Below are 49,061 nucleotides of genomic sequence, written 5' to 3'. Positions count from 1 at the left end.
CAGTCCCCACCAGATCCCCTGTATCCCGAGCCCCAGCGGAAAGCCGAGGAGGTACCCGACCGGGAGGCCGATCACCCAATAAGCGATCATCGTGATGATCGTGGGAATTTTCACATCACCCAGCCCGCGCAATACGCCCAGTCCGACCACCTGCGTACCGTCGAACAGCTGGAAGAACGCCGCGATGAGCAAAAGCCCCGAGGCCATGGCGATCACCGCCGGATCGCTGATGTACAGCGCGGGCAGGAGGTTGCTGCCCAATACGAAGATCAGCGCCGCGATCCCCATCATCACGAGCACCATATGGTAACTGGCGATGGCCGACCGGCGGAGGTCCGCCCAGTTGCCTGCACCAAAATTATTACCGCTGCGGATGCCCGCGGCCGCCGAAATTCCGCTGGCCATCATGTACGTCATCGCCGCGAGGGAAATGGCGATCTGGTGCGCAGCCTGTTCTTCCGAACCCAGCCATCCCGCCATGATCACCGCGCCGCTAAATGCGCTCACTTCGAAAATATACTGCAAAGCCACCGGCGTACCCAGCCCAGTAATCTTCTTCAGCACGGCGGATGAAATATCCCTGAAATGAAAATCCTTCAGGTATTCTTTAAACCGCGGCGCCTTCAGCACATACCAGGCCATGGTAATGCCCATCAGCAACCGGTCGGTGAACGTGGCGATCCCCACGCCCGCGATCCCCATCTTCGGAAACCCTAAAAACCCGTACACTAGCGTAACGCCGAGTACGATATTGAGTATATTCCCGATGATGCTGATGTTCATCGCCTGCCGCGTGAACCCCAGTCCTTCCGCGAACTGCTTGAACGTGAGGAATACCATCAGCGGGAGGTACGAAAACGCCAGGTATCCCAGGAACACCCGCGCCTCTTTCGCTACATCGGGCGGCTGGCCCATGTGGTGCAGGTTGAAGCCGACGAGGATGATCAGCCCGAACATCACCAGCCCGGTGATCATGTTGATGATGACGCTGTGCGCCAGCAGCCGCCCGCAATACGCGCGGTTGCCGCGCCCGTTTTCCTGCGCGATGAGCGGCGTCAATCCGTAAGACATGCCGATGCCCGTCACCATGAAAATCGTGAACAGGCTCACGCCCAGCGAAACCGCTGCCAGCGGCACTTTGCCTGTATGGCCGATGATGATGCTGTCGCTCAGCCCGACGAGCGTGTGCCCGAGCTGTGAGATCACAACCGGGTAGGCGAGCTGGAAATTATCCTTGTAGTGATGTTGGTACTTTCTATAAATCCGCTTCATGTTCTTTCATTAAAAAAGCCGGTCCGTTTATTTGAACGAACCGGCTCCCGATATGTTACGATGCTTCCCTGTTAGAACGGAGCATCACCGAATGCGTCGTCGTCAAAATTCATGTCGTTCATCTTCGATCCCTTCTGGATGAACACTTTCGCTTCATCGAAACCGCCGGGGCCGCCGGGTTTCCCGGGGAAGCCTGCGGCGCCGCCCACAGGAGCGGGCGGGCCATCCACGAAACCGTCGTCTTCAAAACGCTGGAATTCCAGGATCGCGCGGAGCTTCACGGTGTCGAGCTGGCCGTTACGGTGTTTCGCGATACGTACGTGCGTTTCCCCTTTATTGGACTCGCCCATTTCGTTGGTCGTGATATCGTAGTACTCCGGACGGTAAATAAACATAACCATGTCCGCATCCTGCTCGATCGCGCCCGATTCACGAAGGTCGGACAGCTGCGGCATCTTGTTGCCGTCTTTCCGTTTCTCCACGTCACGGGAGAGCTGGGAAAGCGCCAGTACCGGCACGTGGAGCTCTTTTGCCAGGCCTTTCAGGTCGCGGGAGATCTTGGAAATCTCCTGCTCGCGGTTGGTATTGCGGCCGTCGTTCGGGCCGGACATCAGCTGGAGGTAGTCAATGATGATAATGCCTACGCCGTGGTTGTGCACCAGGCGGCGGCATTTGGCGCGGAGCTCGAAGATGTTGAGACCGGGGGTATCGTCGATGAAGATCGGCGCTTTCGCGAGGCGCTCGATACCGTGGGTCATCAGTTTGCGCATCTCGTGCTCTTCCAGTTTACCACGGGTGATCTTCTCCAGCCGGATTTCGGATTCGGCAGACAGGATACGTTGCACGATCTGCCCGCTGGACATCTCAAGGCTGAACACCGCCGCGCCCCTTGCGAATTTCGGGTGGAGGGCGGCATTACGGGCGAGGTTGAGCGCGAAGGCGGTTTTACCCACCGCAGGGCGCGCAGCCAGGATGATCAGGTCGGAAGGTTGCCATCCGTAGGTGATCTGGTCGAGCGAGGGGAAGCCGGAGGGGACCCCGGTGATTTCGTCGCCTTTATTGCGAAGGTCCTCGATACGTTTGATGGTATTCACGAGGATCCTGTCGATGGAATCGTAGTTTTTACGAAGGTGGTTGTTGGTGACTTCGAAGAGCTTGGATTCGGCGGCGTCGAGCAGGTCGAACACATCGGCCGTGTCTTCGTAGGCTTCGGAGATGATTTCCCCGGAGATGCGGATCAGCTCGCGCTGGATGAATTTCTGGAGAACGATACGGGCGTGCGCTTCGATGTTGGCGGAGGAAACCACCATGTTGGTGAGCCGCGAAACGAAGAAGGGGCCGCCTACGGCTTCGAGGTCGCCGCCGGATTTCAGTTCTTCTACTACGGTGAGAATATCTACCGGCATGGATTTACCGGCGAGCCGCTGCATGGCGGAAAAAAGTTTCTGATGTGCGTCTACGTAAAAGCACTCGGGTTTCAGGATCTCAATAACGGTATCAAAAGCTCCTTTTTCCAGCATCAGTGCGCCCAGTACCGCTTCTTCAAGCTCCTTGGCCTGGGGGGGCACCTTTCCATACACCATCGTCGACAGGTCCACGCCGGGCTTACGGCGTGCCTTAACGTCTTTCTTCGTGAGATCCATTATAAGTGCAATACGTTATGAAAGTTAAAAATATGGTTACCGAATGGTTTCCGGGCATAGCTTTGTCTTACAATTCCTGCCGGTTTCCATTCACCCATCTTTAACAAATTGTAAAATTTCTTATTAGCCGGAAGACCTAAGGTAACGGACTTTCTCCATTTCCATCCCGCACGGCAGAATTATATTTATCCGACACAATTCCACCTGTCCACGCACAGCCTTCAGGCAGTTATCCACCGTTTCGGACCACTTTATCCACAAAACTAGCAAACAACACACGACAAATGTCCGATTATTCACAATTATTGTGCAAAAAGATTTTCCACATTTTTCTTGCGCAAAATTCCACTGTCACGTACAACAGAAGTTGTTAACTTTACGCGGCGCGGCATCGCCTCCGGCGGGGAGGCAAATGTCCTGCAAATTATTGATACACACAATATTAAATCGATCCGACGTAAATCGGACAGCATAATACAAGGAGCATCCAATGACAATTTCGTACAACTGGTTATGTGATTATTTGCCGGTAAAACCCGCACCGGAGGAACTTTCCGTTATTTTGACCGCCATCGGCCTGGAAGTAGAAAGCCTGGAACGTTTTGAAAGCGTGAAGGGCAGTTTCGAAGGACTGGTGATCGGGGAAGTGCTGACCGTTGAGAAGCACCCCAATGCCGACAAGCTCCGCCTTACCACCGTCAACACCGGCAACGGAGAGCCCCTCGCCATCGTGTGCGGCGCTCCCAACGTGGCCGCCGGCCAGAAAGTGGTTGTAGCCCCCGTGGGCACCACTATCTATCCCGCCTCCGGCGAGCCCCTCACTATGAAAAAAGCCAAGATCCGCGGGGAAGACAGCTTCGGCATGATCTGCGCGGAAGATGAAATAGGCCTCGGCTCCGGCCACGACGGCATCCTCGTGCTCGACGCCTCCCTGCAACCGGGCACCCCGGCAAGGGAAGTGTTCCAGCCGTACCAGGACTGGGTATACGAAATCGGACTCACCCCCAACCACATGGACGCCATGAGCCATATGGGCGTAGCCCGCGACGTGTGCGCCTACCTCAACAACCGCGAAAACACCCAGGTGTACCAGGTGAAAAAACCCGGCATCAACGCGGCCACGCATTCCGACAAACCGCTTCCCATAGCCGTGGAAGTGAAGAATACCAAATCCTGCCCCCGTTACTGCGGGCAAAGCATCACCGGCGTAAAGGTGGGCCCCTCGCCTGCCTGGATGCAGCACCGGCTGCTCGCCATCGGCGTTAGGCCCATTAATAATATCGTGGACATCACCAACTACGTGCTTCACGAAACCGGCCAGCCGCTCCACGCGTTCGACGCTTCCCGCATCAAGGGCGGCAAGATCGTGGTGGAAAACCTCCCGGCCGGCACGCCCTTCATCTCCCTCGACGGCAAAGAACGCAAGCTCGACGCCGGCGACCTGATGATCTGCGACGGGGAAGACAATGGCCTTTGCATCGCCGGGGTATTCGGCGGGCTGGAGTCCGGCGTGAAAGACGATACCACGGATATCTTCCTGGAAAGCGCCTACTTCGACGCTACCAGCATCCGTAAAACTTCCGTACGCCACGGCCTTCGTACCGACGCAGCCGTTCGTTTCGAAAAAGGGCTCGACATCTCCCTGGCGCCCTTCGCCCTGGAAAGAGCCGTTGCCCTCATCAGCGAGCTGGCGCACGGAGCGCCCGCTTCAGCCGTTACCGACGCCTACCCCTCGCCCAAGCAGCCCTGGCAGATCGAAGTAACGTACGATTATATCCGCACCCTCAGCGGCCACCAATACCCCGAAGCGCAGATCAAGAACATCCTCTGCAGCCTCGGTTTCACGATCCATGAAGAAAGCGGCAACCGCCTCCGCGTGGCTGCCCCGCTGCATAAACCCGATATCACCATCCCGGCCGATATCGTGGAAGAAGTGATGCGCATCGACGGCCTCGACAATATTCCCATCCCGGCCCTCGTGAGCATGGCACCTTCCGTTCAGGCGCAGCCCGACAAGGAGCGCGTGAAGGAAAGGATCGCCGATTACCTGGCAGGGAACGGGTTTTCGGAGATTTTCACCAACTCCATCACCAACAGCCAATATTACAAACACCTGAATACGGATTCGCTGGTGACCATGCTCAACAGTCTCAGCGCCGACCTCGACGTGCTGCGCCCTTCCATGCTGGAAACCGGCCTGGAGCGCATCGCCTTTAACCTGAACCGCCGGAACGAAGACCTGCTGTTCTTCGAATTCGGCAAAACCTACCGCCAGGAAGCAGTGGGCCAATACGACGAGAAAGCCCATCTCAGCTTATACCTCACCGGCCGCAAGCTCCCCGAGAACTGGATGCATAAGGAAAAACCGGTGGATTTCTACGACCTGAAAGGCTACATCGGCAATATCCTGCAGATGCTCGGCCTCCAGGCCCCGCAAATGACGGTAGCCACCGTTCACGGCCTCCAGCCCGCGTTCGAGATCAGCTCCGCCGGCAAAGTGATCGCCGTGGCCGGCAGCGTGGCGCCCGCGCAGCTGAAAGCTTTCGACATCAAGCAACCCGTTTGGTACGCCGATTTTAACTGGGACGTGATCCTGTGCCTATTGCCTACCAAAGACGCCTTCTACGAAGAGATCCCCCGCTTCCCCGCCGTGCGCCGCGACCTGGCGCTGGTGCTCGACAAGAGCGTGCCCTTCTCCGCCGTGGAAACCGCCGCGAAATCAGTGAAAACGAACCTGTTGCAACAAATCAACCTGTTCGACGTTTTTGAAAGTGATAAACTCGGTGCCGGTAAAAAATCCTACGCCGTGAGCTTCACTTTCCAGGATAAGCAGAAAACCCTGACCGACCAGGAAACGGACGCCATCGTCAACAAACTCGTAAAAGCCTTCGAAACCCAGTTACAGGCGGAAATCCGCAAATAAAGCATGGAGATCGAACAGTACATACAAAGCATTGAGGACAAGCTGCAGCAGCTGTTCCGCAAACTGCAACTGGCGCAGGCAGATAATGCCACGCTCCGGGAGCAGCTGCAGGCACAGCAGGAAGAGCTGCTGCAGCAACAGTCCGCTATTACCGCCCTGGACGAGAAGCTCAAGCTGTCCAAAATCGCCACCGCCACACAGGGCAATGGTTTATCCGAAGATGAGGATGCCTTCCGCCGGGAGGTCCGCGGGAAGATCAATGATTACATCCGCGAGATCGACCGCTGCATCGCACTGCTCAATTCATGATCGGATCGCTGTAGCGGCCGCCCTGCCTGCGCAGCGGATAACTCCTTCCGAATTTTACGGTTTTCACCAATGGATGTGCGAGGTTCAGCACAAAGATCCATTCATTATTTACGGCGAGGCTGGGGAATGCCAGCACCAGTTTGTCGGCCACTTTGAGGTGCGCCGAACCGAAGTCCTGCGTGGCAATTGGGATGGGGAACAGGGTCCAGAGCTCCGGGAGCTCGTCGTCTTCAAAATAGCGGATACTGTCGTCCGGCACTTCGATAGGCACCACGAAATAGTGGTCCGGGAGGCCGGGCGGATCTGCCAGCGCAGTGGTTTCGGCGATCAGCATGGCAGGGTGGCCCACCAGGTAGCGGCAGGGCACTTCTTCCCGGTTCCATCGCCCGGAGAGGCCGGTTGATTGCAATAGTTTCCTGGAGCCGGGGGCCCGGCTCAATGTGTACAACCACATGTTTCCTAATATTTTATATCATGAAATTGTCCAGCCGGAGCAACTCCAGCTTTACGGTTTCCACGCCGGTCAGCGATTCCATCAATTGCAGCGGCACGAGGCCGCCCAGGCTTCGCCGGGGTGCGCGCAGCCAGGTGTGGAAAGCTTCCCGCTCACGGAAAATATTGTAACCCAGGCTAAATACGTCGGCAATCGCTATCAACCGCTCACTGATGCCCCGGTTCAGCAGGTCGCGCCCCTTCTTCAGGTGCAGCGCCCGGTTTGTTACCGCCAGCATTGCGCTCAACGTATCGTAGTCCAGCTCAAAAACTTCTTTCAGCCGCGTCAGCTGCTCTTTCGTAATCCCATGCTTCCCCAGGTCGATTTTCTTCGTAAAAAGCACTGACCGCAATTCCAGCACATCTTCATACGTCATCAGCGGCAATTCCACTTCATGTGCCGAGCCTTCCGGCCTTTCCGTTTTCCTCGGCCTGCCGCGCCGACGCTTTTCCGGTGTATTGTCCATTCGAAGATAAGTGAAAAATGTTGATAAAATACTTTACAACTGAATTAATTCACCAGCACGGAAAATATTGATTTTAAATGTTTCATGATGAAACAATAAATATCAATATGACAATCCTGTGAACCAATTATGAATATTTTCACTCATTATAATCATTCGCTGATTACGAAAATTTTAACCGGCGCCTTCCGGGCGTAAATTGAAACGGAAATTCTCAAATGGAGGCCCCGATCTCCCTGCTTTTGCTATTTTTGCCGAAACACGAACCATGGAACCGCAACTGATACCTGTCAATATCGTAGTAGCCGACCGCACCTACCGCATAAAAATCCGGAAAGACGAAGAAGAGGACGTCAGAAGGGTTATGAAGGAGGTAAATGAAAAGATCGTGGAGTTCAAGGCGGCATACGCCGGGAAAGACATCCAGGATTATATCGCCATGGCGCTCATCATGTACGCCACCCATCCAGCCACCACCGGCGGGAAGGCCCAGGCCAATATCACCCCCTTTTTACGGGAAAAACTGCAACATCTTGACAATCTGCTGGATGAACAGCTGAAATAATAACCGCCACCAGGGCGCAGGCGCAAATTATTCATTATCACGCCCGATGATGCTTTCCTGACAATTTTTACTTATTTTCGCGGGTCGGGTGGGGCCGTTTGGAAATAACGGGCCTTAACCGTATTTTAATATGCCTAAACAATACTTTTATTAAACAAAACAGAATATGGAATCCATAATGGTGATAGTAGTCGGCGTTGTCGCTCTGGCTATTGGAATAATACTAGGAAAACTGATTTTCGCAAAAAACACCCAGATAAAGATCCAGGAAGCAGAAGAGAAAGCCAACCGAATCGTAGAAGAAGGAAAACTGACCGCCGAGAACATCAAGAAAGACAAATTACTCGAAGCCAAGGAAAAATACCTGCAAATGAAGTCGGAGCATGAGAAAGAAGTCATGCAGCGCAACCAGAAAATCTCCGAGTCAGAAAACCGCATCAAACAGAAAGAGCAGAGCCTGAACCAGAAGAATGAGCAGATGCAGAAGCAGGTTACCGAGAATGAAGCTATCAAGGAAAACCTCGCCCGCCAGATCGAACTGGTCAACATCAAACGCTCCGAGCTGGAGAAACACCAGGAAGAACATATCCGCCGCCTCGAGAAAGTAGCCGGCCTCACCGCGGAAGAAGCCCGCAACCAGCTGGTGGAATCCCTCAAAGAAGAAGCCCGCACCCAGGCCCTGAGCCACATCCAGGAAATTATCGAAGACGCGAAGACGAAAGCCAATAAAGAAGCCAAGAAAATCATTATCCAGTCTATCCAGCGCACCGCCGCCGAGCAAACCATCGAGAACGCCATTACCGTGTTCAACCTGGAAAGCGACGAAATCAAAGGGCAGATCATCGGCCGTGAAGGCCGTAACATCCGCGCCATTGAAGCGGCTACCGGTGTAGACCTGATCGTGGACGACACCCCCGAGGCCATCGTTCTCTCCTCCTTCGACCCGCTCCGCCGCGAAATCGCCCGCCTCAGCCTCCAGCGCCTCGTGCAGGACGGCCGTATCCACCCCGCCCGTATCGAGGAAGTGGTGGAAAAAACCAAGCGCCAGCTGGAAGAGCAGGTAATGGAAATCGGCGAACGCACCGTGATCGAACTGGGTATCCACGGCCTCCACAAAGAACTCGTTCGCATGGTAGGTAAAATGCGCTTCCGCTCTTCCTACGGCCAGAACCTCCTCATGCACTCCAAGGAAACCGCCAACCTCTGCGCCGTGATGGCAGCCGAGCTGGGCCTCAACCCCAAACTCGCCAAACGCGCCGGTCTCCTCCACGATATTGGCAAAGTTCCCGATGAAGAATCCGAACTGAGCCACGCACTCCTCGGCGCCAAACTCGCTGAGAAATACGGCGAACATCCCGCCATCGTGAACGCCATCGGCGCCCACCACGACGAGATGGAAATGTCTTACGTGATCTCCCCCATCGTGCAGGCCTGCGACGCCATCTCCGGTGCCCGCCCCGGCGCCCGCCGCGAGATCATGCAGAGCTACCTCCAGCGTATCAAAGACCTCGAGAACCTCGCCATGGGGTACGACGGGGTGGAGAAAGCCTACGCCATCCAGGCCGGCCGCGAACTGCGCGTAATCGTTGAAAGCGAAAAAGTAACCGACAACGATGCAGACCGCCTCAGCTTCGAGATCGCCAACAAGATCCAGAACGATATGCAATATCCCGGTCAGATCAAAGTAACCGTGATCCGCGAGCGCCGCGCCGTAAACGTAGCCCGCTAATCAGCCCGGTCTTAAACATATGCCGAAGGCCGTCCCTCACCCGGACGGCCTTTTCTTTTCCCCCTTCCGCCCCGCCCAAACCGTATTTACCCCATCCCGCATTTCCCCGGCCATTTCTACGACATTTTTTTCTATCTTACCCTTCCACAAAAAAACTACAGGTGCATATGAAAACAAAACTGATGACGCTCGCTGCCATCACCCTGCTTACTGCAGGTACGGCTTTCGGGCAGAAAGCTCAGAAACTCTTCAACGGAAAGAACCTCGACGGATGGAAGATCCACGGAACGGAAAAATGGTATGTAGAAAAAGGTGAACTCATCTGCGAAAGCGGTCCGGATAAAGCATACGGCTACCTCGCCACTGATAAGACTTTCAAAGACTTCGAACTGACGGTGGATTTCAAGCAGGAAGCCGACGGCAACAGCGGCATCTTCTTCCACTCTTCCCTCGAAGGCACGAAAATCGCAGGCTGGCAGGCTGAAGTAGCGCCTCCGGGCCACAACAGCGGCGGCATTTACGAATCATACGGCCGCGGCTGGCTCATTAAGCCCGCAGCTGAAAAAGATAAAGCACTGAAAATGGGCGAATGGAACACGATGAAGATCGTGGTGAAAGGCGACCAGGTGACTACCTGGCTGAACGGCGTGGAAATGATCACCCTCAACGACGCGAAGATCGGCGCGAAAGGCGGCCAGATCGCCCTGCAGATCCACGACGGCGGCGGGATCAAAGTTCGTTGGAAAAACATCAAGGTGAAAGAACTGAAGAGCTAATCTTTCCCCTGAAACATATCAAAGCGGCCGTTCCTCCCGGAGCGGCCGCTCTTTTTTTGGGGTAACGGCAATCAGTTTATTATTCCCCCAGCCATTTGCGAAAATCCGGGGCGCGCAGGCGGCTCACGATCACATCTTCCTCCAGCGTAGGTTTTACCTGCACTTTGAGCTTGCCGTTGAACCAGGCCTGCACCTTGAGGATACTGCGGTAATGCACGATGCACTGGCGGTTGAGGCGGAAAAAGTCATGGGGGTCCAGCTCATTGGCGATGTCGTCGAGGCTTTTGTCGATGAAATGATCCGTATTCTGGTGGGTGCGGATGCAGGCCATCCGGTCTCGGATGTAGAAGAAGGCGATGTCCTGGATGGCTACGGAAATAAGGCGGGTGCCGCTGCGCACGAGGTAGCGCTGCACGGTTTGGGTATTGCGGAGGCTCGACAGCAGGCGGTCGACCTGGCTGTTGAACTGCAGGATCTCCACGTCGGGGTCAATCGTGGCGATCATTTCTCTCAGCTTTTGCGCTGCAATGGCTTCGGTTTCGTTGATGAGTATTTTCATGATGGGAACTTTAAAAAAAGCATGGATTGTTCCCAAATGTAGGAAGCGCTTACTGAGCAGCTGGAATAAATCGATGAAGTGCACATTTCGGCGATGAACTGTAGCTGGCGCCGATGAAATTCAAAGTCCCCGGTTAATGCGGATACTTCTTGAGGATATCCTCGATCCGTTCGTCGGGCACCAGGTCGGTGGTCTCGATCAGCCGGACCCGGCGGAAAGCGGGGTGCTGGGAATTCAGCACGTAGTTGGAGGATTCCGGCAAAACGGCGGAGGGCACCTTGAGGATGGCGGTATCGGCGTCGTCGTACCATTTGTTGCCCAGGGGCTGGCAATGGCTGTAATCTTTAAAATCGCGCCATTGGGCGGGCAGATCGCCGGGGTTGATGACGGTAATTTCCAGGTCGTCCGGGACTTCGATGATCATGATCTTGAAATCATCGTTAAAGCCTACGCCCTGGCGGCGGATCATATTTTCAAGGAAAGCGAGGGAGATGGATTCGGCGCAATAGATGACCTTACGGCCGGGGCCGTTCCAGCGGCCCTTGATGCCCGAGGCATAAAGTTCCTGGCTGAATTTCTTATGGGTGATTCGGAATAGTAGCATGTATGGTTTTCAGGATCAGACGGGGTAGCCTTCGGCGAGTTTGTCGAGCTCTTCGGCGATGATATCCACGCCGCCGGGGGTTACCAGCCAGTCCATCGGTGTTTCGCGGGCGTTCCAGAAAGGCTTTTTCAGCCAATAACTGAATTCATCCACGGTGCCGAAAATGGTTTCTCCCTTTTCGTATAACGAAATGAGTTTGAGCAGGTGCTCGCTGTATATGGGTTCCAGCACTTTCTGCTGGTCCTTGTAATTGCTGATGGTACGGGCGGAGAGGTTAATAATCCCTGCCAGTTCCTTTTCCGGCATTTTGATGGTTTCGGCGAAGTCGTAAAACACTTTGGTTTTGACGCCTTTGTGCGCGGAAGTCACCAACCTGTAGAGGTTCCCCAGCTCCAGGCCCATAAAGCGGTGCAGCACGGAGTACTTTTCCTTTTGTAAAGCGATGGCATGAGGCATACGTTGCAGTTTATTCCTCTACAAATGTAGGAATATTTTCCATTCTAAAAAAGAAATTATTCAACAACCAAGGGTTTGATTATCAATAACTCCCTTGTTTACCCTCCTCATTTTCATCTTCGTCCTCCTCATCATTCAGGCGGTCATCGGCATCTTCGGCTTCCTGTTCCTCGTCGTCCGCCTTCTCGGTGTCGTTATCGTCGTAGGGATCGTCTTCGAAAGGGACCGTTCCGGCGGCATCGCCTTCTTTCTCATCTTCTTCCTCCTCCTCATCATCATCTTCATCTTCTTCTTCGTCATCATCATCATCATCATCATCATCATCATCGTCATCATCGTCGTCCTCATCTTCATCCTCATCATCCTCTTCCTCCCCATCTTCCGCTTTTTTATCCTCACCGAGCATGGCTTCTATCTCCCCGTCTTCATCCAGTTCATCCTCAGTATCTTCCCCGCTATCGGCCATTTCCGGGTCGCCGCCGGCGCTGTTGCCTGCTGCATGGGGATCGTCTTCATCCGCATCTCCTTCATCATTTCCGCCGCCATCGCCGGACGAAGCATCAGGCCCGGCGATATGTTCTTCGGAGGGCTCATCTTCCATGACGATGGTCGTGGTTTCGGTGAGCTCGCCGGATTCGGTAATGACCAGGTGGCCGTCGGGCAGGGTTTCTTCATCCACCTCCAGCGTTTCCACGGCTTCGAGGGTCAGCTGGGTGGGCGGCACGAAATCTTCTTCGAACACTTCCTTCAGCTTGGGCAGGTCGGCCGGCGAATTGAGGCCGAAATAATCCATGAACGCCTTGGAAGTGGAATACAGGAGCGGCTTGCCGGGCAGGTCCTCGGAACGGCCGGAAATAACGATCAGTTCCTTTTCCAGCAGCTTGGTGATGGAATAATCGGTGCTGACGCCGCGGATATGTTCGATTTCTCCTTTGGAGATGGGTTGTTTGTAGGCGATGATCGCGAGGGTTTCCAGCGCGGCGGTAGACAGCCGTTTGAGGAATTTCTCACCGTTGATCTGCGCAACCGTCTGGTAATAATCCCTTTTAGTGAGGAACTGGTACCCCCCGCCGCTTTGGCGTACGCTGAAAGCGTAAAACTCGGAGCTGTATTTTTCCTGGATAGCCTCGATGGCAGCCTCCACCTGCTCAGGCGTGGCGCGGTCTTCCAGGAAGGCCAGCGCGTTGTTGAGCAACTCCAGGATGTCGGCGGCAGGCAGGGGCCTGTCGGCGGCGAAGATCAATGCTTCAACATGCGGGATGAGCTGTGAGATTTCCATGGGAAATGCGGTTTAGGTCAAATAAAAATGTCAAAGGCCGAAAATAAGACCTTTGACATTCTTTATAAAATATAAAAACCTGGCTGTGGATGTTTTGTTGAAAACATTACCCCACAAGCGCTGCAGCGCCAGACACGATCTCGGTGAGCTCGGTGGTAATGGCTGCCTGACGGGCGCGGTTGTATTCAATTTTGAGGCTGCGGAGCAGTTCGCCGGCGTTATCCGTCGCCTTGTCCATCGCCGTCATACGGGCGCCGTGCTCGGAAGCGTGGGCGTCGAGGACGGCTTTGAAGAACTGGGTGTTGAGGATTTTAGGCATCAGCTCTGCGATCAGGGCGTCTTTCTCAGGCTCGTAGATGAAATCAGCCTTGCGGCCTTTGCCTTCTCCCTGGTTGTCCACCTTGGCGATGGGCAGGAATTGTTCCACTTTATAGCGCTGGGTGGCGGCGTTCTTGAATTCGCTGTAAACGATCTCCACGGCGTCGTATTCGCCTTTCACGAAGCCCTCGAGCCCTACGGCCGCGGCGGCTTTCACCTGCTCGAAGCTGAGATGGCCGAAGAGGTTCCAGAAGCGCTCGTTCACTTTATAGCCGTTCTTGGTAAAATGTTCCCAGGCTTTCTTGCCGATCGGGAGCACTTCCACATGGCCTTTTGCGTACTGCGCAGCGTATTTTTCGCGGATGGTTTGCTTGGCCAGCTTGATAATGTTGGAGTTATAAGCCCCGCAAAGCCCGCGGTCGGAGGTGATCACTACGATCAGCACTTTCTCCACCTGGCGATTGGCGGCAAGCGCCATGTCGATGTCTCCCTCGGTGTTGCTGACAATGTTCTGCAGCATTTCCTGCAGTTTCTCCGCATAAGGACGCATCTGAAGGATAGCATCCTGCGCACGGCGCAGCTTCGCAGCACTCACCATTTTCATGGCTTTGGTGATCTGCTGGGTAGACTGGATGGATTTAATACGGTTGCGAACTTCTTTGAGCTGTCCAGACATATATTATAAAATATTTATAGAAAAGGGCATCCGCCCCCTTATTTTGGGCGCAAAGGTAAGTAATGGCGTCAGCATTCCGAAATCCCCCGGGCATAAATTTCTCCTGATTCTGGTCAGGTTTCCCCGTTACGGCATAATCTGCGCAGGAAACCCGCCATCCCGGTCCCCGGTCAGGAACCCGGGCTACTTACTTGCCATGTGGTAATTTTTTAGCTGGTTATAAAGATAAGGTATTATATTGTCCCCCGGAATCCATGCCTGCTCCCGGGCCAACAAGCGGGAGAATCTTTTTGCAAACGATTGCAAGTATCCCGCAGAATGGCTATCTTGGCTTCGCCAGACGGCAGTATGTGCTGTTCTGGGCGCAGGTTACACGGGCAGCAGGCGCAATAATGGTCAACTACAACACGTAAAGGCGAGGAGGCATACAGCCCGGAATGCCGTCTCCGCTTTACTGATACAAAACGCATTAGATGAAGAAGCATCTCCTCCTGGGTTGCGGGGTTCTTATCATGTCTGCCTCCTTTGGGCAGACGGCCAAGTGGCAGAATCTGTTCAACGGCAAAGACCTGAAAGGCTGGAAACAGCTCAACGGGAAAGCGATTTATGAAGCGAAAAACGGTGAGATCGTAGGCACTACCGTGCTGAGCGAGCCCAATTCCTTCCTGGCCACCGAAAAGGATTACGGCGATTTTATCTTTGAAGTGGAGTATAAACTGGAAAAAGACTTCAACTCGGGCATCCAGTTCCGCTCCCAAAGCAAGCCGGAATACCAGAACGGCCGTGTATACGGTTACCAGATGGAAGTAGATCCCTCCCCCCGCAAATGGAGCGGCGGCGTGTACGAAGAAGCCCGCCGCGGATGGCTCTACCCGCTCGACCTGAACCCGGTTGCACAACAAGCTTATAAACCGGGCGACTGGAATAAATACAGAATTGAGTGCCGTGGCAGCGAAATCCGTACCTTTATAAACGGAGTATCGGCCGCCCATCTGATCGACAGTGAACTTCCTTCCGGTTTCATCGCCCTCCAGGTACATGGAATCGGTAAAAAAGAAGAAGACGCAGGTAAGAAAATCCGCTGGCGCAATATCCGCATCATCGAGAACCCTGCCGCATCGCAGTATTCGAAATATGATGATGTATACGTGGTGAACAACATTCCCAACAACATCTCCCCGCAGGAGAAACAGCAGGGCATCCGCCTGCTGTGGGACGGTGCCACCACCCAGGGATGGCGCGGCGCCTACAAAACTTCCTTCCCCGCAAAAGGTTGGGAAATCAAAGACGGCACCCTCAGCGTCCAACCCTCCGACGGCGGCGAATCCACCAACGGCGGCGATATCGTGACCGAAGAAGAATTCGCGGCCTTCGACCTCGAATTCGATTTCAAACTGACGCCGGGAGCCAACAGCGGCGTGAAGTATTTTGTAACGGAATCAGAAGGCAACAAAGGCTCCGCCATCGGCCTGGAGTTCCAGGTGCTGGACGACGATCAGCACCCCGACGCCAAGCTCGGCGCAGCCGGCAACCGCAAAGTGGGATCACTGTACGACCTTATTCCGTCCTACAAATTCACCAACTCCCACCGCAAAATCGGAGAATGGAACCACGGCCGCGTTGTAGTATATCCCGACAACCGTGTGGAACACTGGCTCAACGGGCATAAAGTAGTCGCATACACCCGTGGAGACAATATCTACAAAGCCCTCGTGGCCCGTAGCAAATATGAAAAAATTGCGAACTTCGGACTCGCGCCCAAAGGCCGTATCCTCATCCAGGACCACGGCAATTACGTGAGCTTCAGAAGTATCAAAATAAAGAGTTTGAAGTAGTCAGCGACTATTTCATTGTTCACTGTTTTTCAAACCGACATCCCTGATTCTTCGGGATGTCTTTTTTTTGTACCTGCCCCAAATAAAAAAAGCCGGCAGTTACACCGGCTTCCGAATATTATTCTCATGCTATCCTATGTGCTGCAGGATGATATCCCGCACGTCCGTGGCCAGCACCGATTCGGGTACGGGCTGCGTGGTCAGCAGCACGGCATGGTCCTTCCAATCTTCCGCCAGCCGGCCGTGCGAGCCTTTGATCAGCGTGGCATCCAGGGGGATCACGTTCATGAGGTACCTGAATCCCAGCTTCTTTTTCAGCACTTTCCCGATCACCTTCAGCTTCACCAAAGGATCGGCGGGGTTGAGGAACATCTCCACCGGGTCGTACCCCGGCTTGCGGTGGATATCCACCAGCCGCGCGAAATCGGGCGCCTTCGCATCGTCGAGCCAGTAGTAATAAGTGAACCAGCTGTCCTTATCCGCCACCAGCACCAGGTCGCCGCAGCGTTCATGGTGCAGGTTGTGCGCACGGATACCGTCGCGGTCGAGCACCTGTCCTACCCCGGGCAATTGCTCCACCAGGTCGCGGACCTGTTTGGCCACGCTACGGTCGTTCAGGTAAATATGCGCTATCTGGTGATCCGCCACGGCGAATGCTTTGGAAGCACCCGCATCCAGCAGTTCCAGCCCGCGCTCCACCCGCACGTTGATCAGCCCGTGCTCGCGCAGCAGGCGGTTGATATGCACGGGGCGGCTTACATCCGTAATGCCGTATTCGGAAAGAATGATGATTTCCGCGTTTTGTTGTTCGTAGTATTCCACCAGCTGCTTCACCACACCGTCTACAGCGCGCAGTTCCGGCGCGATCCTGGTATAATCGTGGCCGAATTTCTGCAGGCAGTAATCGAGGTGGGGAAGATAGATGAGGGTAAGATGGGGATTGTGCCAGCGGTCGGTGAGGATAGACGCATCCGCGATCCACTGGGTGGATTTGATATTGGCTCCCGGCCCCCAGAACTGGAAGAGCGGGAAAGTGCCCAGTTCCTGCTGCAGTTTATCGCGCAGGCCGGAAGGGTGCGCATAGCAATCGGGCATTTTCCGCCCGTCGGACAGGTATTGCGGGCGGGGCGTAACGGAAAAATCTGCGCTGGAGTACATGTTGTACCACCAGAACATTTTCGAGCAGGTGAACCCGGGATATTTTCTCCGGGCGGATTCCCATACTTTTTCTCCGTGAACGAGTTTATTGGATTGTTTCCAGAATTTGATCTCGCTGTCGGTCCTGTCGTACCAGCCATTGCCGACGATGCCGGTTTCGCTGGGCCATAACCCGGTGAGGTAGGTGGATTGCACTGCCGTGGTAACGGCGGGCAACATGGGCCGGATGGCGGACTGGTGATGCTTCTTTGCCCAGGCGCTCAGGAAGGGCGTATGCTCCCCGATGAGGGCGCCCGACAATCCTACAATATCCAGCACTACGGTTTTTCTCATATTCTTGGCTTCTCGTTATTGCGTATCAAAACTATATCCCGCTCAGGAGATATTCAACTGCTGCAGCACCCAATGCAATTCGCGGGCGATGGAAGCGCTCATTTCCTGTTTAAGGCCGGCGGGCAGTACTTCCCAGGTGTAAGTTTCCACTTCGAGATGGGCCGTAAACGGCCGCGCCTGCTGCCTGGCGAGTACCCGGGAAATATCGTCGCGGGTGGAGCTCAGCGCCCCGAACTCACCTGTAAATACCGGTACGTGGAAGTGCGCGCGCCATTCCTCCACATCTTCCCTCCCTGCTTCCGCCAGTGCTTCCGGCAAATCGGGATAATGGATTTTATCACCGTCCCTTTTGCGTGCGATCACCTGGTGAAGGTAAACGGCTTCGTTGAACTGGCGGAAAGCAGCGATCACGTTTTCGCGGCCGCCTTTCGGCAGCAGCGCTTTCAGTGCGGCGCTGATCTGTATCTTCCCTACTTTCAAACCGAAAAACTGCATCCGCTCTAATACCACCTGCGACTCTTCGTACGACACGGCGAAATGGCACACGTCATAGCAAAGCTGCACATGGTCTTTGATCGCCAGCGTGGCTTCTTCTTCGGTGAAGCCGAACTTCTCCGTAAACAGCATCACGCCCGCGGGCAGCAGGTATTGAAAGTACCAGTCCAGGTATTCTTTAGAATTCTCCAGGAGCCCGTCCGGCTCCGGTTCTATGTCGAGGTGCAGCAGCGGCCCCCCGTTCCTGCGAACCTGGATCAGCTGCTCCACCACCAATAGCATGTTGAAAGTGGCCCCCTCGGTCACGGATTTCCTTTCTTCTTCACAACGGTGCCAGAATTTATACGACAACGGCGAAGTGGAGATCCCGCCTTCCATCCCTTCCGGCAGCAATGCCGCGAGGATGCGGAACAACCGCCCCGTATAGGCTGCGCGCTCGGCGGTGGACCAATCCGGCGTATGCACCTGGTCTTTCACGCGCTCGTGGTGGAATCCCCCGTAAGGGAAACCGTTCATGGTAAAAACGTAACAATCGTTCTCTTTGAGCCATTGCCGGAATTCCTCCAGCGCCGGCGCTTTCGATAATTCCAGGCTCGCCAGGTTACTGAGCCGCAACCCGATGCCGAAAGGCTTGCCCGGAGATACTTCCGCCTTCACGGCGGGAATATACCGGCGGAGCTGTTCGAAGTGATCGGGCCAGCTTTCCCCGGAATGAATGTTGGTGCAATAGGTCAGATGCCCGAAAGATGTTTCCATGTTGTATGCTGTTGGCGTGTCCGGGATAAAATTGATGCGGCTACCATTTGTCGCGCAGCATGTTCACTGCTTTGCGCAGCGTGCTGATATCGATGCTGTGCACTTCCTTCCCTTTGCCGATGGCTTCCAGGAGAGAAATGGTGAGGCGCCCGCCCAGGTGCTCGCGGAACTCCTGCAGGCCGGCTACGATCGGCGCTTCGTCGTCTTCGATTTCCAGTAAAGGATGATACAACGGCAGGCGCAGCGTTTTCAGCAGCTGGATGATGCGTTCCAGGCTTTCGGCGTCGAGCAGGCCGGTGAGCCAGGAATACACGCTGTCCAGCGCGATACCGATAGACACGGCTTCTCCATGGCGCAGTTCGAAGTCGGTGAGCTGTTCGAGTTTATGGGCGCTCCAGTGGCCGAAGTCGAGCGGACGGGAGGAGCCGCTTTCAAACGGATCGCCCGCCCCGCCGATATGCTGCATATGCAGTTCGGCGCAACGGTGAATGAGGTATTTGAGAGACTCGGGCTCCGCTTCCGTCAGCTGCGCCGCTTTTTCCTCCATCCAGGAGAAAAACGCCGCGTCTTTGATGAGCGCTACTTTCACCGCTTCCACCATGCCGCTGCGCCAGTCGCGCTCGTCGAGCGTAGTAAGGAAATGCGCGTCGTTGAAAACGGCCGCGGGCGGTGCGAAAGTGCCGAGGAAATTCTTTTTGCCGTGATAATTGATGCCGTTTTTCACCCCTACGCCGGAATCGTTCTGCGACAATACGGTGGTAGGGATGCGGATGTGCTTGACGCCGCGGTGGCTCACCGCCGCCACGTATCCAACGAGGTCCAGGACGGAGCCGCCGCCAATGGCGATGATGTATGAGTGGCGGTCGATCGCATGCTGGTCTACCGCGTTCACTAGCCAGTGGAACAATTGCAGGTCGTTCTTGGCAGCTTCGCCGCCTGGCACCACAATCACATCTTCCACCAGTTCAAACCCCTCCATGTCCGAGCAATAAGCCGTGATCTGTTCCTGCAGGTAACCGTGCGTGGCCGTTACCCCTTCATCTACAATGAATAATAATTTCTTCCGAAACCCTTTCTCCGCACGGGATTCAAGGAATTGTGCAAAATCCCGGTTCGTGGAAGCGAACAGATGCTCCGTAAAAAAAACCTTATACTCGAACGCAACGCTGAATGATTGTTGAATAAATGCCATAGCAAAGTCCCTGTGGTCCCGGTGCTGCCGGGACGATTTTAAACGGTTAAAAGTACGAAAACAGGGTCAGCGGAACAACAACAAATTGCCGTATTCCATGAACGGAAGAAACCCCGGAAACCCACACAATCTTGTTTGTGTCAGGTAACAGCGAAGAGCTTGCCCAGGAGGATGGACAGCGGGAGGAATGCGAGCACTACCAGGCCAAAGGGCAGGCCGGCGAAGGCGGCCGTCCAGGCGGCGTTCATGGCGATCAGGCCCAGCACGCCCCATTTCACGGACTTCCCGATATTGGGCCCTGTGGGCGCTTTCATGGCCCTGAGCAGCGGTTTGTATATCAGCCAGGCGAAGAAGGCGAGGAAAATTGGAACAGTGGCGATCTGGCCGGTCATGTAACTGAACACGCCGATCACGGCGATCACCAATGCGTAAGTGATGGCCGCGCGGATGAGCGGTGTTTTTGTGCCGCCATGCACTTCGTCGCGCGAGATCATCGTTACGGCGGCGATGTACGCCACGGGCACCACTGCGATCCACCAGAGATAGTCGCCCTGCAGCGATACCAGGTACACGCTCATCCCCAGCGAGAGGTTCAGCCCGCGGCAAAGCCCCATCACCAAAGGCCCGAGCACGGAATGGTGCTTCGCCCATTTGTCGTAAATCAAAGCCGAAGCGGCGGTAAGCACCGCTATCCAGCCGGAAAAACCGCTGACGGTAAAGGCGGCGAGTATGCCCACCACCAACAGGTAGCCGCCCAGCACGCTCGCTTCCGTGATGGAAATGATGCCGCTGGGAATGGGCCGCTCGGGCCGCTCCAGCTTGTCGAGCTTCGCGTCGAATACGTCGTTGAAAACAACGCCCCCGCCATACAGGCCAATGGTGGCGATGATCAGGCAGATCAGTTGCAAAATGGATTGCAGATCGTCGAGCCCATGTGCGAAAAAGCCCACGATGGCTGCCCCGGCGATAATGTCGGTAATGGCGGTCAGGATGTTTGCGGGCCGCATGAGCCTCAGGTAGCCCAGCAGCTTGCTCAGGATATAGTTCACGCGCTTCTCAGGTTTTCAATACGATACGACAAAAGCTGGTTGGAATTTATCGTATGATCGTGGATTGTTTATTGGGTCTTGGCTGCTGCCCGCCTCTCAGCACGGTGCTGCCGTTGAATTTCAAACTTTGATCGATTTCCGCGGGGCTTTCGAAATCCGCGACGTTGATCTGGCCGCTCTGCGCAAACGCCGCGATGGCGTTGCTATAGGTCACCAGTTCCACATCCGCTCTGGAAATCCCCCTGTCCAGCATGAGCGCCGCGGTTTTGGGCACGGCCAGCGGATCGCTGATGCCCCAGTCGGCCGCGGAATTCACCATAATACGTTCGGTGCCGTATTGCTTCACGATGTCCACCATCCGTTCATTACCCATTTTGGTAAAGGGGTAGATGGTGAAAGCAGCCCAGAAGCCGCGGTCCAGCACTTCTTTCACGGTTTCTTCGTTGTTGTGGTCAACGATCACCATGTGGGGATCGAGCCCCATTTCCAGCGCGATGTCCATGCTGCGGGTGGTGCCCTGTTTCTTGTCGCGGTGCGGCGTATGGATCTGCACGGGCAGGCCCGCTTCTTTGGCGAGCAGGAGCTGTGCACGGTAATATTTGTCTTCCAGCGCGGTCTGATCGTCGAACCCGATTTCCCCTACGCCAACCACGCCTTCCTTGTAAATGAAGAGCGGCAGGATCTCCATGACCTGTTCACTGAGTTTTTCATTATTGGCTTCTTTGGAATTGAGCCCGATGGTGCAGTAGTGTTTGATACCGAACTGCGAGGAGCGGAAGCGCTCCCATCCAACGAGGCTGGCGAAGTAATCCCGGAAGGTATCCACGCCGGTGCGCGGCTGGCCAAGCCAGAAGGCGGGCTCGATGATGGCTTTGACGCCGGCATCGGCCATGGCCTGGTAATCGTCGGTGGTCCGGGCAGTCATGTGCACGTGCGGGTCGAAGAACCGCATGCCTTTGATGGTGTCCATAAAGGCGGGGTCAAATGATTGCGGGACAAGATCCTTTTCCGTCAGCTGAGCATTACAACACATATTAAGTACGAATTACATTGCGATTAAATTACTGAATGGCGCGTTCCGCGCACTCACATTTATTGGCCATTTACACGGGCGGCAACTGTTTCCCAGGTCAGCAGTCCCTGCTGTATTTCCGCGGCCATGCCGGCGCGCGATTCGAGCAGTTTCGAGGCCGGCGGGTAGGCGGATGAGTGGCAGGCCAGCGCGGCGGCTTCCCTTTCGGCGTGTACTTCTGAGAACCAGGCGCGTTCGAGGTCTTCGAAATTGTCTTCGTTCAGGAAGGGTCCTACGAGCCTCCAGAGCATGGGCGGCACGGGCCGGGCGGCGGCGCGGCGTTCGCGGGAGAAGTCGCGCAGGATGCGGGCCAGTTCCGGGTTGGCGCGTTCGTCGAGGCCGGTGATGAGGTGAACGGGCTTATCGGTGAAGAAGGCCTTCATGACCAGCTGGTTCCATGCGGGCTCTTCGAGGTATTGCGCCGGGTAGGGGTTACGGACCATGATGGCTTCGAGGACGGAGCCGATGTTGGAGCGTACGCCTTCGGCGGTGCGGAGTTTCCAGGCTTCGGGGAAGGCGAGGAAAGGCAGGGCGCCGTACAGGGCGGTGAGCTCGTTCATTTCACCGGCATTGAACAGGTTTTCAATGGCTTGCACATAGGCGGCCTCGTCGTTTACGGGCAGCTGCAGGAGCCACCAGACGCGGAAGAGGCGGTCGGCGGTATAGCCGTCTGCCGAACGGGGCAGCAGGGCTTCCCGGGCGGCAGGGGGCACGGATATCTCGTCGCGGCCCAGGAACCGGGGCGCGGCGGTGAATGCGATATTAAATGTCTGAAGTGTGCCCTTCGATTGCCAGGCTTCCAGTTGGGCGGCTATCCATTGACGGCCCTTTTCGGAGATCTGCTGTTGAATGATATCGGCTAAAACTGCGGAGGTTCCTGGTGCTTCGTATGCGTATCCCATGGAGCGAAAATAAATAATAATCGGCGATCCCGCCGCTGACAATAATCAGCCTCACCATTGATCAAAAATAAAAGAGAGGCAACTAGTGCCTCTCCTTCCGCCATTCTAAAACCTGATTAGTAACCAGGATATTCTTCAGGGGTGGTGCCCCAATATTTTTGTCAGGGTTAGCAGGAAAAACGGCCGGAGGTTTCCAGTTCCGGCCCTAATTCTTTTGCAATATAAGGATTAAATATTGTTCGGCACTCACCTGAATGTGTGAAAATTTTAACTTTTCCTTCAGGAAAAACGATTTTGCATAAACACCTGCTGCGGAAAGCCGGATACGGCAATAATTTAATCAGCTGAAGTGGAATTTATAAAGGCAAATTAGTTTGTTGGCTTCCCCTGTGTCAGCGTAAACGCGTGCTCATACTACGTTGTGTCCGATGGTACATCCTTACGTTCTAAAATTATAACATTAATTTAACAACCGCAAACTTTTGGGCTGACTTTTTTTTCACCTCTTTATCTAGCTCCGAACGGTTCATACCCTTATTTTCCGTAAGTTTATCGGATATACCTTTTAGCATGATGAAGATTTTCAATGTGTTTTTCTGTGTAATGTTCGTGTTGTTCGCTGCCCTGCAGTGGAACGACCCGGACCCCTACATCTGGATTCCCATCTATCTGTACGGCGCCGTATTATGCGGCCTTGCCGCCACCCGCCGCTACTACCGCGGCTGGTACCTTTTCGGCATCCTCGCGTTCCTGTCTTACGCCACCTTCCTTTTCTTTGAAAAAGACGGCGTACTCAGCTGGGTAACCGATCACCAGGCCCAAAACATCGCCGGATCCATGAAAGCCTCCACCCCCTGGATCGAAGACACCCGCGAATTCTTCGGGCTCTTCATCCTCATCATCGCCATGCTTGTCAATTTCGTGCACTCCAGCCAGAAAAAAGCCAAGAAAATGCGCAAGAAAATGATGAAAATCGGCTAATCCCCCCTAACTATAAAGCATTTCAACAAAGGGCCGTATCTCACCGATACAGCCCTTTGCCGTTTAATGCGGCCACGTCCTAAAATGGTCACGTCCTAAAATAGATTTACACCTGATACGTGGTACGTGCTCAGTAGGGAATTAGTAGGGATACCGTACTGCAACCGTACTAACTGAGTAATTCACCGAAGAGCTTAGTTAAATGAAAAGGCCGCCCCGTTACCCACGAAGCGGCCTTTCGCATATAAGCTTTGCAGTTTATTTGGCCTGCAACCTGAAATAATCGATCGCTACGGGAGCGGATTCCGCAGGGTCCGCCGCCTTCACCGCCAGCACCAGCGCCTGCTTCTTGCCGCCACTGATGGCAGGGAAAGCAATGGTCGCCAGGTTGGGCTGGCCCGCTTTCGCGCCCTTGCCGATAGTGACGCTGCCCAACACGGGGCCCGTCTGGCTGTCGAGGTGCGCGGTAACCAGGTATCCATGAGCAGGGATCTCACGCACGAAGTACGTCAGCTCAATACCGTTAACACCCGTGAGGTCGAGGTTGGGATACTTCGCCCAGCTGTTGGCGCCCGGCACCAGCAACTTCATGCCTTCGATTTCCACGGCGCTCGCCCCGTCGGAGTCCTTAAAGCTTTCGCCCTGGATCTTCGGATTGCGCAGCTCAGCCATGGCAGTGCCCGTGATCGGCTTGATGCCCGCACCGCCTTTATCGGTGTAAGTGGCGATGAGGTACAGAATACCCCTGTCTTTCACTTCATTACCCAGCGTAGCGTTCACACTGCCGGTAGCCGGCAGGGAAGGATCCTGTTTGGCGCCGCCGGCCAGGGAGAAGATGTACTCCACGATCTGCTTCGCCTCGCCGGTGGAAATGCCGGGGTGCGCGGCCATCGCCGTTTCGCCCCATACGCCTCCGCCACCTTTGATGATCTTGTCCGCCAGGTAATCGGGCGACTTCGGATCGCTTTTGTATTTGTTGGCCACTTCCACGAAGCTCGGCCCGATGGATTTTTCGTTCGGCTTGTGGCAGGTTTTACAATCGGATGTTTCCATGATGTTCTTACCCGCAATAGCCCCGGAAATAATCTGGTGCCCCTGCGACATGCCCGCCTTGTCCTTCCCTTCCATATACAGCGCCTTCACATACAGGTTGGCAGGATCGAAGCCTCCGGCGGAAGATTGCCCGTCTTCCTTGTCAGACACTTCTACTGCGTATTCCACCTTCTTGCCGGGGAAATAGAACATCGTGTTGCCTGTCAGCTTGATATTCACAGCCGGCGTTTCGTTACCCGCATACACCTGGATCACCTGGCTCGCGGTACGGCCGCCCTTATCGTCGGTCACTTCCACCGACACGGGGAACTCCCCTGCCGTATTGAATGTGAATTCCGCCGAAGGCGTAGTCGTTTCTTTCTTATTGCCGTTACCGAAATTCCAGGTATAGGTCAGCGGATCGCCGTCGGGATCCACGGTACCTGCGGCGGAAGCTTTCACCGTAAACGGCAGCGCGCCCGTCAGCTTATCCACTTCCAGCTTTACATTCGGCGCGCGGTTACCGCCGTTGTAATCGATGCGGACCAGCCCTGCGTCGGCGTTCTTGGAGAACCAGCCGTTGCCGTACTCAAGGATGTAAAGCCTTCCATCCGGCCCCAGTTCCATATCGATGGGGGCATTGAATTTCTGCGAAGGCATGAAGCGTTCCATCTTCTCGAAATTGCCGTCTTTATCCATGGTAACCGCCATCACCCAGCCCCTGATCCAGTCGTAGATGAACAGTTTGCCATCGTAATAATCCGGCAGGCGGGTTTCTTTCGGATAAAATTCGCTGTAATACACCGGCCCTGCTTCGGCGTTGCGGCCCCCCGTTCCCACCAGCGGGAACTCGTCGGATTTGCCGTAAGGGTACCAGATGAACGCGGGCTGTGCCGGCGGCAGCTCGGTAAGACCGGTATTGTTGCGGGAATTGTTGATGGGTTTCTTCGGATCGTGGTAAGCGCCGGAAACGCCCGTTTCGTAATCGAACGCGCGATAGGGCTTGTTGTCGGCGATGAACAGCGGATAACCGTAATAGCCGGCCTTCTTCGCCTGGTTCACTTCGTCGTACCCGCGCGGGCCGCGGGTGGAATCGTCGTTCGCCGCATCGGGGCCCACCTCGCCCCAATAGAGGTAATTCGTTTTTCGGTCGATGGAAATGCGATAAGGGTTGCGCGTGCCCATCGTATAAATTTCAGGCTTCGTTTTCTCAGTCCCAACAGGGAAGAGGTTGCCATCGGGAATTTCGTAAGAGCCGTCTTCCTTCAAACGGATGCGGAGCACTTTACCACGCAGGTCGTTGGTGTTGGAAGAGGTGCGGCGGCCGTCGTATTGCAGGTGGCCGGGGCGGTCGTCTACCGGGCCGTAACCTTTGCTCACGTAAGGCTGTCCGGCTTCGTCGAAGGGCGTGGTGTTGTCTCCCGTGGAAAGGTACAGCAGGCCATCCGGACCGAAAGCGATGGAACCGCCGGTGTGGCAGCAGATATCGCGTTGGGAGTAGAACTGCAGGATGACTTTTTCGCTCTTCATATTCAGTTGTCCATTCTCGAATGTAAACCGGCTGAGCCTGTTCACCGAGGTATCGACGGGGGAATAGAAGAGGTAGATGAAATTATTCTTATCGAATGCCTGGTCAGCCGCGAGGCCCATGAGGCCTTCTTCCGCGTTTACGTTCGGCACCTGGGTTTTATGGTAAACGTTGAGAGCGCCCACTTGTGTGAGGTTCTTGCGGGAAGCGCTGTAGAGCAGCAGTTCGCCGCGGCGCTGCGCAACGAGGATGTCGAGGTTGGGGAGGATGGCCATTTCGGTAGGCTCGAAGAACTCGCCGCTGGTCAGGGTTTGACGGGTGTAGCGGTCGCCATCCGGTACGCGGAGCGTGGTAGCTTTGGCGTAATCCAGTTCGAGGTTCTTCCCGATGGCGTATTTGATACCGCCGAGTACGTGCTTCAGGAAATTCTCTTCCTTGTACGACTCGTCGGTATGGCCCAGTTCGGTATACCAGGCGCGGCCGCCGTCGTAATCGTGGTACCAGGAAATGGGGTGGTCGTTGTTCATCTTGCCGCCGGTATAGGAAGTTTCATCTACTTTCATGAGCACTTTTGTCTCTTTGTTGAAGTATTTGAAGTTATACCATTCGTCGACGTGCTCCCAGGTATCCGGGAGGCCTTCTGTGGAAGGGTGGGATTTGTCCAGGACATTGAGTTTGGCTTTGGCCGTGCCCGGCGGGTGATCGCCAAAGTAAGCGCCAACCAGTTTGCCGTACCAGGCCCAGTCATATTCGGTATCGGTGGCAGCATGGATACCCACGAAGCCGCCGCCGGATTGAATGTAACGTTCGAAGTCTGCTTCCTGCGCGGTGTTCAGCACATCGCCGGTGGTGTTGAGAAAGATGACGGCGGCATACTGGCCGAGGTTCTGCTCGGTGAATTTACCGGCATCTTCGGTAGTATCCACATCGAAATTGTTTTCCGCACCGAGTTTCTTAATGGCATCGATGCCGGCCGGGATGGAGGCGTGGCGGAAGCCGGCCGTCTTGGAGAAGACGAGCACCTTAGCTTTTCCGGGCCTGGACTTGCTGCAGCCGGCCAGGGCTACTGCAACGATAAAGACGAGGAGGTAAGTGATATGCTTCATGGTATCGTTCTGTTGTTCGGGTAAACGTGGTATTTAAAAGCAAGTAGAGACGCATGTTTGCGTCTCTACTGAAAAGTTATGCATTTCCCGGCTACCTCTTTTTGCCAGCGGCATAGTCGATGCCGCCGAGCACGTGTTTGAGGAAGGCCGGTTCACGGTACGATTCTTTGGTATGCCCCAGCTCGGTGTAAAAGGTGCGGCCGCCGTCGAACTCGCGATACCAGCTCATGGGATGGTTATCGCCGTTCTTGCCGCCCTGGTACGATTTCTCATCGATTTTGATGAGGATGTTGAGCCCGGGGACGATGCTTTTGAAGTCATACCATTCGTCCTTGCGCACCCAGGTCGGGTCCAGGTGGGCCGTTGCAGGGTGCTTTCTGTCCACTACATGGAGCGTGGCGGTTTGCTGGTGCGGATGGCTGAGGAAGTACGCGCCAACCAGCTGGTTGTACCAGGGCCAGTCGTACTCCGTATCCGTTGCCGCATGAATGCCGGCATAGCCGCCGCCTTTACGGATGTAGCCTTCCAGTGCGGACTGCTGTGCATCGTCGAGGACGTTGCCGGTGGTATTGAGGAACACCACGGCTTTGTAGCGCGACAGGTTCTTTGCTGTAAACTTCGATGCGTCTTCGGTGGTATCCACTTCATAACCGTTTTCCGCGCCCAGCTTCAGCATGGCGATTTTGGCATCGGGGATGCAATCGTGCCGGAAGCCGGCTGTTTTGGAGAAAACGAGCAGGCGGGGTTTAGCCTTCTGAAAGGCTGCCAGCCCGGCCATGGCGGCCACTGCGCAGAGCAGGAAGAGGTATTTGTAACGCATCATGGATTACAGTTGGCGGATCTTGATATTTCTGTACCAAACTTTATCGCCATGGTCCTGCAGGGCGATGTGGCCTTTCTGGTATTTGCCGAAGCCATCCCAGGATTTGAATTTGGAACCGGCTACGAGTTTGTTCCACTCTTCGGAGCCTACCACTACTTCGGCGGTTTTATGGCCGTTGAAAGTGAGTGTCAGCTTGCCGTCTTTCTTGGTGATCTTCGCGGTGTTCCATTCGCCTACGGGTTTGGCGTAGCGAGCGGGGGAAGCGATGAGATCATAGAGATCGCCGGAGTTGTGTTTGTGGATCTTGCCGTCGGAATGTTTATCGTCGTCGAGCACCTGCATTTCGGGGCCGGTCTGATAGGTGGCGCCGAACTTCGGGTCTTCGTGCACGCCGAAGATGATACCGGAGTTACCGCCTTCGGAGATTTTCCATTCCATTACCAGCTCATAGTTTTCGTACGCTTCGGCGGTCATGATATCGCCGCCTTTGGCGCCGGCTTTCTTGGCGTCGGCGTCGAAGAAGAGGGTACCATCTACCACTTTCCAGGCATCGGGAGCGGCGGCTTGTTTATAACCTTTCCAGCCATTGGTGGTTTTGCCGTCGAACAGCAGTTTCCAGCCTTCTTTTTTCTCTTTTTTGGAGAGGGAAGGCGCCTGAGCGAAGGCGTCCGCGCTGCCGGCGAGGAGTCCCAGCGCCAGGGCGGCGGAGAATATACGTTTGGTCATGTTGATGTGTTTATAGGGTTGTCAGTTATTTGACGGTCAGGATGTATTTCACCATTTCTTCCGCGTCGGGCTTGGAGATGCCGGCGTGGGGAGCCATGGGAATTTCGCCCCAGTTACCGGAACCGCCGCTGATGATCTTGTCGGCCAGGGTGGCGATGTTTTCCGGGGTGTTGGGATACTTTTCGGCGATCTCTTTGAAGGAGGGCCCGATTACTTTTTCGGTTTCCTTGTGGCAGGTGGCGCAATCCTGTGCGGCCATCAGTTCCTTGCCTTTACCGCTCACGTCGGCTACCATGGAATTGTCTGCCGCAGGAGCTACGGTTTCTTCGGGTGCCTTCTCTTCGGCTTTCTTTTCTCCGCCGCCGCACGCTGCCATGAACACTGCTGCACTGATACACAAAGGCATCCAGAATGATTTCTTCATTGTTTGAATAGTTTTAGAATTCTTTAGAAAATCGTTTTTGCTTAACTTATCAGAGGCCTAATATACGCCTGTTCAGGTTCTCATCCGCACCGGTGCCGGCAAAATCATCGAATGCCTTCTCGGTTACACGGATGATGTGGTCTTTAATGAAGGGGGCTCCCTCGCGGGCGCCGTCTTCGGGGTGCTTCATGCAGCATTCCCATTCCATCACGGCCCAGCCGGAGAAATTGTATTGGGTCAGCTTGCTGAACACCGCCTTGAAGTCTACCTGCCCGTCGCCCAGGGAGCGGAACCTGCCGGGGCGGTCGATCCATCCCTGGTACCCGCCGTACACACCGGAGCGGCCGGTGGGGTTGAATTCCGCGTCTTTCACATGGAACATCTTTATTTTCTCATGGTAGATGTCGATGTAGGCGAGGTAATCCATGGCCTGGAGCACGAAGTGGCTGGGATCGTAGAGGAGGCAGGCGCGGTTGTGGTTGCCGGTGGCGGCCAGGAACTGCTCGTAGCTGGCGCCGTCGTGCAGGTCTTCGCCGGGGTGGATCTCGTAGCAGAGGTCCACGCCATTGGCGTCCATCTCGTTGAGGATTGGCAGCCAGCGGGCGGCCAGTTCCTTGAACCCTGTTTCCACGAGCCCTGCGGGGCGCTGGGGCCAGGGGTATACCGTATGCCAGAGCAGGGCGCCACTGAACGTGGCATGGGCGTTGAGGCCCAGGTTGCGGCTGGCTTTGGCGGCGTATTTCAGCTGTTGCACGGCCCATTCGGTCCGCGCTTTTGCATTGCCGTGCAGTTCTTTGGGCGCAAACCCGTCGAACATATCGTTATAGGCAGGGTGAACGGCTACCAGCTGCCCCTGCAGGTGGGTCGACAGTTCGGTGATTTCCATCCCCGCGCTTTGCACGATGCCTTTGATCTCGTCTGCATAAGTCTGGCTTTCGGCGGCTTTCTTCAGGTCTATCATCCTGGGGTCCCAGGTGGGGATCTGCACGCCTTTGAAGCCCAGGGAGGCCGCCCATTTGGTGATGCCTTCGAGGGTGTTGAAAGGTGCTTTGTCGTCCAGGAACTGTGCGAGGAAAATGCCGGGTCCTTTGATCGTCTTCATATGCTTCCTTATCAGATTTAATTATTCAATTTCCGGAATTTGGTCCAAAAGGCGGACTAAATTTCGAAGGTCGTCCATTTTTCGTTACTGGCGGAGCTTTTCACCACATTGTCAATGAATGCCATCCCGCGTATACCTTCGTTCACGGAGGGGTAGTCGAGGGCTTCTTTGGCGGGCTGGGTACCGTCGATACGCGCCTGGAGGGTGAGGGCGAAGTTGCGGTACAGGTTGCCGAAAGCTTCGAGGTAGCCTTCGGGGTGGCCGCCCGGGGTACGGCAGTTATGGGTGGCGTAGGAGCTCAGGTGAGGATTGCCGGCGCCTGCGCGGAGGATCTCCGCGGGTTTGTCGAGCCAGCGCACCGTGAGGGTATTGGGTTCGTGCTGCGCCCATTCAAGCCCGCCTTTTTCACCGTATACGCGGATCTTGAGTGCGTTCTCTTCTCCCGCGGCTACCTGGGAAGCCATGAGTACGCCCGCGGCGCCCTGGGTGAAGCGGAGAAGCACGGCGCCATCGTCGTCGAGCAGGCGGCCAGGTACCATGATGTGGTTATCGGCGCAAAGTTTATCCACGGTATCGCCGGAGATGTATTCGGCCAGGTTGAAGGCGTGGGTGCCGATATCGCCCATGGCGCCAGCTTTACCGGAGCGTTTGGGATCGGTGCGCCATGCGGCCTGTGCGTTGCCTTCGCGCTCGCTCATCTTGGAGAGCCAGCCCTGGGGATATTCCACCCATACTTTGCGGATCTTGCCCAGTGCGCCTTCGGCCACCATCTGGCGGGCCTGTTTCACCATGGGGTACCCGGTATAGGTGTGCGTGAGCAGGAGGCTGAGGCCGGTCTGCTCTACTTTCGTTTTCAGTTGTTTGGCTTCGTCGAGGGTGAAGGTGATCGGTTTTTCGATCACTACGTGGAACCCTTTGTCGAGGGCCATCATGGCCGGCTCGAAGTGCGCGAAGTTGGGGGTCACGATGGTGATGAAGTCCAGCCGCTTGTCTGCCGGCATGGCCGCTTCTTTCTCCAGCATGGTTTTGAAGTCCGTATAGATGCGGTCGCTTTCCAGGAAGAGCGAGCGCCCGGAGTCTTCCGCCACTTCGGGGTTGATGCTTAAAGCACCTGCTTTCAGTTCAATCAGGCCGTCCATATTCGCCGCGATGCGGTGGATGGCACCGATGAAGGCGTCTTTACCGCCTCCGATCATACCCATTCTGAGTTTCCTGTTCATACTATACTAAATTAATGCTGATTCGATTATGCAGTTTGTAAAATTTGTTTGTTTCTGCCTTTCATGTAGAAGTAAAGGCCGCCGAAGGCTACGATCAGGATGACCGGGATCACGAGCGTTACGTTGATGATCTCGGGCCCTGCTACCGCCTGCGCCTGTGCGTAGGCTGCCGCTTCGGCCGTACCGGGAGCGGCGGAGCGGAATGCATCCAGCGTAGCGCCTGCCGGGAGGTTCTTGCCAATAATATTATCGTAAAATCCACCCATGAACATCATGTAAATCGATACGGCAAACATGCCCGCACCGCCCATCAGGTTCATGCCCAATGCGCCGGATTCCGGGATGTTTTCAGATACGAAGCCCAGCATCGTGGGCCAGAAATAAGTGATCCCCAGGCCAAATACGATAGCCGCCACGAACAGCATGCTGCCCGACTGGCTGCCCATCAGGTAAAGCCCCAGGGCGGAAAGGATCGCGGAAATAAACAACACTCCCGAAGGCGACAGGCGGTGCACGATAGGCCCTGCCACCGCGCGGCCCATTACCTGCACACCGGCGGTCAGCGCCAGGATGAGGATACCGTTTTCCGTTACGTTTTTCAGGAGGATCTCAATCCACTGGTTGGTGAACAGCTCGGTGATAGCGGTACCGAACATGCAGATGAACATGAAGATGAACAAGCCGCTGGTTACCGAACGGTACATCTGCGCATTGGATACGCCGGCCGCCACACGCTCCGTAACCGGGAATTCGAGTTTGGAAAAGAGGTAACCGTACAGCAGTGTGGGGATGATCATCAATCCCACCTGCAGCTGCCACATACCGGCCATACCGATTTCTTTAAAGAGGAATACCACGAGCGCACCTACAACGATACCGCCGGGGAACCAGAGGTGGAAGTGGTTGAGCTTGGTAGTTTTGTTATCGGGGAAGATGGTGGCTACAAGCGGGTTGCAGGCAGCTTCCACCGTACCGTTGGCCATGCCGATGAAGAGCGTGGATATGAACAGCGGCCAGAAGCCGGAGCTGAAGTAAGGCGTAGCGATGGTGAGCAAAATGCCCAGCAGGTGCAATACGAAAGCTGCGATGAGCAAACGTTTCATACCGATGGCATCTACGATGAACCCGCCTGCGACCACGGCCAGCGGGAAGCCCCAGAACGCAGTTCCGGCAATGATGGAAAGTTCCTGGGCATTCAGATGGAATTGCACACCCAGCTGTCCGAGGATGCCGGCGCGAATTCCGAAGGATAAGGAAGTGACAAGCAGCGCCAGGCAACTGGCAACGAAAAGACTCTTAGGCTGTATCTGCTTCATAGACGTGTTGTTTGTAAAAAATCTAAAACTGTAATTAAAACCTTTAAATTTATAAAAAGTATTTCCATATTTTTAACTTTTTATGATGAACACAAGCCCGGAATTAACAATTCATCCGGCGCCGGGCAGGAAACCCGGGAAACCTTTTTTGTCCCATGACCGGCGAGATACATAACGATGCAGTCAGGCAGGCCCTTACCGCCCGCGACCCCGACGCCTTCGCCGGCATATACCGCCATTATTTCCCGCTCCTTTTCAGCATCGCCCGCAAGTACCTCCCCGACGGATCAACGGCGGAAGAGATCATCCAGGACGTGTTCCTCCACATCTGGGAAACCGCGCCCGTACTGGAATACGACGCCGCCCTGAAGAACTATCTCTGCCGCGCCGTCGTCAACCGCTGCCTTAATCACCTGAAGCGGAACGAAATGCTCCGCCGGCACCATGCCGAGATCTTCTCTTCGTCTGAAGACAGCTACGTCAGCACTTTCGTGGAAGAACAGGAGCTGCGCCTCTGCATCCACGAAGCCATTGAAAAGCTGCCACCCAAATGCCGGGAAGTGTTCCGGCTGTCGCGGTTCGAAGGACTGAAGAACCCTGAGATAGCCGCTCAGCTGGGCATCTCCGTCAAAACAGTGGAAAACCAGATGACCATCGCGCTCAAACTGCTCCGCACCCATATCTTTCATCCCTCCTCTCCGTTCTCCTCCAAAAGCCGGACACGAATGTGGCTATTTTTTGTCGGATAGTGTCTATTTGACATTTAAATTTTTTAAAAAAGTTTTGGGGGTAAATGTCTTTCGCATTGTCTTCAAGTTAGCAGAACAATTCAATTCGCATGGGTGAGCATCCCGATTTATACACTATTGTACAGCACCTGCAAGCGCCGGAAGACCCGGCGGCGCGCGCGGCGCTGGAAGCCTGGCTGCAATCCGACGCCGGCAACGAGGCCATATTCAGGGAGTATGAGCGTATCTGGACCTTATCCGCCGGTATCGGGGAATTGTCCGGCATCGACGCGGAGGCGGCCGCCCGGAGGTTCAGGGCCAGGCTGCCCCAGGCGCGCACGGCCAGGCTCCCCTGGCGGAGGATTGCCGCGGCGGCAGCGGCAGCCCTGCTGATTTCGGCGGGGCTATGGTACTGGAACTCCTCCCGCTCCGGAGCCCGCTTCGTCCGCTTTGCCACGGCAGGCGCCATAGATTCCGTGGTGCTGGAGGACGGGTCGCGCATCGTCCTCAAGCCCCGTTCCGAGATCCGTTACAACCAGCGCCGGGAAGTGATGCTCGACAGCGGCGCCGCCCTGTTCGACGTCCGCTCCGCTCCTTCGCAGCCATTCACCACTTACGCCGGGGGCGCGAAGGTGGAAGTGCTGGGCACCGCGTACAACCTCGCTTCCGTGAAAGGACAGGTGCAGCTGTACGTATTGTCGGGCGCGGTGCACTTCGGCCCGGAGGCCGGCCATTCGCCAACGCTGGTAAGCTCGGGGAAAGGGGCCGTGTATCTCCGCGCGCAGCAACGCGTGGAGATGAACGACCGCCTGGGGCTCAACGCCACATCCTGGCGCACGGGTGAGCTGCGGTTCGTGGATGCATCCATGCAGGAAGTCTGCGAAACACTGTCGGCCCAATACGGGGTAACGGTGGTGGTCAACAGCAGGAACAACGCGCACCCGGCCCTGAATGCCAATTTCAGCCAGTTAACGCTCGACGAGGTATTACAATCGCTTTCGGCCCTGTACGACTATCAATACGAAAGGCGGAACGACACGATTTACATCCGGTAAAGAAAATGCCATATGCCGACTGCAAGCTGCAGCCGCCGGTGAAAACCGCGGACAGGGGAGGATATTTTCATAGGCAGGAAGGACAGTACATGCATGCCAATAACGCATATATATCAACAAAAACAACCAGAAACTAAAACGCTTTCCGTAATGACTACAAGAAGCAATTCCAAAACCAACCGCCGGTGGCGACGGGTGTCGGGCGGCCTGCTGCTCGCGCTGATGCTGGGGAGCACGCCCCTGCATGCGCAGGACACCTTTGCGCTCAGCCGGAAAGTACACCTGCGCGTGACGAAGAAGCCTTTGTCTGAAGTGCTGGCCACGCTGGAGAAGCAGACCAACGTACACTTTGTGTTCGACGGGTCGCAATTGAACGGTTCCAAATCCGTATCGCTCGTGGCCGACAACAAGCCCCTGGAAGAGGTGCTCAACAGCCTGCTGCCGGCAGACGCGCAGTACAAAGTGATCGGCAACCAGGTAGTGGTGAAAAGGACGGGGCAGGCGCCCGCGCCTGGCAGAACGCCCCGCCAGCAAAGCGCCGGAACGGAAACCGTGGCCGACGTCAGGGTATCCGGCACGGTGGTGCTCCGTTCGGAAAAGGGCGACATCCAGACGGTGCCCGGCATCAACATCCGCATCAAAGGCAGCAATGTAGGCACCGTTACCAACAACGCCGGCCAATTTGAGATCACCGCACCGGAGAACGCCGTCCTGGTGATCAGCTTCGTCGGCTATAAACCGCGGGAGCTCGCGCTGGGCGGCAGAACCAGTTTAAAAATCACGCTGGACGAAGACGTCGCCAGCATCAAGGAAGTGGTGGTAACGGGATTGTTTGACCGGCAGAAGGAAAGCTTCACCGGGTCGGCCAATACGTATACCGCGCGTCAACTCAAATCGGTGGGCAACCAAAACATCATCCAGAGTTTGCGCAGCCTGGACCCCGCGTTCAGCGTATTCGAGAACAACACGCTGGGCTCCAACCCGAACGTATTGCCCGACATCGAGATCCAGGGGCGGGCGAGTATCCTGGGCCTGAAAGAGCAGCTGGGCACCGATCCCAACCTGCCGCTCTTCATCCTCGACGGTTTCCAGACCACGCTGCGCATGATTATGGACCTCGACATCAACCGGGTGGAAACCATTACGATCCTCAAAGACGCGGCTTCTACAGCCATCTACGGCTCCCGCGCGGCGAACGGCGTGATCGTGATCGAAACGAAGAAACCCAAGCCCGGGGAATTGCGTGTAACCTATTCGACAGACAATAACCTATTTATCCCTGACCTTCGCGATTACAATCTTATGAATGCCGAAGAAAAGCTTGAGTTCGAGCGGCTTTCCGGCAGGTATACCACGCCATACCAACAGCGCCACAACTACACATTACAGGCCGAGCTCGACGCGCAGTACAACGCAAAACTTGCGGAAGTGCGGCGCGGTGTAAATACTTATTGGATGAATGAGCCGGTGCGCACGGCTGTCAGCACCGGGCACTCGCTCTACATCGAAGGCGGCGACCCGCAGCTGCTGTATGGCGTGGGCCTCAACTACCGCAAGCTGCCCGGCATCATGAAAGGTTCCGGCAGAGACGTGGGCGGCGGCAACATCAAGCTGCAATACCGCAGGAAGAAACTGACCTTCTCCAACAACCTCTCCCTCAACCTGTACCAATCCAACGAATCGCCGTACGGCAGTTTCTCCAATTTCTCCCGCGCCAATCCCTATTTCCGCAAAACCAACGAAGACGGTACGCTTTCCCGCCTGCTCGAAGCCACCAACGATAATTTCGGGCGGCCCGATTACGACACCCCCAACCCGCTTTGGGATGCGATGTTGCCCAACAAAGACGAGACCAACAACTTCGACCTGATCAACAACTTCCAGCTTGAATATGCCATCCGTTATGATCTCCGGTTCCGGGCGCGCTTCGGGATCACAAAATCACTTACGCGCTCGGAGGCTTTCACGCCTTCTGTCCACAGCAAATTCCTGGAGACGCCGATCATGGAAAAGGGCAGCTACGCCAGCGAGCGGAACGACCGCAACGGCTACGACGGCGACGTCACTTTTACCTATGGCCGCACCTTCGCCGAGAAGCACCTGATCAATATGATCGCCGGCTGGTCGATCCGGCAGAACCGCAACCTGTCTGACAGGTACATGGCCGTCGGGTTCCCTGAATACATCAATTCCCCCGCGTATGCGGCTTCTTACCAGGTGAACGGCAAACCGCAGTTAACGGAAGCCACATCGCGCGCTACGAGCTTCTACGGGCAGGGCAACTACGTATACGACAACCGGTTTATGACCGATTTCAGCTACCGGTTCGACGGTTCATCCAATTACGGGGCCAACAACCTCTTCACGCGCACCTGGTCGGTGGGCCTGGCCTGGAACCTGCATGAAGAAGCGTTCTTCGACAAGCGGATCGTGAACATGCTGAAGATCCGCGGGAGCATCGGCAACCCTGGCAACGAAAGCGGGCTGGCGTACCAGTCCTTCACCACTTTCAACTACAACACCCTGCTGCAAAACTACTTTGGCATCGGCGCTTCGGTAGACCAGTTCGGCAACCCCGACCTGCAATGGCAGCAAACGCTCAAGCGCACGGTGGGCGTGGATGCGGTGATCCTGGACCGGATCCGGCTGAATGCGGATTACGTGATGCAGGAAACGGATCCGCTCGTGGCGGTGATCAACCTGCCCGCATCGGTCGGAACGGCGCTATTCACCACCAATATCGGCCGGCAAGCGAGCAAGGGGTACAACTTCAACCTGTCGTTTTCACCGATCGCCATTCCTTCGAAACGGTTCAACTGGAACCTGATCTTCACCGGCAAGCACGAAAGGGCGCGGTATGAAGGGATCGGTAACAAACTGGATGTGATGAACAAGCTGAACCAGTCCAAAAACCTCGACAGGTACTACGACGGTGGCAGCCCCACCGCGCTGTGGGCCATCCGTTCGCACGGCATCGACCCCAGCACCGGCAAGGAAGTGCTTATCAAAAAAGACGGCACACTGACGTACGACTACGATTACGATGACGAAGTAGTGGTGGGCGACTGGCGCCCCGACCTGGACGGCATCATCGGCACTACGCTCAACTACCGTGATTTCGCGCTGAACATCCGGTTGCGCTACCGCATTGGGGGCGAACAGTTCAATACCGCCCTTTTCCAGAAAGTGGAAAACATCAACCTGGACGGTTTGAAAGTAAACCAGGACCGCCGCGCGTTGTACGACCGCTGGCAGCAACCCGGCGACATCACCCGGTACAAGGGCATTTCGCTGACGGATGAAAGCAAGATGAGCTCCCGTTTTATCCAGGAAGAGAACACCCTCGGCGGCGAATCCATCAGCGCCTCATACGAGTTCAACGGCGGCAGGATCCAGCGCTGGGGCATCAGCTACATACGGCTGTCGGCCTACATGAACGACATCTTCCGCATCTCCTCCGTAAGGCGCGAGCGCGGTATCGATTATCCCTTCGCCAACAGCCTGGGCCTTTCCGCAAGCGTTTCCTTTTAATCCAACAAAAGCAACATGAAAAGAAAATATATCCTTCCGCTTCTATTGCCCGCCCTGCTGGGGTTCAGCGCCTGCGAGAAATGGCTGAACGTGCAGCCGCGCGACAAGGTATCGGAAGAAAAACTGTATACCACCGAAGAGGGGTTCAATTCGTCCCTCAACTCGGTGTACCTGGATATGACCAGCAAATGGTCTTACGGCGGGCAGATGACCATGGAGCTCATGGAAATCCTCGGCCATAATTTCAGCGTCAACACCACGCACCAGCTAACGATGCTGTCTGCATTCAACTACGGAACAGATACGGCCAGAGCGCGTTTCGGGATGTTATGGCGGGAACATTACAAGCTGGTCGCCAACGTCAACCTGATTTTATCCGCGATCGACGAGCGCCGGCAGGTATTCTCCGACGAGCGGAATTACCGGCATATGAAAGGGGAGGCATACGGGCTGAGGGCTTACCTGCACTTCGATTTGCTGCGGCTCTTCGGGCCGGTGTACGCCACGGCTGACTCCGTCAACAAAAGCATTCCCTACAACCGCGCGTTCGACACGCGTTATACCGGGCTGTCGCCCGCCAACGAGGTGATGGACCTGGTATTGTCGGACCTGGACTCGGCCGCGTTACTGCTGAACGACGATCCCATTATCGCCGGTGGCCCTATGTACAATGCGGACCCCACGGGCGGGAGCAATTTCTGGCGGATGCGGCCTTTGCGCATGAATTACTATGCTGTAAAGGGCCTTCAGGCACGTGTTCATTTGTACCGCAACAATAAGCCCGCGGCATTGGCGGCCGCGCTGTCCGTTATCGAAGCCCAGGCAGGGCGCTTCCCTTTCGTTACCGGCACCCAGGTGAGCGGCAACAGGGCGGCACCCAACCGGGTATTCCATACGGAAGTGCTATTTGGCCTGCACGATATGCGGATGAACCAGAAACAACTGGCTTATTTCGATGCGGAACTGGCACCCAACAGGATCCTGGCGCCAAACGATGCAAGGCTGAACGCCATTTATGAAAACAATACGGCCGACTACCGGTTTTCCAACGTGATATGGGCCGTTCCCGGAAACGGTTCAAAAACACACCGCTGCTTTTACAAGTACGATGAGATGGAAAGGAAAGACTCGGTGTACAGGAACTTCCTCCCCCTTATCCGCATCGCCGAAATGTATTACATCGCGGCGGAGTGTGACGACAATCCCGAAACGGCCCTGGCGGCGCTCAATACCGTGCGTAAAAACCGCGGGCTGCTGGACCTGCCTCCCACGGCCAACCTCGCCAATGAGATCGGGAACGAATACCGCCGGGAGTTTTATGGCGAAGGGCAGCTTTTCTTTTACAACAAACGCCTCTTCATTACAAAAATGCGAAACGGCACTTCCGCAACCGGAACGGTGGATATGACCACCGGGAAGTACTGCCCTCCCATTCCCGAAGAAGAAATCCGTTACCGTGATTAAACCCGTTACGAACATGAAAAAAATTCTTTCCATACTAACAGGCGCCTTACTGCTGGGAAGCTGTCAGAAAAGCGAAGTTCCTTTTTACGACGGGCCTTCATCCGTGTACTTCGATGTGTACCGCGAAGTGAACCCCGGCACCGAATACCTCGCGGATACCAGCATCGTCTCCTTTGGCTTTGCGCCCAAACTGAACGATTCCACCATCACCCTCCGCATCCGTACCCAGGGCGACACCACCAACGCGCCGCGGCGGATTGATTTCCGGGTGGTGGACACAGCCGCCAACGCCGCCAGGGCGGAGCAATATCAACTGCCCGCCAGCGTGGAAATTCCCGCAGGGAAGAATTTCGCGCTCCTTAACGTCATCGTCAGAAAGACGCCCGACATGCAGGAAAAAAACTTCACCCTCACATTGGAGCTCATGCCCAACGACAAATTCCAGACGCCGGTGAAGGATGCTTATGTGTCGGCACGGGGCCGTAACGTCAATATCAAAAGCCATGTCCTGGTGCTCAACGACATCATCAGCAGGCCACGATATTGGATGGACCCGCTTTTCGGCCCTTTTTCCCGTAAAAAGCTGCTGCTCATCTGTGAAGTACTCGACCTGCCGGTGGGCCTCTTCGACACCCAGGTCTCCTACGGCAACATGCGCTTCTACGGCCGCTTCGTCCGGAATTACCTGGAAGCAGAAGCCAAAGCAGGGAGAACGGTCCTGGAAGAAGATGGTTCCGAAATGAAAATGGGCGACGGCCTTTAACAGATCACTATTAACGCATTGGATCACATGAAAAAAACTGCATTTATCCTGCTGATCGCAGCCACGCTCTCCGGTTGCTACAAGGACCTCGGGAATTACGAATACAAGGATGTAGGCGATATTGAGATCTCCAATATTGAAGAACAATACGCCCGCCTCCAACGCGACACGCTCCGTATTTCGCCGGAGCTGTCTTTCAGCACACCCGTTGCCGAATCCGATCTTGAATTCGAGTGGATGTGCATCCAGTCGCTGTCTACGGATGAATCCGGCAAGCGTATCATCGGCACCAGCCGGAACCTGGAATGGGAAATCACCGGCGCAACCGGGAATTACAACCTGTTTTACCGCGTCCGCAATAAAAAAACCGGCGTACAATACCACAAGCTGTTCAACCTCGAAGTGCAGACCAGTACGTATGAAGGCTGGGTGATCCTGAGCGATGTGGAAGGACTGGCGCGGATTGATATGGTAAGTCGCCAGACCGACGGTGCCGACAAGGTTTTCATCGATATTTCCGGCACTTCCGGTGCGCCCATGCCAGCGCTCCGTGGCCCCAGGGCCTTATCCATCGGCTCCGATTATGTAAGCCAGGTAGGTACGGTACAGTCGTTGTACGTCCTGACCGACGACGGTACGCAGAAGATCAACGCCAATACCTGGCAATGGACGCCTAAGCACGATATGTTGCGGGAGATGCTGGCGCCTGTTCCGCAGCCCTTCAGGCCGGTGATGCACCAGCCTTATGGCAGCTGCTTCGTGATCGTGACCAGCGACAAGGAGATGTACGCCATGTACCCGCAAAACGGTATTGGATACGGAGCCCCCGTGAACAAGCTGGCAGGTACGAACGAACCCATCGATCCGGCGCCGTTCATCGCCATCCCTGTGTTCGTGGCGCCAAATATCTGTATGGTATTCGATAAGTCACGACGCTGGTTCCTCCGGCTGGACGCGGCATCCGACCGGGGCTGCGATACCATCCCCACGCCGCCGAATGCCCTGTTCAGCTACAAGATCGGCAAAGACCTGCTGTGGATGGGGTACACCCGTTTCAATGGCGGGAATAATATCGCCGTGATGAAGGATCCTGTAACGAAGAAGCATTTCCTGGTGCGCATCACCCTGGCGGGCAACACGCCCCTTTTCCAGCAGGACCAGTATTTGGAGATCAACGAGAGCACCGGCGACATTGCGAATGCCGAGCAGTTCGCCTTCGGGCAATCGCTGGGATATCTCTTGTATTCGGTAGGCAGCAAGCTGTATCAGTTCGATATCAATTACAATACCCACAAACTGATGGCGGACGTGAGCCCGGAGGTCATCACCTCCGTAAAAACACGTCCCCATCTCAAAACCACCGAACCTTACGCCACATACCAGCAGTCGGTGGTTGTCGGTTCGCACCTGCCTGGTGGCACCGAAGGCAGCAACGGTAAGGTCCGCATCTACCGGATGCCGGAGCGGAACGAGCCTTTCGAGCTGTTCCGCGAGTGGAGCGGGTTCGGGAAAGTAGTAGACATCAGCTATAGAGTCAGATAGCCTGTTCTCCCAGGAAACCACCCATTGATTGACACGAGGCCGCCCCTTCTCCGGGGCGGCCTTTATTTTGCAAATTGCTGGCGGGCAACGGCAGAAATACAGCGGTATGCCCAATTTTTCCCATATTTCATAGGGCCATCCCCCAAAAATTCCTAATTTTACCAGCCTTGGTCCGCAGAGCCCCGCCCTGCCACCTTGTCACAACCTGGCATCCGGGCGTAATATTTGACTATATTTCCCCCGCAACAGGTTCCTTTATTCTTTTAGACATCGAAAATTTTAACATGCTAGGTTTTTTAACAAAGCTTTTCGGAGGAAACAAGTCTGAACGAGATATCAGGCTGATCCTGCCTATGGTGAAGCAGATTAACGAGGAGTATGAAAAACTGTCATCCCTGCCTATCGACGAACTGCGTGGCAAAACGCAGGTTTTCCGTTCCCGCATCAAGGATCACCTGGCTGAAATAGACCGGGAAATCGCCGACAAGAAGGCGGCTGCAGAATCCGAAGAGGATGTGAATACCAAAGATCTCACTTATCGTGATATCGATAAGCTCCGTAAGGAACGCAACAAGAAAATCGAAGAAATACTGCAACAGCTGCTGCCCGAAGCCTTCGCCGTGGTGAAGGAAGCATCGCGCAGGCTGAAAGAAAATGCCACCATCACCGCTACCGCCACCGATATGGACCGCCACCTGGCGGTGCTTCGTGATTACGTGAGCATCGAGGGCGACAAGGCGACCTGGAAGAACAGCTGGGTAGCGGGCGGCATCGAGGTAACCTGGAACATGGTGCATTACGACGTACAGCTGATCGGCGGTATGGTGCTGCACCAGGGCAAGATTTCGGAAATGGCGACGGGTGAAGGTAAAACCCTCGTATCCACGCTCCCTGCTTACCTCAACGCCCTCACCGGCGAAGGCGTGCACGTGGTAACGGTGAACGATTACCTCGCACGGCGTGACTCCGAGTGGAACGGCCCCCTTTTCGAATTCCTCGGCATTACCGTGGACTGTATCGACAAGCACCAGCCCAACTCCTTCGAGCGCCGCAATGCCTACCAGGCAGATATCACCTACGGCACCAACAACGAATTCGGTTTCGACTACCTGCGCGATAACATGGTGCACAGCCCTGAAGAAATGGTGCAACGCAAGCATCACTTCGCCATGGTGGATGAGGTGGACAGCGTGCTGATCGACGATGCGCGTACCCCGCTCATCATCTCCGGCCCTATCCCCCGCGGCGACGAGCAGGAGTTCCACACCCTGAAGCCCCGCATTCAGCGGCTGGTGGAAGAGCAGCGCAAGATCGTGACGGCCAGCCTCCTCGAAGCCAAGAAGCTCATCGCGGAAGGGAAAGACGATCCCAAGACCGGCGGCCTCGCCCTCATGCGCGCCCACCGCGGCCTTCCCAAGAACAGCGCCCTGATCAAATACCTCAGCGAGCCCGGCATGAAAGTGCTCCAGCAGAAAGCGGAGAACTATTACATCGCCGACCAGCAGCGCGAAATGCCGAAAGTGGATGAAGGCCTGCTCTTCCATATCGACGAAAAGAACAACAGCGTAGACCTCACCGAAAGAGGTATCGCCCTCATCACCGGCGCCGGCGAAGATCCCGCTTTCTTCGTGATGCCCGATGTAGGTTCCGAAATTGCCGACCTGGAGAGAATGGACATCAGCCCTGAAGAGAAAATGGCCCGGAAAGACCAGCTCCTGCAGGACTTTGCCGTAAAATCCGAACGCATCCACTCCGTACAGCAGCTCCTCAAAGCCTACACCCTCTTCGAAAAAGACGTGGAGTATGTAGTAATGGACGGGAAAGTAAAGATCGTGGATGAACAGACAGGCCGTATCCTGGATGGCCGCCGTTACTCCGACGGCCTGCACCAGGCGATCGAGGCAAAGGAAAACGTGAAAGTGGAAGCCGCCACCCAAACGTTCGCCACCATCACCCTGCAGAACTACTTCCGCATGTACCACAAACTCGGTGGCATGACTGGTACGGCCACCACCGAAGCCGGTGAGTTCTGGGAAATCTACAAGCTGGATGTGGTAACCATCCCTACCAACCTGCCGATTACCCGTAAAGACGCGGAAGACCTCGTATATAAAACCAAGCGCGATAAATACCGCGCCGTGATCGAAGAGATCAAGAAACTGAAGGAAGCAGGCCGCCCCGTACTGGTAGGTACCACTTCCGTAGAGGTTTCCGAGCTCCTCGGCAAAATGCTGACTTTCGAAAAGATCCCCCATAACGTACTGAACGCCAAGCAGCACGCCCGTGAAGCCCAGATCGTGGCCGAAGCAGGTATGCCCGGCGCCGTGACCATCGCCACCAACATGGCCGGCCGTGGTACCGACATCAAGCTGGGGCCCGGCGTGAAGGAAGCGGGCGGTCTTGCCATCATCGGTACGGAGCGCCACGAAAGCCGCCGTGTAGACCGCCAGCTGCGTGGCCGTGCCGGCCGCCAGGGCGATCCCGGTACTTCCCAGTTCTTCGTATCCCTGGAAGACGACCTGATGCGCATGTTCGGTTCCGACCGTATCGCCGCGCTGATGGACCGTATGGGTTACAAGGAAGGCGAAGTGATCCAGCACAGCATGATCACCCGCTCTATCGAGCGCGCCCAGAAGAAAGTAGAAGAAAACAACTTCGGCATCCGCAAGCGCCTCCTCGAATACGACGACGTGATGAACAAGCAGCGTACGGTGATCTACACCCGCCGCAACCACGCCCTCTTCGGCGAGCGCCTCGCGATCGATACCGACAACTCCTTCTACGAAGTAGCCGAAAACCTGGTGACCACACACCGCGCCACCGACGACTACGAAGCTTTCAAACTGGATGTGATCAAGAATTTCGCCATCGATACCGTGATCTCGGAAGACGAATTCCAGAAAGGCAACGTGCAGGAAATCTCCGAGAAACTGTATGGCGAAGCAGTTGCGAATTATCACCGCCGCACCAACGAAGTGGTGACCGGTACTTATCCTGTCATCAAGAAGATCTTCGAAGAGCAGGGGCAGCATATCGAGAACATCTCGATTCCGTTCACCGACGGCCGCCGTGGCCTCCACGTGCTGGCGCCGCTCCGTAAAGTGGTGGAAACCGAAGGCCGGGAAACCATTTCCGCACTCGAGCGCTCCATCACCCTCAACCTCATCGACGACGCCTGGAAGGAGCACCTCCGCGCCATGGACGACCTGAAACAATCCGTTCAGAGCGCCGTGTACGAACAGAAAGACCCGCTGCTGATCTATAAATTCGAAGCATTCGAGCTGTTCAAGCAGATGAGCGCCGAGAATTCCAAGGAAATCGTTTCCTTCCTTTGCAAAGCCGGCATCCCCGGTCAGCAGGCCGAAGAAGAAGCGCAGATCACCGAAGGGCATGAAGAGAAAACCGACATGAGCCGCATGCGCGCTTCGCACCAGGACCCCGACGCCGGCAACGGCCACGGCGCTCCCCAGCAAGGGCCCGCCCGCCGCGAAGAGTACGCCCCCGCTATGGACGAGCCCAAACAGGAGCCCGTTCGCGTAGGCCCCAAAGTCGGCAGAAACGATCCCTGCCCCTGCGGTTCCGGCAAGAAATTCAAAAACTGTCACGGGAAAGACCAATAATCACCCGCTGCGTAAAATAACCAACGGAGTTACCCGGGACTTTCCTGCGTAACTCCGTTTTTTGTTTGCTGCAAAACATCCTGTCAACATGAACATCAACCGCTACATCGACCATACCATCCTCAAACCCACCACCACGCTCGACGACATAAAGCGCCTCAGCATGGAAGCCGTGGAATTCGACTTCGCCGCCGTATGCGTACCGCCGCCCTTCGTGAACGCGGCCAAAACGTTCCTGGGCAGCACCAGCACCGCCGTGGCCACCGTTATCGCCTTCCCCTTCGGGTATTCAGCCCTGGAGGCCAAGGTCGCCGAGTCGGTACTGGCGATCATCGACGGGGCCGACGAACTGGATATGGTGGCCAACCTGATTGCCATCCGCGGGGGCGACTGGGCTTACCTGGAAAAGGAAATCGCCACGGTGCTGCCCATTGTCCGCAATAAGCAGCGGAAGATCAAGGTGATTATAGAAAGTGGCATATTATTGGAGGATGAAATCGTGCGTTGTTGCGAGCTGTACGGGCGTTACGGGGTCGATTTCGTTAAAACCAGTACCGGCTACGCCGAGAAGGGTGCTTCCGTGGAAGCGGTGGCCCTGATGCGGCGGCACCTGCCGGCCAATATTCAGATAAAGGCTTCGGGCGGGATTCGTACCTTTGCCTTTGCCAAGGAGCTGATATCGGCGGGGGCCACCCGCATCGGCACCAGCTCCGGAGCAGCGATCATGAAAGAAGCGGCTTCCCTGCAATAGGGCTTCGCTCATCCAATTTGCCATCAAACGAAAAAAATATATGATGTTAAGAACAGGCTGCCTGATGCTTTTGCTGGTAACCGCCGCTACCGCCCTGCGCGCGCAGGAATCGGTACAGCAGGACGGCAACGTCAAAGTAACCAAAGACAGCCGGATCGACATCCTGATCCGTAAACAGGTCTACATCAACAACCTGGCTATCCGCAACCAGCCGGGCTTCCGGGTGCAGGTGCTGACCACCAACAAGCGCAACGAAGCCAACGAGGCCAAAACCCGCGTGATGCAGCGCTATCCCGATTACCGTACCTATATCGACTTCGAAGCGCCTTATTTCAAGGTGCGCGTAGGCGATTTCAAATCCCGCGATGAGGCGACCGAGCTGCGCAAGGAGCTGGCGGAATTCTTCCCCAACGGCGCATTCGTAGTACCGACCATCATCAACGTATCACCGGAAAAAGAAGATTAATGAAAGACCGGATCAAAGCCCTGGCCAGTGAGTACGCCCCTGACCTGATCTCCTGCAGAAGACATTTGCATTCCCATCCCGAACTATCCTTCCAGGAATTCGAAACATCGAAGTTTATACAGCAGCAGCTGGAAAGCTGGGGCGTCCCCTTCCGCGCGGGCGTTGCCGGCACGGGCGTGGTGGCCCTGATCGAAGGGAAGAACCCCGGCAAGAAGGTCATAGCCCTCCGCGGCGATATTGACGCGCTGCCGATCGAAGAAGCCAACGATGTTCCTTATAAATCACAAAACGCCGGCATCATGCATGCCTGCGGGCATGATGTGCATACCACGGTAGCCCTCGGCGCCGCGCGCATCCTTCAGCAGTTGCGTGATGAGTTCGAAGGCACGGTGAAGATCCTCTTCCAGCCCGGCGAAGAAAAACACCCCGGCGGCGCCAGCCTCATGATCCAGGACGGCGCGCTGGAAGACCCGAAGCCCCAGGCCATCCTCGGCCTCCATGTGCTCCCCGCGATGGAAACAGGGCTCCTGGGCTTCCGCGCCGGCAAATACATGGCCAGCGCCGATGAGATCTATATCACCATCAAAGGCAAAGGCGGCCACGCCGCTGCCCCGCACCTCACGGCAGACACGATCCTCATCGCCTCGAACCTCGTGGTGAGCCTTCAGCAAATTATCAGCCGCAACAACGATCCCTTTTCCCCCTCCGTCCTTTCCATCTGCGCCTTCAATGGCGGATTCACCACCAACGTGATCCCCAGCGAAGTGAAGCTCATGGGCACCTTCCGGGCGATGGACGAAACCTGGCGCTTCAAAGCCCACGAGCTCATCCGTAAACATGCGACCGAACTGGTACACGCCATGGGCGCGGAGATCGACATCGATATCCTCGTCGGCTACCCCACGCTCTACAACAACGAAGCCGTAACCGGCACCGCGCGCAAGCTGGCCGAAGATTACATGGGCGCGGATAATGTCGTGGATACCGAACTGCGGATGGGCGCGGAAGATTTCGCGTTCTACTCCCAGGTGATACCCGCCTGCTTCTTCCGCCTCGGCACCGGCAACAAAGCCAAAGGCATCACGGCAGGCGTACACACGCCCAAATTTGACATCGACGAACGCGCGCTGGAAATCGGTGCGGGCACGATGGCCTATTTAGCCACACAATTCTGATCTGTATCAAGACGAGCATAAAAAAACCGCCCGGGTCAACACCCGGGCGGTTTTCATTTTCATACGTTATAGAATCTTTACTTAGATAACATGGCCGAATCCGCCGGTACGCCACTCAGCGTGAAACTGGCGCCCTTGCCTGCACGTACCAGTTCCTTTTCGCGGATCGCCACAAAACGGTTCACCGTCAGGTACGATTCGTCTTCCAATTCGTACCGCAGGGTATCCGCCCTGCCGCCGCTGATGTACACCGTCGCCCGGTTGCTTTTTACATCCAGGAACGGTACATCGGCATAACTGATGCTGGCGACGTTCATGTGTGAGAAATTTAACGCCACCGGGGCTTCCTGCGCCAGCTGAAATATTTCCAGGTTCAGATCGCCGGCTGTAATGCTTTCAACTTGCGGCACCCTGATCTCCAGTTCGCGGTATGATCTCACCGCCGACATCCAGTCGCGGGAATTATCCGCTTCGAACCAGCAAAACAGCGTATCGTTACGGACTTCCGTTTTCAGATAGGGCTTCATATCCGCCCGGTACGTGAGCCCGGCCTGTTGGTCTGGCCCTACCCAGATCCTTGCATTCACATGGTATATGCTGGCCCGGCTTTTACGTTTGCTTTTTAGCCGCACGACCCCTTCCAACACGATGTGCTTGTAACCCGGCAAGGACCGGTGATACCTGAAATCGCCCTGGTATGGAGCCATCGGCCGGGGTTGAGCTTCATGGAAATCCGCCCGCAGCGCCAGGTTGTGCAGCAGCAGGCCCACCGGAATCACCAGGACAAGGAGGAGTATAATGAGGTTGCTTTTCTTCATATGAGATGTTATTGCGCCTTTGACTGGCGG

Annotated in this window: 39 protein-coding genes and 1 pseudogene; 17 read left to right on the top strand and 23 right to left on the bottom strand. The window is 55.6% G+C overall.

Features of this window, described 5'->3' with window-relative positions:
- Together Q0510_RS12235 and dnaB are read right to left on the bottom strand one after the other, a co-directional pair.
- Positions 1 to 1,272 (bottom strand): MATE family efflux transporter (locus tag Q0510_RS12235; protein WP_298711867.1); only part of this gene is annotated, 1,272 nt, incomplete at its 3' end.
- A 71-nt stretch (positions 1,273 to 1,343) separates the two neighbouring features.
- Entirely contained in the window at positions 1,344 to 2,915 is a 1,572-nt protein-coding gene (gene dnaB / locus Q0510_RS12230) for a replicative DNA helicase (protein WP_298711865.1), read from the bottom strand.
- Positions 2,916 to 3,405: 490 nt separating this feature from the next.
- Here dnaB and pheT point away from each other — a divergent pair, with 490 nt between their 5' ends.
- Both pheT and Q0510_RS12220 read left to right on the top strand, forming a co-directional pair.
- Positions 3,406 to 5,838 (top strand): phenylalanine--tRNA ligase subunit beta, encoded by a 2,433-nt coding sequence (pheT, locus tag Q0510_RS12225; RefSeq protein WP_298711862.1) that lies wholly within the window; start codon positions 3,406 to 3,408, stop codon positions 5,836 to 5,838.
- A gap of 3 nt (positions 5,839 to 5,841) precedes the next feature.
- Positions 5,842 to 6,147 (top strand): hypothetical protein, encoded by a 306-nt coding sequence (locus tag Q0510_RS12220; protein WP_298711859.1) that lies wholly within the window; start codon positions 5,842 to 5,844, stop codon positions 6,145 to 6,147.
- Here Q0510_RS12220 and Q0510_RS12215 read toward each other — a convergent pair.
- Both Q0510_RS12215 and Q0510_RS12210 read right to left on the bottom strand, forming a co-directional pair.
- The gene (locus tag Q0510_RS12215; RefSeq protein ID WP_298711855.1) at positions 6,137 to 6,601 is read right to left on the bottom strand and encodes an RES domain-containing protein; all 465 of its coding nucleotides are present in this window, start codon (positions 6,599 to 6,601) and stop codon (positions 6,137 to 6,139) included. The two genes, Q0510_RS12220 and Q0510_RS12215, sit on opposite strands and share 11 nt — an antisense overlap.
- A gap of 13 nt (positions 6,602 to 6,614) precedes the next feature.
- Entirely contained in the window at positions 6,615 to 7,106 is a 492-nt protein-coding gene (locus Q0510_RS12210; protein WP_298711852.1) for an MbcA/ParS/Xre antitoxin family protein, read from the bottom strand.
- A gap of 268 nt (positions 7,107 to 7,374) precedes the next feature.
- Here Q0510_RS12210 and Q0510_RS12205 point away from each other — a divergent pair, with 268 nt between their 5' ends.
- From Q0510_RS12205 to Q0510_RS12195, 3 genes are all read left to right on the top strand, one after another.
- On the top strand, positions 7,375 to 7,671 hold the full coding sequence (locus tag Q0510_RS12205; RefSeq protein ID WP_109694506.1) for a cell division protein ZapA: 297 nt from the start codon (positions 7,375 to 7,377) through the stop codon (positions 7,669 to 7,671).
- Positions 7,672 to 7,837: 166 nt separating this feature from the next.
- Complete coding sequence (gene rny / locus Q0510_RS12200) at positions 7,838 to 9,400, top strand: ribonuclease Y (RefSeq protein WP_298711847.1); 1,563 nt, start codon at positions 7,838 to 7,840, stop codon at positions 9,398 to 9,400.
- A 167-nt stretch (positions 9,401 to 9,567) separates the two neighbouring features.
- Positions 9,568 to 10,176 carry a DUF1080 domain-containing protein gene (locus Q0510_RS12195; protein WP_298711844.1) on the top strand — a complete coding sequence of 203 codons (609 nt, stop codon included), beginning with the start codon at positions 9,568 to 9,570 and terminating at the stop codon, positions 10,174 to 10,176.
- Positions 10,177 to 10,255: 79 nt separating this feature from the next.
- On the opposite strand, the gene Q0510_RS12190 is transcribed toward Q0510_RS12195, so the two are convergent.
- The 5 genes from Q0510_RS12190 to atpG all read right to left on the bottom strand — a co-directional run bounded on the left by Q0510_RS12190 (position 10,256) and on the right by atpG (position 14,068).
- Positions 10,256 to 10,735, bottom strand: a complete 480-nt coding sequence (locus tag Q0510_RS12190) for a LytTR family DNA-binding domain-containing protein (protein WP_298711841.1) — start codon at positions 10,733 to 10,735, stop codon at positions 10,256 to 10,258.
- 133 nt (positions 10,736 to 10,868) lie between these two features.
- Complete coding sequence (locus Q0510_RS12185) at positions 10,869 to 11,339, bottom strand: RES family NAD+ phosphorylase (RefSeq protein ID WP_298711839.1); 471 nt, start codon at positions 11,337 to 11,339, stop codon at positions 10,869 to 10,871.
- Positions 11,340 to 11,354: 15 nt separating this feature from the next.
- A complete protein-coding gene (locus tag Q0510_RS12180) occupies positions 11,355 to 11,795 on the bottom strand; it encodes an antitoxin Xre-like helix-turn-helix domain-containing protein (protein WP_298711836.1) in 441 nt (146 codons plus the stop codon).
- Positions 11,796 to 11,877: 82 nt separating this feature from the next.
- Positions 11,878 to 13,074, bottom strand: coding sequence for an SMC-Scp complex subunit ScpB (scpB, locus tag Q0510_RS12175; RefSeq protein WP_298711831.1), 1,197 nt, complete (start codon positions 13,072 to 13,074; stop codon positions 11,878 to 11,880).
- Between the two features lie 106 nt (positions 13,075 to 13,180).
- Positions 13,181 to 14,068 (bottom strand): ATP synthase F1 subunit gamma, encoded by an 888-nt coding sequence (atpG, locus tag Q0510_RS12170; protein ID WP_298711828.1) that lies wholly within the window; start codon positions 14,066 to 14,068, stop codon positions 13,181 to 13,183.
- 473 nt (positions 14,069 to 14,541) lie between these two features.
- Between atpG and Q0510_RS12165 the strand changes: the two genes are divergently transcribed.
- Positions 14,542 to 15,903, top strand: a complete 1,362-nt coding sequence (locus tag Q0510_RS12165; RefSeq protein WP_298711825.1) for a DUF1080 domain-containing protein — start codon at positions 14,542 to 14,544, stop codon at positions 15,901 to 15,903.
- A 129-nt stretch (positions 15,904 to 16,032) separates the two neighbouring features.
- On the opposite strand, the gene Q0510_RS12160 is transcribed toward Q0510_RS12165, so the two are convergent.
- The 6 genes and pseudogenes from Q0510_RS12160 to Q0510_RS12135 form a co-directional block, all read right to left on the bottom strand.
- Positions 16,033 to 17,394, bottom strand: coding sequence for an alkaline phosphatase family protein (locus tag Q0510_RS12160; RefSeq protein WP_298711823.1), 1,362 nt, complete (start codon positions 17,392 to 17,394; stop codon positions 16,033 to 16,035).
- Positions 17,395 to 17,436: 42 nt separating this feature from the next.
- A complete protein-coding gene (gene eboE, locus Q0510_RS12155) occupies positions 17,437 to 18,645 on the bottom strand; it encodes a metabolite traffic protein EboE (protein ID WP_298711820.1) in 1,209 nt (402 codons plus the stop codon).
- A 40-nt stretch (positions 18,646 to 18,685) separates the two neighbouring features.
- Positions 18,686 to 19,840 (bottom strand): annotated as a pseudogene (locus Q0510_RS12150) (3-dehydroquinate synthase); the annotation flags it as partial.
- Between the two features lie 137 nt (positions 19,841 to 19,977).
- Entirely contained in the window at positions 19,978 to 20,886 is a 909-nt protein-coding gene (eboC, locus tag Q0510_RS12145; RefSeq protein WP_298711817.1) for a UbiA-like protein EboC, read from the bottom strand.
- A gap of 46 nt (positions 20,887 to 20,932) precedes the next feature.
- A complete protein-coding gene (locus Q0510_RS12140; RefSeq protein ID WP_298711814.1) occupies positions 20,933 to 21,856 on the bottom strand; it encodes a TatD family hydrolase in 924 nt (307 codons plus the stop codon).
- Positions 21,857 to 21,978: 122 nt separating this feature from the next.
- On the bottom strand, positions 21,979 to 22,860 hold the full coding sequence (locus tag Q0510_RS12135; protein ID WP_298711810.1) for an EboA domain-containing protein: 882 nt from the start codon (positions 22,858 to 22,860) through the stop codon (positions 21,979 to 21,981).
- Between the two features lie 570 nt (positions 22,861 to 23,430).
- Between Q0510_RS12135 and Q0510_RS12130 the strand changes: the two genes are divergently transcribed.
- Positions 23,431 to 23,841: a transmembrane 220 family protein gene (locus Q0510_RS12130; RefSeq protein ID WP_298711807.1), complete on the top strand. Its 411-nt coding sequence runs from the start codon at positions 23,431 to 23,433 to the stop codon at positions 23,839 to 23,841.
- Positions 23,842 to 24,099: 258 nt separating this feature from the next.
- Here Q0510_RS12130 and Q0510_RS12125 read toward each other — a convergent pair whose 3' ends face one another.
- From Q0510_RS12125 to Q0510_RS12095, 7 genes are all read right to left on the bottom strand, one after another.
- Positions 24,100 to 27,507, bottom strand: coding sequence for a ThuA domain-containing protein (locus Q0510_RS12125; protein WP_298711805.1), 3,408 nt, complete (start codon positions 27,505 to 27,507; stop codon positions 24,100 to 24,102).
- A gap of 91 nt (positions 27,508 to 27,598) precedes the next feature.
- Positions 27,599 to 28,330 (bottom strand): ThuA domain-containing protein, encoded by a 732-nt coding sequence (locus Q0510_RS12120; RefSeq protein ID WP_298711801.1) that lies wholly within the window; start codon positions 28,328 to 28,330, stop codon positions 27,599 to 27,601.
- Positions 28,331 to 28,333: 3 nt separating this feature from the next.
- Positions 28,334 to 29,056: a DUF1080 domain-containing protein gene (locus tag Q0510_RS12115; RefSeq protein ID WP_298711798.1), complete on the bottom strand. Its 723-nt coding sequence runs from the start codon at positions 29,054 to 29,056 to the stop codon at positions 28,334 to 28,336.
- Positions 29,057 to 29,081: 25 nt separating this feature from the next.
- The gene (locus Q0510_RS12110) at positions 29,082 to 29,480 is read right to left on the bottom strand and encodes a c-type cytochrome (protein ID WP_298711795.1); all 399 of its coding nucleotides are present in this window, start codon (positions 29,478 to 29,480) and stop codon (positions 29,082 to 29,084) included.
- Between the two features lie 49 nt (positions 29,481 to 29,529).
- A complete protein-coding gene (locus tag Q0510_RS12105) occupies positions 29,530 to 30,582 on the bottom strand; it encodes a sugar phosphate isomerase/epimerase (protein WP_298711793.1) in 1,053 nt (350 codons plus the stop codon).
- Between the two features lie 56 nt (positions 30,583 to 30,638).
- Complete coding sequence (locus tag Q0510_RS12100) at positions 30,639 to 31,802, bottom strand: Gfo/Idh/MocA family oxidoreductase (protein ID WP_298711790.1); 1,164 nt, start codon at positions 31,800 to 31,802, stop codon at positions 30,639 to 30,641.
- A gap of 26 nt (positions 31,803 to 31,828) precedes the next feature.
- The gene (locus Q0510_RS12095) at positions 31,829 to 33,118 is read right to left on the bottom strand and encodes a sugar MFS transporter (RefSeq protein ID WP_298711787.1); all 1,290 of its coding nucleotides are present in this window, start codon (positions 33,116 to 33,118) and stop codon (positions 31,829 to 31,831) included.
- 155 nt (positions 33,119 to 33,273) lie between these two features.
- On the opposite strand from Q0510_RS12095, the gene Q0510_RS12090 reads away from it, so the two are divergent.
- The 10 genes from Q0510_RS12090 (at position 33,274) to Q0510_RS12045 (ending at position 48,213) form a co-directional block, all read left to right on the top strand.
- Complete coding sequence (locus Q0510_RS12090; RefSeq protein WP_298711784.1) at positions 33,274 to 33,867, top strand: RNA polymerase sigma-70 factor; 594 nt, start codon at positions 33,274 to 33,276, stop codon at positions 33,865 to 33,867.
- Positions 33,868 to 33,956: 89 nt separating this feature from the next.
- Entirely contained in the window at positions 33,957 to 34,901 is a 945-nt protein-coding gene (locus Q0510_RS12085; RefSeq protein ID WP_298711781.1) for a FecR family protein, read from the top strand.
- A 150-nt stretch (positions 34,902 to 35,051) separates the two neighbouring features.
- Positions 35,052 to 38,432, top strand: a complete 3,381-nt coding sequence (locus Q0510_RS12080) for a SusC/RagA family TonB-linked outer membrane protein (RefSeq protein WP_298711778.1) — start codon at positions 35,052 to 35,054, stop codon at positions 38,430 to 38,432.
- A 15-nt stretch (positions 38,433 to 38,447) separates the two neighbouring features.
- A complete protein-coding gene (locus tag Q0510_RS12075; protein ID WP_298711775.1) occupies positions 38,448 to 39,896 on the top strand; it encodes a RagB/SusD family nutrient uptake outer membrane protein in 1,449 nt (482 codons plus the stop codon).
- Positions 39,897 to 39,909: 13 nt separating this feature from the next.
- Positions 39,910 to 40,659, top strand: a complete 750-nt coding sequence (locus tag Q0510_RS12070) for a DUF4843 domain-containing protein (RefSeq protein WP_298711773.1) — start codon at positions 39,910 to 39,912, stop codon at positions 40,657 to 40,659.
- A gap of 27 nt (positions 40,660 to 40,686) precedes the next feature.
- The gene (locus Q0510_RS12065) at positions 40,687 to 42,201 is read left to right on the top strand and encodes a PKD-like family lipoprotein (RefSeq protein ID WP_298711770.1); all 1,515 of its coding nucleotides are present in this window, start codon (positions 40,687 to 40,689) and stop codon (positions 42,199 to 42,201) included.
- A 284-nt stretch (positions 42,202 to 42,485) separates the two neighbouring features.
- Entirely contained in the window at positions 42,486 to 45,821 is a 3,336-nt protein-coding gene (secA, locus tag Q0510_RS12060) for a preprotein translocase subunit SecA (protein ID WP_298711767.1), read from the top strand.
- Positions 45,822 to 45,909: 88 nt separating this feature from the next.
- On the top strand, positions 45,910 to 46,572 hold the full coding sequence (gene deoC / locus Q0510_RS12055) for a deoxyribose-phosphate aldolase (RefSeq protein ID WP_298711764.1): 663 nt from the start codon (positions 45,910 to 45,912) through the stop codon (positions 46,570 to 46,572).
- Positions 46,573 to 46,612: 40 nt separating this feature from the next.
- The gene (locus Q0510_RS12050; RefSeq protein WP_298711761.1) at positions 46,613 to 47,038 is read left to right on the top strand and encodes an SPOR domain-containing protein; all 426 of its coding nucleotides are present in this window, start codon (positions 46,613 to 46,615) and stop codon (positions 47,036 to 47,038) included.
- Complete coding sequence (locus Q0510_RS12045; RefSeq protein ID WP_298711759.1) at positions 47,038 to 48,213, top strand: M20 family metallopeptidase; 1,176 nt, start codon at positions 47,038 to 47,040, stop codon at positions 48,211 to 48,213. The genes Q0510_RS12050 and Q0510_RS12045 overlap by 1 nt, the downstream gene beginning before the upstream one ends.
- Before the next feature lie 77 nt (positions 48,214 to 48,290).
- On the opposite strand, the gene Q0510_RS12040 is transcribed toward Q0510_RS12045, so the two are convergent.
- A complete protein-coding gene (locus Q0510_RS12040) occupies positions 48,291 to 49,031 on the bottom strand; it encodes a hypothetical protein (RefSeq protein WP_298711757.1) in 741 nt (246 codons plus the stop codon).
- Positions 49,032 to 49,061: the final 30 nt, after the last annotated feature.

The organism is uncultured Chitinophaga sp. (assembly GCF_937874145.1).
In the GTDB taxonomy this organism is placed as follows: domain Bacteria; phylum Bacteroidota; class Bacteroidia; order Chitinophagales; family Chitinophagaceae; genus Chitinophaga.
The sequence above is the reverse complement of the archived record's forward strand: the minus strand, read 5'-3'. Positions and strand labels throughout refer to the sequence as shown.

Bases quoted from the DNA above. Each gene is read 5' to 3' on its own strand.
- Q0510_RS12210 (WP_298711852.1), bottom strand. From the start codon at position 7,106: ATGGACAATACACCGGAAAAGCGTCGGCGCGGCAGGCCGAGGAAAACG.
- rny (WP_298711847.1), top strand. From the start codon at position 7,838: ATGGAATCCATAATGGTGATAGTAGTCGGCGTTGTCGCTCTGGCTATT.
- Q0510_RS12160 (WP_298711823.1), bottom strand. From the start codon at position 17,394: ATGAGAAAAACCGTAGTGCTGGATATTGTAGGATTGTCGGGCGCCCTC.
- Q0510_RS12085 (WP_298711781.1), top strand. From the start codon at position 33,957: ATGGGTGAGCATCCCGATTTATACACTATTGTACAGCACCTGCAAGCG.
- Q0510_RS12070 (WP_298711773.1), top strand. From the start codon at position 39,910: ATGAAAAAAATTCTTTCCATACTAACAGGCGCCTTACTGCTGGGAAGC.
- Q0510_RS12095 (WP_298711787.1), bottom strand. From the start codon at position 33,118: ATGAAGCAGATACAGCCTAAGAGTCTTTTCGTTGCCAGTTGCCTGGCG.
- Q0510_RS12105 (WP_298711793.1), bottom strand. From the start codon at position 30,582: ATGAAGACGATCAAAGGACCCGGCATTTTCCTCGCACAGTTCCTGGAC.
- Q0510_RS12040 (WP_298711757.1), bottom strand. From the start codon at position 49,031: ATGAAGAAAAGCAACCTCATTATACTCCTCCTTGTCCTGGTGATTCCG.
- atpG (WP_298711828.1), bottom strand. From the start codon at position 14,068: ATGTCTGGACAGCTCAAAGAAGTTCGCAACCGTATTAAATCCATCCAG.
- Q0510_RS12185 (WP_298711839.1), bottom strand. From the start codon at position 11,339: ATGCTACTATTCCGAATCACCCATAAGAAATTCAGCCAGGAACTTTAT.
- Q0510_RS12135 (WP_298711810.1), bottom strand. From the start codon at position 22,860: ATGGGATACGCATACGAAGCACCAGGAACCTCCGCAGTTTTAGCCGAT.
- Q0510_RS12090 (WP_298711784.1), top strand. From the start codon at position 33,274: ATGACCGGCGAGATACATAACGATGCAGTCAGGCAGGCCCTTACCGCC.
- Q0510_RS12130 (WP_298711807.1), top strand. From the start codon at position 23,431: ATGATGAAGATTTTCAATGTGTTTTTCTGTGTAATGTTCGTGTTGTTC.
- Q0510_RS12045 (WP_298711759.1), top strand. From the start codon at position 47,038: ATGAAAGACCGGATCAAAGCCCTGGCCAGTGAGTACGCCCCTGACCTG.
- Q0510_RS12115 (WP_298711798.1), bottom strand. From the start codon at position 29,056: ATGACCAAACGTATATTCTCCGCCGCCCTGGCGCTGGGACTCCTCGCC.
- Q0510_RS12065 (WP_298711770.1), top strand. From the start codon at position 40,687: ATGAAAAAAACTGCATTTATCCTGCTGATCGCAGCCACGCTCTCCGGT.
- Q0510_RS12165 (WP_298711825.1), top strand. From the start codon at position 14,542: ATGAAGAAGCATCTCCTCCTGGGTTGCGGGGTTCTTATCATGTCTGCC.
- dnaB (WP_298711865.1), bottom strand. From the start codon at position 2,915: ATGGATCTCACGAAGAAAGACGTTAAGGCACGCCGTAAGCCCGGCGTG.
- Q0510_RS12100 (WP_298711790.1), bottom strand. From the start codon at position 31,802: ATGAACAGGAAACTCAGAATGGGTATGATCGGAGGCGGTAAAGACGCC.
- Q0510_RS12075 (WP_298711775.1), top strand. From the start codon at position 38,448: ATGAAAAGAAAATATATCCTTCCGCTTCTATTGCCCGCCCTGCTGGGG.
- Q0510_RS12205 (WP_109694506.1), top strand. From the start codon at position 7,375: ATGGAACCGCAACTGATACCTGTCAATATCGTAGTAGCCGACCGCACC.
- Q0510_RS12050 (WP_298711761.1), top strand. From the start codon at position 46,613: ATGATGTTAAGAACAGGCTGCCTGATGCTTTTGCTGGTAACCGCCGCT.
- Q0510_RS12220 (WP_298711859.1), top strand. From the start codon at position 5,842: ATGGAGATCGAACAGTACATACAAAGCATTGAGGACAAGCTGCAGCAG.
- deoC (WP_298711764.1), top strand. From the start codon at position 45,910: ATGAACATCAACCGCTACATCGACCATACCATCCTCAAACCCACCACC.
- Q0510_RS12120 (WP_298711801.1), bottom strand. From the start codon at position 28,330: ATGATGCGTTACAAATACCTCTTCCTGCTCTGCGCAGTGGCCGCCATG.
- Q0510_RS12195 (WP_298711844.1), top strand. From the start codon at position 9,568: ATGAAAACAAAACTGATGACGCTCGCTGCCATCACCCTGCTTACTGCA.
- pheT (WP_298711862.1), top strand. From the start codon at position 3,406: ATGACAATTTCGTACAACTGGTTATGTGATTATTTGCCGGTAAAACCC.
- secA (WP_298711767.1), top strand. From the start codon at position 42,486: ATGCTAGGTTTTTTAACAAAGCTTTTCGGAGGAAACAAGTCTGAACGA.
- Q0510_RS12110 (WP_298711795.1), bottom strand. From the start codon at position 29,480: ATGAAGAAATCATTCTGGATGCCTTTGTGTATCAGTGCAGCAGTGTTC.
- Q0510_RS12180 (WP_298711836.1), bottom strand. From the start codon at position 11,795: ATGCCTCATGCCATCGCTTTACAAAAGGAAAAGTACTCCGTGCTGCAC.
- Q0510_RS12080 (WP_298711778.1), top strand. From the start codon at position 35,052: ATGACTACAAGAAGCAATTCCAAAACCAACCGCCGGTGGCGACGGGTG.
- Q0510_RS12125 (WP_298711805.1), bottom strand. From the start codon at position 27,507: ATGAAGCATATCACTTACCTCCTCGTCTTTATCGTTGCAGTAGCCCTG.
- eboE (WP_298711820.1), bottom strand. From the start codon at position 18,645: ATGGAAACATCTTTCGGGCATCTGACCTATTGCACCAACATTCATTCC.
- scpB (WP_298711831.1), bottom strand. From the start codon at position 13,074: ATGGAAATCTCACAGCTCATCCCGCATGTTGAAGCATTGATCTTCGCC.
- Q0510_RS12215 (WP_298711855.1), bottom strand. From the start codon at position 6,601: ATGTGGTTGTACACATTGAGCCGGGCCCCCGGCTCCAGGAAACTATTG.
- Q0510_RS12190 (WP_298711841.1), bottom strand. From the start codon at position 10,735: ATGAAAATACTCATCAACGAAACCGAAGCCATTGCAGCGCAAAAGCTG.
- Q0510_RS12140 (WP_298711814.1), bottom strand. From the start codon at position 21,856: ATGGACACCATCAAAGGCATGCGGTTCTTCGACCCGCACGTGCACATG.